Annotated in this window: 46 protein-coding genes (1 of these 46 only partly in view); 15 read left to right on the top strand and 31 right to left on the bottom strand. The window is 34.8% G+C overall.

The genetic code is table 11. The annotated features are described in order from the left end of the window. Positions 1–636: the 5' end (the start) of a hypothetical protein gene (locus tag EG359_RS06925; RefSeq protein WP_123867294.1), read on the bottom strand. The gene continues 720 nt to the left of window position 1, outside the view; only the first 636 of its 1,356 coding nucleotides appear in the window; its start codon is at positions 634–636; its stop codon lies beyond the left edge, outside the window. Between the two features lie 599 nt (positions 637–1,235). Between EG359_RS06925 and EG359_RS22720 the strand changes: the two genes are divergently transcribed. The 3 genes from EG359_RS22720 to EG359_RS06915 all read left to right on the top strand — a co-directional run bounded on the left by EG359_RS22720 (position 1,236) and on the right by EG359_RS06915 (position 4,323). After that, a complete protein-coding gene (locus EG359_RS22720; RefSeq protein WP_139325895.1) occupies positions 1,236–1,457 on the top strand; it encodes a hypothetical protein in 222 nt (73 codons plus the stop codon). 273 nt (positions 1,458–1,730) lie between these two features. After that, the gene (locus EG359_RS06920; RefSeq protein WP_076352144.1) at positions 1,731–3,260 is read left to right on the top strand and encodes an AAA family ATPase; all 1,530 of its coding nucleotides are present in this window, start codon (positions 1,731–1,733) and stop codon (positions 3,258–3,260) included. A gap of 1 nt (position 3,261) precedes the next feature. Beyond that, positions 3,262–4,323 (top strand): hypothetical protein, encoded by a 1,062-nt coding sequence (locus EG359_RS06915; protein ID WP_123867293.1) that lies wholly within the window; start codon positions 3,262–3,264, stop codon positions 4,321–4,323. 90 nt (positions 4,324–4,413) lie between these two features. On the opposite strand, the gene EG359_RS06910 is transcribed toward EG359_RS06915, so the two are convergent. After that, complete coding sequence (locus EG359_RS06910) at positions 4,414–4,608, bottom strand: helix-turn-helix domain-containing protein (protein WP_262707012.1); 195 nt, start codon at positions 4,606–4,608, stop codon at positions 4,414–4,416. A 422-nt stretch (positions 4,609–5,030) separates the two neighbouring features. Between EG359_RS06910 and EG359_RS22390 the strand changes: the two genes are divergently transcribed. From EG359_RS22390 to EG359_RS06900, 3 genes are all read left to right on the top strand, one after another. Further along, the gene (locus EG359_RS22390; RefSeq protein ID WP_164463047.1) at positions 5,031–5,174 is read left to right on the top strand and encodes a hypothetical protein; all 144 of its coding nucleotides are present in this window, start codon (positions 5,031–5,033) and stop codon (positions 5,172–5,174) included. Between the two features lie 150 nt (positions 5,175–5,324). Next, a complete protein-coding gene (locus tag EG359_RS06905; protein WP_076352141.1) occupies positions 5,325–5,849 on the top strand; it encodes a hypothetical protein in 525 nt (174 codons plus the stop codon). 87 nt (positions 5,850–5,936) lie between these two features. Further along, entirely contained in the window at positions 5,937–6,797 is an 861-nt protein-coding gene (locus tag EG359_RS06900) for a DUF4240 domain-containing protein (protein ID WP_076352140.1), read from the top strand. 123 nt (positions 6,798–6,920) lie between these two features. Here the strand turns inward: EG359_RS06900 and EG359_RS06895 are convergent, their stop codons facing one another. The 4 genes from EG359_RS06895 to EG359_RS06880 form a co-directional block, all read right to left on the bottom strand. Next, entirely contained in the window at positions 6,921–9,323 is a 2,403-nt protein-coding gene (locus tag EG359_RS06895; RefSeq protein ID WP_076352139.1) for a hypothetical protein, read from the bottom strand. A 246-nt stretch (positions 9,324–9,569) separates the two neighbouring features. Beyond that, entirely contained in the window at positions 9,570–10,358 is a 789-nt protein-coding gene (locus EG359_RS06890) for a PhzF family phenazine biosynthesis protein (RefSeq protein ID WP_076352138.1), read from the bottom strand. A 129-nt stretch (positions 10,359–10,487) separates the two neighbouring features. Beyond that, entirely contained in the window at positions 10,488–11,030 is a 543-nt protein-coding gene (locus EG359_RS06885) for a DUF3575 domain-containing protein (protein ID WP_076352137.1), read from the bottom strand. 90 nt (positions 11,031–11,120) lie between these two features. Then, on the bottom strand, positions 11,121–12,257 hold the full coding sequence (locus EG359_RS06880; protein WP_076352136.1) for a helix-turn-helix domain-containing protein: 1,137 nt from the start codon (positions 12,255–12,257) through the stop codon (positions 11,121–11,123). A gap of 251 nt (positions 12,258–12,508) precedes the next feature. Here EG359_RS06880 and EG359_RS06875 point away from each other — a divergent pair, with 251 nt between their 5' ends. Continuing rightward, positions 12,509–13,594 carry an alpha/beta fold hydrolase gene (locus tag EG359_RS06875; RefSeq protein ID WP_076352135.1) on the top strand — a complete coding sequence of 362 codons (1,086 nt, stop codon included), beginning with the start codon at positions 12,509–12,511 and terminating at the stop codon, positions 13,592–13,594. Between the two features lie 122 nt (positions 13,595–13,716). Here EG359_RS06875 and EG359_RS06870 read toward each other — a convergent pair whose 3' ends face one another. From EG359_RS06870 to EG359_RS06835, 8 genes are all read right to left on the bottom strand, one after another. Then, positions 13,717–14,769, bottom strand: a complete 1,053-nt coding sequence (locus EG359_RS06870; protein WP_228434921.1) for a serine hydrolase domain-containing protein — start codon at positions 14,767–14,769, stop codon at positions 13,717–13,719. Positions 14,770–14,923: 154 nt separating this feature from the next. Next, positions 14,924–16,048 carry a helix-turn-helix domain-containing protein gene (locus tag EG359_RS06865; RefSeq protein WP_076352134.1) on the bottom strand — a complete coding sequence of 375 codons (1,125 nt, stop codon included), beginning with the start codon at positions 16,046–16,048 and terminating at the stop codon, positions 14,924–14,926. A 292-nt stretch (positions 16,049–16,340) separates the two neighbouring features. Further along, on the bottom strand, positions 16,341–17,096 hold the full coding sequence (locus EG359_RS06860) for an SDR family oxidoreductase (protein ID WP_076352133.1): 756 nt from the start codon (positions 17,094–17,096) through the stop codon (positions 16,341–16,343). Positions 17,097–17,186: 90 nt separating this feature from the next. Beyond that, a complete protein-coding gene (locus tag EG359_RS06855) occupies positions 17,187–18,626 on the bottom strand; it encodes a T9SS type A sorting domain-containing protein (protein WP_084180305.1) in 1,440 nt (479 codons plus the stop codon). Positions 18,627–18,777: 151 nt separating this feature from the next. Then, a complete protein-coding gene (locus EG359_RS06850) occupies positions 18,778–19,329 on the bottom strand; it encodes a hypothetical protein (RefSeq protein ID WP_228434919.1) in 552 nt (183 codons plus the stop codon). A 327-nt stretch (positions 19,330–19,656) separates the two neighbouring features. Then, positions 19,657–20,226 carry a hypothetical protein gene (locus EG359_RS06845; RefSeq protein ID WP_123867292.1) on the bottom strand — a complete coding sequence of 190 codons (570 nt, stop codon included), beginning with the start codon at positions 20,224–20,226 and terminating at the stop codon, positions 19,657–19,659. A gap of 194 nt (positions 20,227–20,420) precedes the next feature. After that, complete coding sequence (locus EG359_RS06840) at positions 20,421–20,747, bottom strand: transposase (protein ID WP_076352130.1); 327 nt, start codon at positions 20,745–20,747, stop codon at positions 20,421–20,423. A 74-nt stretch (positions 20,748–20,821) separates the two neighbouring features. Further along, on the bottom strand, positions 20,822–21,244 hold the full coding sequence (locus EG359_RS06835; RefSeq protein WP_076352129.1) for a transposase: 423 nt from the start codon (positions 21,242–21,244) through the stop codon (positions 20,822–20,824). A 347-nt stretch (positions 21,245–21,591) separates the two neighbouring features. Here EG359_RS06835 and EG359_RS06830 point away from each other — a divergent pair, with 347 nt between their 5' ends. From EG359_RS06830 to EG359_RS06815, 4 genes are all read left to right on the top strand, one after another. Further along, on the top strand, positions 21,592–22,659 hold the full coding sequence (locus EG359_RS06830; RefSeq protein WP_123867291.1) for a tetratricopeptide repeat protein: 1,068 nt from the start codon (positions 21,592–21,594) through the stop codon (positions 22,657–22,659). 275 nt (positions 22,660–22,934) lie between these two features. Continuing rightward, positions 22,935–23,222, top strand: a complete 288-nt coding sequence (locus EG359_RS06825) for a helix-turn-helix domain-containing protein (protein ID WP_076352127.1) — start codon at positions 22,935–22,937, stop codon at positions 23,220–23,222. 439 nt (positions 23,223–23,661) lie between these two features. Next, positions 23,662–24,249: a Crp/Fnr family transcriptional regulator gene (locus tag EG359_RS06820; protein WP_076352126.1), complete on the top strand. Its 588-nt coding sequence runs from the start codon at positions 23,662–23,664 to the stop codon at positions 24,247–24,249. A gap of 53 nt (positions 24,250–24,302) precedes the next feature. After that, a complete protein-coding gene (locus tag EG359_RS06815) occupies positions 24,303–24,992 on the top strand; it encodes an MBL fold metallo-hydrolase (protein ID WP_076352125.1) in 690 nt (229 codons plus the stop codon). A 104-nt stretch (positions 24,993–25,096) separates the two neighbouring features. On the opposite strand, the gene EG359_RS06810 is transcribed toward EG359_RS06815, so the two are convergent. From EG359_RS06810 to EG359_RS06740, 15 genes are all read right to left on the bottom strand, one after another. Next, positions 25,097–26,167: a glycosyltransferase family 4 protein gene (locus EG359_RS06810; protein ID WP_084180304.1), complete on the bottom strand. Its 1,071-nt coding sequence runs from the start codon at positions 26,165–26,167 to the stop codon at positions 25,097–25,099. Positions 26,168–26,179: 12 nt separating this feature from the next. Beyond that, complete coding sequence (locus tag EG359_RS06805) at positions 26,180–27,400, bottom strand: DUF1972 domain-containing protein (protein WP_228434916.1); 1,221 nt, start codon at positions 27,398–27,400, stop codon at positions 26,180–26,182. Between the two features lie 126 nt (positions 27,401–27,526). Next, positions 27,527–28,603, bottom strand: coding sequence for a glycosyltransferase family 4 protein (locus tag EG359_RS06800; RefSeq protein WP_076352122.1), 1,077 nt, complete (start codon positions 28,601–28,603; stop codon positions 27,527–27,529). Then, a complete protein-coding gene (locus EG359_RS06795) occupies positions 28,600–29,835 on the bottom strand; it encodes a glycosyltransferase family 4 protein (RefSeq protein WP_084180303.1) in 1,236 nt (411 codons plus the stop codon). Before EG359_RS06795 ends, EG359_RS06800 begins: the two co-directional genes overlap by 4 nt. Continuing rightward, entirely contained in the window at positions 29,783–30,523 is a 741-nt protein-coding gene (locus EG359_RS06790; RefSeq protein WP_076352120.1) for an acyltransferase, read from the bottom strand. Before EG359_RS06790 ends, EG359_RS06795 begins: the two co-directional genes overlap by 53 nt. Beyond that, complete coding sequence (locus EG359_RS06785; RefSeq protein WP_076352119.1) at positions 30,520–32,829, bottom strand: nucleoside/nucleotide kinase family protein; 2,310 nt, start codon at positions 32,827–32,829, stop codon at positions 30,520–30,522. The genes EG359_RS06790 and EG359_RS06785 overlap by 4 nt, the downstream gene beginning before the upstream one ends. A gap of 129 nt (positions 32,830–32,958) precedes the next feature. After that, positions 32,959–34,248 (bottom strand): O-antigen ligase family protein, encoded by a 1,290-nt coding sequence (locus EG359_RS06780; RefSeq protein WP_076352118.1) that lies wholly within the window; start codon positions 34,246–34,248, stop codon positions 32,959–32,961. Between the two features lie 3 nt (positions 34,249–34,251). Further along, on the bottom strand, positions 34,252–35,367 hold the full coding sequence (locus tag EG359_RS06775) for a glycosyltransferase family 4 protein (protein ID WP_076352117.1): 1,116 nt from the start codon (positions 35,365–35,367) through the stop codon (positions 34,252–34,254). Then, positions 35,358–36,584, bottom strand: a complete 1,227-nt coding sequence (locus tag EG359_RS06770; RefSeq protein WP_076352116.1) for a lipopolysaccharide biosynthesis protein — start codon at positions 36,582–36,584, stop codon at positions 35,358–35,360. The genes EG359_RS06775 and EG359_RS06770 overlap by 10 nt, the downstream gene beginning before the upstream one ends. Positions 36,585–36,587: 3 nt before the next feature. Continuing rightward, positions 36,588–38,729, bottom strand: a complete 2,142-nt coding sequence (locus EG359_RS06765) for a GumC family protein (RefSeq protein ID WP_164463046.1) — start codon at positions 38,727–38,729, stop codon at positions 36,588–36,590. A gap of 10 nt (positions 38,730–38,739) precedes the next feature. Next, the gene (locus EG359_RS06760; RefSeq protein ID WP_076352114.1) at positions 38,740–39,471 is read right to left on the bottom strand and encodes a polysaccharide biosynthesis/export family protein; all 732 of its coding nucleotides are present in this window, start codon (positions 39,469–39,471) and stop codon (positions 38,740–38,742) included. A gap of 7 nt (positions 39,472–39,478) precedes the next feature. Then, positions 39,479–39,919 (bottom strand): response regulator, encoded by a 441-nt coding sequence (locus EG359_RS06755; protein WP_076352113.1) that lies wholly within the window; start codon positions 39,917–39,919, stop codon positions 39,479–39,481. A gap of 124 nt (positions 39,920–40,043) precedes the next feature. Further along, a complete protein-coding gene (locus tag EG359_RS06750; RefSeq protein WP_076352112.1) occupies positions 40,044–43,565 on the bottom strand; it encodes a PAS domain S-box protein in 3,522 nt (1,173 codons plus the stop codon). Positions 43,566–43,567: 2 nt separating this feature from the next. Beyond that, the gene (locus EG359_RS06745) at positions 43,568–44,710 is read right to left on the bottom strand and encodes an FIST signal transduction protein (RefSeq protein WP_076352111.1); all 1,143 of its coding nucleotides are present in this window, start codon (positions 44,708–44,710) and stop codon (positions 43,568–43,570) included. Continuing rightward, positions 44,711–46,069, bottom strand: a complete 1,359-nt coding sequence (locus EG359_RS06740) for a sigma-54-dependent transcriptional regulator (RefSeq protein WP_076352110.1) — start codon at positions 46,067–46,069, stop codon at positions 44,711–44,713. It lies immediately after the preceding gene. A gap of 464 nt (positions 46,070–46,533) precedes the next feature. Here EG359_RS06740 and EG359_RS06735 point away from each other — a divergent pair, with 464 nt between their 5' ends. The 4 genes from EG359_RS06735 to EG359_RS06720 all read left to right on the top strand — a co-directional run bounded on the left by EG359_RS06735 (position 46,534) and on the right by EG359_RS06720 (position 52,404). After that, entirely contained in the window at positions 46,534–47,205 is a 672-nt protein-coding gene (locus tag EG359_RS06735) for a hypothetical protein (RefSeq protein ID WP_076352109.1), read from the top strand. A 353-nt stretch (positions 47,206–47,558) separates the two neighbouring features. Continuing rightward, positions 47,559–50,063 carry a PIG-L family deacetylase gene (locus EG359_RS06730; RefSeq protein WP_076352108.1) on the top strand — a complete coding sequence of 835 codons (2,505 nt, stop codon included), beginning with the start codon at positions 47,559–47,561 and terminating at the stop codon, positions 50,061–50,063. Positions 50,064–50,163: 100 nt separating this feature from the next. Continuing rightward, entirely contained in the window at positions 50,164–51,855 is a 1,692-nt protein-coding gene (locus tag EG359_RS06725; protein WP_076352107.1) for a sodium:solute symporter, read from the top strand. A gap of 30 nt (positions 51,856–51,885) precedes the next feature. Then, on the top strand, positions 51,886–52,404 hold the full coding sequence (locus EG359_RS06720) for a DUF2911 domain-containing protein (RefSeq protein ID WP_076352106.1): 519 nt from the start codon (positions 51,886–51,888) through the stop codon (positions 52,402–52,404). Positions 52,405–52,824: 420 nt separating this feature from the next. Here EG359_RS06720 and EG359_RS06715 read toward each other — a convergent pair whose 3' ends face one another. Together EG359_RS06715 and EG359_RS06705 are read right to left on the bottom strand one after the other, a co-directional pair. Further along, positions 52,825–55,881 carry a M60 family metallopeptidase gene (locus EG359_RS06715; RefSeq protein ID WP_123867289.1) on the bottom strand — a complete coding sequence of 1,019 codons (3,057 nt, stop codon included), beginning with the start codon at positions 55,879–55,881 and terminating at the stop codon, positions 52,825–52,827. A 1,114-nt stretch (positions 55,882–56,995) separates the two neighbouring features. After that, positions 56,996–57,643 (bottom strand): MarR family winged helix-turn-helix transcriptional regulator, encoded by a 648-nt coding sequence (locus EG359_RS06705; RefSeq protein WP_076350763.1) that lies wholly within the window; start codon positions 57,641–57,643, stop codon positions 56,996–56,998. Between the last annotated feature and the right edge of the window lie 28 nt (positions 57,644–57,671).

The following is a 57,671-nucleotide window of genomic DNA, read 5'->3' as shown; positions in this document are numbered from 1 at the left end:
TCCAAAATCCCCGTTTCCACCTCCCATGTCATGTCCGGGATTACCAAATCCACCAGTTCCACTCCATACGTCAGACATTGTCAGTTTTACTGGTCTTGTTACAATAATGATAACTTCTCCCACATCAATAGGATCATTGCTATTTCGGGAAACTGTCTTGGTGTCATAATAGTGTTGAAATTTATTAATAAGATAAATAACATCGGAATTTGTGTTTTGGTGAACGTCAAAATAGAGATAGTCTCTTTCTGCATTTACCACTCCGGCTATTACCGCTATTACTTTTCCATCCTTTAGCATAGGGAAAAATAGAAGTTTTCTATCATCTCCCTTATCTCCTCCAATATCCTGAGAGGAAACTTTTAAATCAACAGTTCCATACCTGTTTTCCAGTTCGGTTTTCTTTTCGGGATACTTCTCAAAGTAGGCTAACATAGAGTTTCTAAAAGGGAGTGCGTAATTATTGGAACTTGCATTTTTGGAAAGGCTTTTTTCCTTTTCAAAGCGTTCAAAAAAGGCAATTTTCTCCTTTTGGGTTTGTTCTGTACCTGTCAGCATTTCATCGGTTCTGCAGGAATTGAGGGATACAGATAATGTGCAGAGCAATAATAGCCCATAGACTAAATTTTTCTTCATAAGCATTTGTGTGTTTGTAAATATAACAATTAATTCTTTTTCGGGTGATTTTTTGTTACGGGTTAAAAGTAAATAATTTATGTAATACAGCATTATGGAAACCCGTATTAACACAAAATATGCAACCTATACACAATGTGTACATATTGCATCTATTTTATAGGGTATGAAGAAGAAAACCTCTGCACCCCGTTTTATAACCCCCTCAAGGGACCATGACAAGGGGTGTTACCCTCTGAATAACGGCCTGAAACCCGTTGAGTAAGTATCTCTAGCCCGTTATGCAACTGGTTCTACCCCCTTAGGTAAGGGGGTATAGGCCGTTCCTCAAGGGGGTAAAGGGGGTTGGGAAGACCCTCGAGGGGGTTAGGGAAGTGTCTAGAGGTACTTTGGAACCGCCTACAGCCAGTTATGTAAGTGTCCTGAGGCTGTTTGCAACTTGTTTTACCCACTTGGGTAAGGGGGGATTTGCAGTTCCTCAACTGGAGATTGGCTATTGGGAAGAACCTTGATAGGGTTGAGGAATTGCCGAGCGGCACTTTGGAATGGTCTAATATAGCTCCATATCAATTTTAGATATTTGATAATCAGTTTGTTGAGTGTTATGGAGTAACAAGGTGATTCACCAGAAGATTAATTATGTACATCAAAATCCTGTAGAAGCAGGTTTAGTTTTCTGTGAGGAAGATTACACATACACCATTGCAAGGGATTATTCTGATGAAAAAGGATTCATGCGGAGTGGGGGAAATTATAAAGGATTGTATAAAAAAATAGATTTCATTACGAGATCCCGTAATTCAAATAATTCATTTCCTTAGTAATTTTGTTATTTTAATAAATAAACAATATAATATGAACCAATATCAATTTTACAATAAAAACATCTTAATAATTTTGTTTAATATATAAATGACTAGTTGAGCGTAAAATAAATTAATAATAAAAATTATTGATATATCTTGGCCAAATAAAAGATTTGAATACAAATAAAAAGGTTAGTTAGGTATAACAATATATTTTGATCGGTGAATATTTTATAGATCTTATAGAAGTCCTATATTTGGACAATAAAATTCTAAAACTAGTAATAAATGAAAATTGGGTTTAAAAATTTACGGAGCTTAAAAGATACAGGGTTCCATGAAATTAGATCTCTTACTTTCCTATTAGGACAAAATAGCTCTGGTAAAAGTACATTTCTGAGGGCTTTTCCTCTTTTACGGCAAAGTGTTGAAACAAAAACCAAAGGTCCAATTCTATGGTATGGGTCATATGTAGACTTCGGAGATTTTAAAACAGCATTATGGGATAAAACTGAAGATAAAACTATAGAATTTTCATTTGATTTTGAATTACCGCCTGAGAGAGGTAGTAGATTATATTATACAGGAACAAACTCATTATCAAACAAAATGAGAAAATATAGGAAGATACAGTTTTTTATTAAATTAAATTCTGATAAAAATAATTCAACCTATGCTTCCGAGTTGAAAATTATTATAAATGATTTTGAAATCATAGTAAAAATAGATCAAAATCAAAATGTTGAAATTTTTGTTGATAATCATAAAGTTAAAGCTGAAAATATTAAAGCATATAATGGAATGAATGGTTTTATTCCACAAATTCTTAGTATAACAAAAGATAGAATGTATCTTGGAAATTATAATCATTTAACAAAAGAGGTACACCAGATTATTAGGGATATTAGTAAAATGGAATATGCTGACGAGACTATTGCAAGAATAATTTCTACATTTAATTTTGATTCAAATGAAACTCTATTTAATTCTGTTAAAAATAGTGATGCAGCAACGAAGTTTTCAAAGAATGTAAAAGATTTGAATATTGATTCATTGGTTTTTAAAGAATTAAAAGGTATAATGTTAGCGAGTAGTATAGCTTATTTTGTAAGTATAATTGATCAATATTTATCTGACATGTTTAAGGCAGTTAGCTATATTGCTCCTTTAAGAGCTACTGCAGATAGATATTATCGACCTCAAGAATTAAGTATTGATGAGGTAGATTTTCAAGGTAAGAATTTAGCATTAGTATTAGCGAACTTTAGTGATGGGGAAAAAAATAGATTTAAAGAATGGTGTTTAAATAATTTTGATTTTTATCCAGAAGCGACCCTAAATGGGGGTAATATATCAATATATGTCAATTTTAAGCAAGATAATTCTACTACTAATTTAAAGCATAATATTATTGATTTAGGATTTGGTTTTTCACAAATTTTACCAATAATAACCCAAATATGGAATTCCGTAGAAAATAATAATTCAAGACAAAAAAAAATCACTAAAATATTTGTTATTGAGCAACCGGAATTACATTTACATCCAAAACTTCAAACTAAGTTTATTGATGCATTAATTAATGTATTGTCTTTCTGTAAGTCGAAAGAAATGGATTTTAAATTTATTATTGAGACACATAGTGAGACTATCATTAATACAGTGGGTAATAGAATCTATTCTCAGAAAATTACTGCTGATAATGTAAACATTTTGCTATTTGAAAGAAAAGATAGCTTTACAGATATTATTCAAGCTGGTTTTAGTAATGAGGGTTTGTTAGTTAATTGGCCATATGGTTTTTTTGAAGAGTTTTAAAATGATTATTTATTTATTACAGGAATTAATTGATAAGTGTCAATTAAATTCACAACAACCCTCGAGAATAGATTTTTTTGAAAATTTAGCAATTGCCCGTAGAGATGGGAAGCATTTTGTATTAGGTGATCAATCTATTTTTGCTATTCTCAGAAAATTAAATGGTTTGTCCCCACTTGCACAGTCAATTTATAATAAAATTTATTTAAGATTTTCAACTGAAGCGTCAATTATGAATCATGGGAATTATCTTTTCAAGATCGGTAGTGTTGATAAAGTAGAACATAATGCTACATTTTATAATTTAGATAATTTAAATGATGATTCATTTTGTAATTATAACAATTTACTTTTAGAAAATCCGGTTGACACTTTTATTTATGCAAAATCGATAGAATATTATCAAATAAAAAATAGTTTAGGTACTGTAGAATACTTATGGGATTTACGTAATGGTGGTGGTACAACCTCCTTTGCTGAATTTTTAAGATTAAACAACCTTAAAACAGCATATACATTTGCAATTTTAGATTCTGATAAAATCTGTCCAAATAGTTCTCTGGGAGGTACAGCATCACAGTTCCTAAATACTCCTGATACTTTATTTGGTAATTATAAGATATTGGATGCTCACGAAATTGAAAATTTAATACCTAGCCAAATTTATTCTCTTTATATTAATTATAAAAATGATCAGAAACTTAACGAGAATTTGAATATTATAGAGTTAAATTCAGAAATTTTTAAATATTTAGATATTAAAAAGGGGGTCAAAAAATTTACTTTAACAAACAGTTCCGAAAATACAAAGAATTATTATAGCCATGCTTTAAATATTCCTGCTTCTGATATATTATGTTTATGTGTAAAAAAGAATGAATGCAACTGTTTTATATTTAATCCAATGGCTAGAACTATTTTTAATGATATAAAATTGTTTATAGATCAGCAAAAAATTGATTTCTTGTCTTTTATTAATGACTTTTTAGAACATATATATCTGGAGCTAGGTGAAAAATTATTGTGGATATTTTGCAAAAGTAATAGAATTACTGCTTATTGATAATAAAACTATAGTTTGTCTTACCATAACTACTTCTTACATGAACTTCTAAATAAAAAATCCTAGCTCTTATAAAGTTAGGATTTCTCTTTATTCTTCATTGTTGTATCTATTGATATCAAAATCAAAATCAAAAAGTTCTTTTGGATGAACTTGTAATGCTACAGCAAATTTTATCATAGTTTTTAAGGTTAGATTCCTTTTCCCTTTTTCATATTTACTTACTTCTGCTGAATCAATACCTGTTAAAAATTCCAAATCTTGTTGAGTTTGATTATTTTTCATTCTAATTTCAGAAATTCGCTTTCCGATCAAAATTTGCAGGTCCTCGTGAAAATCCATTAATACTATGTTTTCAAGCAAATTGCATTTATAAAAAATAAATCTTATGGGGATATATGCCAGTATTATGTTTTTTTTATTACATTTGTAAGATAAGCTGCAATAAATGTAGCTTTGCGATACTTCAAAGAAATATAGAAGCTATTGCTTAGAATCTTGTAATAGAAAACTGGTAATTTTAAACACACAAGACGATAAGCAGGAAGCTCACGACCTAGGCGTGGGCTCTCTTATCTGTGTGTTGGGTATACCAGTACCTCTATTACGGATATTGTAGAGTCCCATGCCGTTTTTATTTTCATGCTGTTCTGCTTTTCTACAATTCTCTTTTTCTAAGCCTGCTTTATCACATACAGTATCATGATATGTTACAATGGGGTGTACAATCCATTGCGGCTTTCGGGCTTTCAGAAAAACACAAATTCTATCATATTATTTTGGGTTTGTATGGGCAGGAAGCTCTGCCATTGCCGGAGCTTCCTCCTTTACAGCCTGTAAAAAATCGTTAACAGAAAACAATTAGTATTTAGTACAGAAGAACTAAAATAAAGCTTGGCTAGCATCGGTATCGTGAAATTTTCATGGTCCGTGGAGAGTTGCGCTCCATTCAATACAATCTATAAATGATGAAAAGAAATTGATCACAAAAATACAAACGCATGAAAAAGACAGGAACAGACTTTGAGTCCCAATATTGGACAGTGAGTAAAAAGCAATCAGGATTACAGCTGATGGAGACCTATTTTCAACTGAATGATCTTGCCGTATCTAAGGAAAGGCTAAACAGCATTATGAGTTACGCGGTAAGGAGAAATACCTGGATTAATGAAGATCCTGCGGTTATCTTTCAGTTTCACCAGTCGATGCGGTCGTTGGTGCATGCCTGTTATCTCATCATGCTGAAAGACAGAAAATGGACGGTGAATACTCAGTTGGGAGATGTTTCTCCATTACTTCTTGGCTTGCTTTCGGAGAAGGAATACCGGAACCCTCTGCTGGTTTTTAAAAAGGCATTCAGAGAGTATAGCATCAGGGAATTTGATTATTTTCTTTCGGGAATGGTATATTTCTCACTGGGAGTCTACGACAATCTACCGGAAAGAAATCTCGTGATTCCGTACATTCACCTGATTAAAATGCTGGATGCAGCCCATCTTATTCTTGAAAGAAGAGGAAAGATTTAATGAAACTAAAACCGAATACAATAGCTGGGTTCCTTATTTTTTTGTAGTTTAATTCCTTAAATACCTAAATCACCTTTTTATATATTTATGAAAAAGAATTTGATCAATCAAAATGGAGTCTCGGATAAATTTTGGAATATTGAATATTTTGGAAATACCCAAAAAATAGTTTTTGGAAAAACAGGAACCAAGGGGCGTGAAAGCATTAAAGAATTTGCAGATGAAATGGAGTGTATCAGAGAATCTGAAAAACTGATCAGCCAAAAGATCAAAAAGGGATACACGGAAATTCCTGAACATGAGGAAATCCCCCAGAAAGCAGAACTTTCTGAAACCGAAAAAGCCGATATTTATTTCTGGGAAGCCATTGAAAAATCAAATAAATACAAAAACGCCCATTGGAGCGAGTATGATGTAGAAGAGCATCTGGAAAATCTAACGGCGTATCTCTCCAGATTTGGGAAAGAAAGGCTTGTTCTTTTTGAAAAGACACTACAGGAAAAACTGAGTGACCTTTACACGGCTGAAATTGCGGAGCTTTCCATTGTTTTGGAATGCGAATTCAGCTCTGAGAATGGGAAATATACCTTTAACGACTCTCTTTCTGATGACGGATTTATTTATTTCCGCTGTTGGCTGCTACTGAAAGGCAAGGCGTTTTTTGATGATATTAAAAAAGATATACAGGCATTTGTAAGCGGGAAATACAGCTTTAATATTGGAGACTGCTGGGCAGAGGGGCTGTTGTATGTAGCTGATGAAGCCTATTCTGCCAATCATGACAACGAAGATGAATCGGAAATAAGGGATACCGTAGATGAGCTTTATCCCGAGAACCACTATGACAGCATGGATAGGCAGATGAACCGCGAGCCAAAGGGTGGAGCTGACCTGCAGACCATGTACCCGAAACTGGTAAAGGAAATTGGAGAATTGAGAAGTGCATAAAATAGGAGGATATTCACTCTTTTAACACAAGGAAATTGGTTTAAATAATCTTTTCAGCCTTGTTTAAAAATAATAAGAAAGCCTTTCAGAAGAACTGAAAGGCTTTTTATGTAGAACAATATATTATTTAAAGATTTCATTCTGATAAAGAATATGGTCATCTTCATCAAAGCTTATGATCAACACTTTAAATTGTTTTGCAGTGTCGTTATTGAAGAACTTAATTCTTGGAGGAACGTAGTCGCTGTCAAATAAATTAGGATTCCAGTAAAGGGTTTCTCTGGTATCCTTTTCAATTTTGGCAGGAGAATCTTCATCTATCATTTCAACAAGAAATTCGGATGGTTTATCATATCCTTTGATAATCGCTGAATTTGCTTTCGTTGCTTCTTTTCCTGTATTTTTAGATTGCAGATCGCCTTTCATCGTATAGATGGCTACGGCATCACCCAATAATCCTGAATTTTTAATAACTTTTACCATTGCAATATTGCTTACAGGAATACTGGTAATCATTGCGGGATCGGTAATCATTTCATCCAGATACAGCTTGGCCGGCTTGTTACGAATATAAGGTACATTGATCCCTGAATTATTTCTTTGAAGGGTTACACCTGCCACTTTTCCCTGCAGCCAGTCTAGTATGTTATTGGCTCCGGCGGCACGCTGATCTTCATTCACAAAGTCGAATATCGTAGAATTGATTTCACCGCTAAACATTCCGCTGGACAATTGCTTATCCAGTTCTACTTTAGGATCTTTCTTTTTTCCTACTAATTTTACCTGGTCAATTTGTATTTCGGCACTCTCTATTTTTTTATTATTTTTTTGAGTGTTGATGGCTTTAGCAATCGCAGGAGGAAGAACTTTGTTTGCACCGGATTTTACCAATGTATATTTCGTACCCGGAAAGTTGCCCTTAAATTGTGTGGGAGTAACCAGTGGTTCTACAGTGACAAATAAATTATCGGTATTGGCTTCCTTGTTATTTTCTGAACTTACAAATAAGGAAACTTCCAAAGGATCATCATTGTTAAGATTGTTCAAATAAACATATCCGTTTTGATCCGTTATAAATTGATTAAGAACAGGTTGATTTTTACCTAATTTCAACATTAAACTTACAGGGGCGTTAACCAGCAGGGCATTGTTTTTAATAGGCTTTACTTTGTAAGAAAGAAATTGTTGAGGATTATTTTTAATGGTGGGTACAGATCCGCTAAGTACAGCATTCCAGTCAAATCTTTTCCAGTTTTCAGAAATAAGAAGTGCGTCCAAAGCTTCTGTATTGGCATTTTTAGAAAAATACTGAGCCGGACTGTCTATTTTTGAAGTAAAATCCCCTGTTAACCAAAGGCTGCTGAGAATATTTTCTTCTTCTGGCTTATTGCTGCCGTCATCCTCGCTTACCAAAACCGTATAATTTTTAAAATATGATTCTGGAGAAAGGTCGATGCTATTGAAAGATCTTGGCGTTTGTTTGATACTTTGGCCTATAATTTCTGCTTTCTCAATCTTTAGATCATTAGGTTTTATAAAGCAAAGTCTTTGAGCCACAAGATTGTCCTGCTCATCAAAAATAGCTAATTGTAAAACAGCGTTAGCTCCATTGCTGATTTTCGGAGGAATAAGACTTGAAACTTCATTAGTCAACTGCTTAATATTGGCTTTGTATGCAAGGTGGTTATTGATGGTTCCAACAATTTTATACCCTTGAAGCTGTTGCTTTAGGTTCGCTCCCTTTATGGTATATTTAATCCCGTCTTTAGAGCTGTTAACGTCCAGATGAAGCCCGCTGTCTGCAACTTGTGGAAGATCTATTGTTTTATCTTTTCCTGCATTGTCATGGATAACAACCTGGTATTTTTTTCCTGAAGCAGGAGTTATGGTAAAGGCTGCAACATTTTTATCAAAAGATGTAAAGGTAGTTATCGGTACTTTTGGATTCTGGGTGTCTATTACTTTTCCGGTCCAGTTTTCTGGCAGAGAAGTATTGCTTGATAATCTTACGGCAAACTTTGTAGGAATACCGTTGATGAAAGTTCCCCCCTCCGGAAAGGCTTTTGCAGACCAATCAGAACTCTTAGAAATCACTAGTGATTCCGTAGAGCTGGGATTGTAGACTGGAATCGTTTTAACAATCTGGAAGTCTTCATTAAAATTGGTCATGTAAGGAGTATAAGCTCTTACATAATACACTTGTTCAGGAAGGCTCTCCTTTAGCTGAAAATCTCCGCTGCCTTCACCATTGGTAAGAAGTATCGTTTTCCAGTCTATTATTTTTTTATCAGAATCGTACAATTCAACAAATAGAGTAGTAGATAATGCAGAACGGTTATATCCATCAAATACAAAGCTTTTAAACCAAATTTTGTCACCCGCTGCATATTGTGATTTGTCCGTAAGTAAGTATACTTTTTCTTGGTCGTAATGATCCTCAAGATTGGTAATTGCTTTTTCTAATTTAGTTTGTGCCAGTACAGGTTGTACCATCGAAAGAAGCAATACACAGAATATATTTTTCATAGAAATCTTAGCGCATTTTAATTCTTTGCTAATGTAATGATTTAAAGCCTTCAAAAATTGATATTTAATGTCTTATTTTAGAAAAAAACAATCAGATTGATGCGATCTTAGATCAGATTTGTAGTCTTTATATTAATTTAGGTGAATACTATTTTTTAACACAAAAGATTAACGATCTCAAGTGCACTCAGAAATATTGTTGTTCTTATGATTAATTTTTAGACCAACAGGTTGACCAAAATAATGTTATTCTATCCAGAAATATCCCATGGAATAGGTTCTGGCTTTACCTGCCACAATTACTCTTTCATCCTTGTTTTCACAATAAAGCTGGCCTCCTCTTTCTGATATCTGACGGGCAAAAAGCTTATCTTTTCCTAATCTTGATGACCAGAAGGGAATGAGTGAGCAATGGGCAGAACCGGTTACGGGGTCTTCAAGAATGGATGACTGTGGCGTAAAATATCTTGAAACAAAATCACTGTCTGTACCCGCTGCTGTTACAACAACACCTCCAGGATCCAGATTGATAAGGTCGAAAACAGATCTTTCAATTTTGATTTTTTTGATGTCTTCCTCAGACTCATATACCAGAACATAGTCTCTGGACTTGAAGACTTCCTTAGGCTGTATGTTGAGAGACTGGGCTATATTATCCGGAAGAGTAGATTTTTCAGGCATTCTTGATGGGAAATCCATATAGTAAAATCCATCTTTTACATCTACTGTTAACTCACCGCTTTTGGTATCAAAAACAATTCTGCTCTTCTCATAGTTTAGGATGGAAGCTAAGCAATGGGCTGTGGCAAGGGTAGCATGTCCGCATAAATCCATCTCTATTTCAGGTGTAAACCATCTCAGATGAATGGTATTGCCATTATCAATAAAGAAGGCTGTTTCTGCTACAGCATTTTCACGGGCTATTTTTAAGAGGACTTCATCGGGAAGCCAGTTTTTTAACGGGACCACACATGCAGGGTTTCCATGGAAAATTTCTTCTGTAAATGCATCTATCTGATATAATTCTAACTTCATGATTGAGAAATTTTAGGTTGGTAACAAAGATAAATAAAAACCATTTGTCAGTTTGGGAAAAAACAACAAATCCCAACTCTCGTCAGGATTTTATTTATTCTTCAATCTAGTATTTTAGATAGAGTTGCATTAAAATCTATATCCCATACTCAAACCTAGCTTTATAACCTGATCGTGATCTGTTTTGTCTGCATTGAAAACAAGTCTTCCATAGGCTGCATTAGCTTCAAAAACAATTCCTTTCTTTGTAACTAACTTCCAGCCAAGACCGGCACCCAGTGCAAGATCATAAACGTTTTTACTTTCAGTAAATGCTATGTTGTCTGCCGCATATATCTTTTTTCCATCAATGGAAGTAAACATTCCAAATCCCTCAGCAAAAAATCCCGAAGCATATTTCTTTCCAAAATAATATCTGTAATAGGGAGAGATGAAGTAATTCAGATCATCTTCTTTTGTATTATCATAAACCATAAATGCAGAGATCCCCAGTGATGAATTTTTGTTAAGGTATCTTTCAAAACCTGCTTCCACGGCACCGGATAATGGCGTGATAAGATTCAGTTTAATTTCATTTTTTCTCTCGGATGGATCTTCATTGGTTTTGGTGTTTTGTGCATTAACAGAATAAAAAGCAAACAAAATCATTGCTAGTAAAAAGTTCTTTTTCATAAAAAAAGTAATTTGAATTATTTAAATGCAAAACTCAAATAATTCAAGTTAGAATAGGTTTCAAAAGCTTAAAAATGGAGAAAATGGTACTTATTTACTGGTGTTTTTATACTCATTGGGTGTCTGACTGGTCACTTTTTTAAAGGCTTTATAAAAAGTGGTCTTTGAAGTAAACCCGGCTTCTAATCCCATCGTCAACAAAGTATAGTTTTCGTATTCCGGATCTGATATCATCTCCTTTACAGCTTCCACCCGATATTGATTAATATAATTAGCAAAGTTGTCACCTGTTATGGTGTTTACAATTTGTGAAACGTATCCTGCGCTTATGCCCAGTTTTTCAGCTACTTTTTCTCTGTTTAATGTACTGTCTGTATAAATGTGATCATTTTTGCAAAGAAGTTCCAGTTTTTGAAAATAAAGATTATCTGCGGTGATCGTTTCCTTATATTCTTGTGGTGCACTATTTTCTGCAATTTGCAGATTGGGATACGGAATAGCTGAATCTTGATTCAGAAAATTGTAGACAGCTTCTTTGTTTTTGGCAAGCTTGTATTTGTAAATGCCTATGTAGGCTGTCCAGTGCATGATAAATGTTGCCGATAAAGCCAGCCCACTCATGGTAGAGGAAATATCTATCCCCAAAAAGAAGCCGGTCATATACGTAATTAGCCAGGTAGATAATAACAAATAGAGCGTAGTTAATAAGGTAATTACCCATTTTTTCTCTTGTGGGTCTTTTAAGTGCCTTATCATGAAATAAGAATAAAAAGGTGGAAACAGGATGATGATAAAGGCAAATAAAAGCTGAATCAGTCTAAGTATATTGATGATAAAAATGCCTGAACCTGTGATTTTATAAATTCCTAAAATATCATTAAGACGGTATATAATAGTAAAAGTAGAGGAGTAGACAAACGGAATGTAATACAAATAAGTTCTCTGTCTGTTTTTTACGGTATCATCAATTCGGTTTATTATAAACAGGAAGATGAAGACGGGTAGTAAAAATATCCAATCAATATAGTCCAGAAAACACAGCAAATGGTAGGACTTAAATGCACCTTCAATTTCAAAAACATAATTCAGTAAAACCATGGAAAGTGCAAATAGCAAGTAGGCTAAATATTTATTTGAAGTACTATTGAATAGGGAAGATTTTAAAATAACTACGCCTAAGACTATTCCCTGGAAAATAGCAATATTTAAAAGTGTTGTATAAATCAATTTTTTATAAAAGTTGTTGTAACGATTTGCTTTGGTATCTCCTGAGAATTATTGTTTAAATATACTTCTTTCACACGGAAAACAGTACAAGAAAAAACGAAATGAACAATAAAATTAGTGTTAGGATACTTAATAAATTTACTATATTGTTACTGTGAAACATAAACGATTGCGTTACAATTCATGTTGTTTATGTATCGGGAAAAATAACCATTGTAAATACTATAAACCAAAGTAAAAACATGCGAATTATGAAAAAAAAGATCATTCTATTGCTTTCTTTCATAGTCTATTTATCGGCAACAGCTCAAAAAAATGCTTCCGTAGATTCCATAACACAGCGGAATTTGTTCCAAAATTTAAAACCTGAATTTGAAAAATACGAAAAACAACACGGAAATTATATTCAGACCCATAATATAAGAATGCATTATTTAGAGTGGGGAGATAAAAAAAATCCAACACTTGTCTGGATTCCCGGAACGTATAGCAATGGATATGAATTATACGAAATGATAGACCAATTGGTAAAAATGAATTTACATGTCATTGCCATTGATTACTACGGTCATGGATTTACCCCAATTTCTCAAAAAAACCTGTCTATTTATCACGTTGCAGATGATATCAAATTCCTTTTAGATACAATGAAAATCAAAAAAGCAATTATTGGGGGCTGGTCAAGAGGAGGAACCATTAGTTCGGCATTTTATGATGCTTATCCGGAAATGGTTCAGGCTCTTATTTTAGAAGATGGCGGTTCTGTTGCTTGGGACTTTCAGGCAAAGGCAGCTAATATTGCGAAAGATATTGAAGAAACGAAACAATATTATACCAACAAAAAAGCAATGGCTTTTGACACCGATTTTGATGCTTATTGGTGGATCTATAACAATTGGGGGATAAAAGGAAAAGAAAGTGAGAAACTGAAAAAAGAAATTTTTACTTCTTATGCCCGAATCAAGAAAAACACAAACGGGAAATATGAAATAAATCCTGGCGCAGAAGAACTTACCGGCGAGAATTCAGCAGAAGAAAACATCGCTATTATTTACACCCCTTTTACTTCTAAAAAGGCTTTTGGTGCTTCAACTCATCAGCTAAATCCTAAAATAATTTATCGAAATCTGAATATACCTTTGCTTATTTTCGATCCTGTTAGTAAAAATGATTGGTTCGATTTTAAAGAAGAGAATGATAAACTTACAGATGAACACCAACCTTTTATTGTTCACAAGGTTTATGAAAATACCTGGCATGGTGTAAAAGACGAACGCCCGAATGAAGTAATTAATGATATTAAAACATTCTTATTAAATAATAAACTGATCAAATGAAAACTACTGCTGTGTAACGTTTCCTGACTTTGAGCTAGTAAAGAGATTATTTCCTTTAAACTTGCTCTAAAGTCAGGAGACTTCGGAGAGCGGGCGTTGATGGCTGGAATATTAAGTCATTCTTATTTCTTAGTTTTCATTATGTCATCATACAGATTGTCAACTACTTTTTCTAAAATTTCTCCTGTTTCATTAAAGCTGGTGTTCGTCAATATAGCTATCCCTATATTTTGTTTAGGATAAATCACAAACCAATTCTGCATTCCGTATATCCCTCCGTGATGTCTGTAGATTAATTGGCTGCCATTTTCTATGATATACCAATGATAACCTTCCCAAAAATCAGAACCCTCTTTATATAATTTTTTATGAGATTCGTTGACAATAAGGTTGGACCTGTCAAGTTGCAATTTCATATATTTCACCAGATCCGTAGTCGTAGAATGCAATCCTGAAATCCCACCCCATAAAGTTCTGTTGAAGTTGGGCATTAACTCGTTTTTATCGTTGTAGCCTTTTACCAATCTTGTTCTGTCATTTTCATTGAGGGTAAACTTGGTTTGGTTCATTGTATTGGGTTTCAAAACAAATTCAGTGACCAATTCTTCAAAAGGTTTTTGATACACTTTTTCAAGGATATACGCTGTCAGCTCCGGAGCCGTGTTGGAATAGGAATACGTTTCTCCAGGTTTTGTTTCAATTTTGATAAGTTTTAATCCTTCAAAAAATGCCTTTTTATTTTCGCTTTTTAGAGGCATATTAGGAAATCCACTGGTATGGGTGATGAGGTGTTTGATTGTTATAGGCTCGCCTTTAAACTCCAAATTGGGATAAGGTTCGTTAAGATAGATTCTAATATCATCCTCTAAATTGAGTTTTTTATCGAGGACAGCTTTTGCAGCTACATAACCTGTAAAGGTTTTCGTTACAGAAGCTAGCTCATAAAGTGTAGAATCGTTGGGCTGGTTTCCTTTTCCAATCGTTAATTCTCCGAAATGCTTGATGGTAGATTCTCCATCTTTAAGCACGGCAATAGAAACAGAATGAAACCTTTTGTCTTCTAATAACTGAAGAGCATTTTTTGTAATTGCATTTTCAACATTTTGTGTATTGATTGGGCGAGTACTTTTACAACCAAGTAAGGTGAAAAATAAAATAGGGATTACATATTTCATTGTCAGAATTTTAATTATGATTTATAATCTGATGCAAATATGCTGTAGAGAATCCTGAAAAAAGTTCGTATAAAAAAGTCGGACTCATTTTAATCAATAAAATAAGTCCGATTATCTGCAATCCAAAGTTTGACTATTTACAATTGATTAATTATCAACTGTTTCTGAATGCTGTTGGTGTTTGGTTTGTATATTTCTTAAATGAAGTATGAAAAGAAGATTTTGAATTAAAACCCACTTCATATAAGATTTCCAGCACCGTATATTCTTTTTTCGTGGGATCTTTCAGAATCGTCATTGCTTTTTTAACGCGATATTCATTCACAAAATCAAAAAAATGCTGATTGATATGATGATTAATTAAAACAGACAACTCACGAACGGGAATTCCCACCTGATCTGCCAATTCCTGAATCGTCAGGGAGGGATTTAAAAAGGGTTCTTTTTCAACCATAAACTTTCTAAGCTGTTCAATCTGAAAGCTTTTTGTTTCGTCAGTTTTATTTTCGGTTTCCAGCGTTTCGGCAAAATCCTTTGTCGGTTGTAGGGTAGAATCAATTCTGCGAAAAAGCTCAGGATAATTTAATGCCTTTAAAATAAACCAACAGGCGGCCAATAAAAATACTGTTCCCGCAACAATATTCAACCAGATAAACAGATCTCTGTGCTGGGTGTACCTTACGATGTTCTTTAAAATAATACATAAATGGATGATCAGGAAAATCACGGTAAGCTGAGACAGCCATTTGTACAGCAAAGTGTTGGGATTGGTATAATTTTCAAGATAAATCTTCCTGTATTTTTTAAGGACAAGAAATACACCAACAATATAAAAGAAAAACTGCAGTTCCCCGATGAGCTGATAAACCAACATTTCAGGGGAGCTCCACATATGGTTAAAGAAGTCTTCTTTAATAGCACCCTCTGCCAGATAAAGCCTTGGAACTAAAATTAAGTTGACCACAATAAAAGGAATAAGATGCAGCAAATGCTTTCTTTTTAAGGTGAAATCAGAATAACAGACGGCATTAACGTACAGATAGAAAAGAGGCATTGTCAATAAGTAGGCAGATATTTTGAAAGCTTTCAGATTGTAGCTATCCACAAAAAGGTGCATAAAAAGTCCGCTGATATCAATGGCATTAATGATAAGGAATGCTGCAAATAATCTGTTTTCCAGTTTTCTTTCTGTTTTTACCGTTAATAAAAATACGGCAAGCAGCAGCGATACAAAAACAGCCATCGCAGCAATAACTTCCAGAAAACTTAATTTGTCCATTTAATCTTTTTGTAAAAATAGGATATAAGTAATTTATTTAGAAATTTTTGTAGATCATTTAAAAAAAATTCAATTGTTGTCTTCGTGGATTTGCAAATAGTACAATTCATTACTGTAAAGAAAATATCCATCATTTAATGGGCATAAAAAAGAGACAACTATTTAATAGTTGCCCCTAAAGTGACCAAGATGAGCATATCTTCAAACACTTTTATATAAGATTTACTTAGGATGATTCATATTAATAATGATTTGTACCTAAGTAATAGATTACCATTGATTTAATTAATAATTATCTTGTAGTATAGCCACCGTTGGCAAAAATAGTCTGTCCGGTAATCCACCAACCATCTGAAACCAGAAATTCAATAAGAGGAGCAATGTCTTTAATATCAGTTAGCCCGCCTAATGCTGATGCAGATTTATGATAGGCAACTGCATCAGCACTTTCCTGCCCATAGAAAAACGGTGTATCCATTGGTCCCGGAGCAACAGCTGTTACAGAAATACCACGCTCTCCAAACTCTTTGGAAGCAGCTCTTGTAAAATGCTCAACAGGCGCTTTCATACCCTCATAAGTAGAATAAAATCCGGTGTAGGCTGCAAGCAAAGACGTTACGATAGTACAAATTTTTCCATTATCATTCAGTTTTTTACCTGCTTCCTGAATAAAGAAATAGGCTACTTTTGAATTGATATCGCTCATGCTGTCATATTCTGCTTCTGTGGTCTCTACAAAAGGCTTCTTTAGTACCATTCCCACTGTATTGATGGCGATGTCTATTCTTCCGAATTTTGAAACCGTTTCATCAAAAAAACGGGTGATATTTTCTATTTTGGTTAAATCCCCCTGAAAGATGAATGCCTCTGCACCCAATGCTTTTACTTCTTCCAATGTTTTTTCGGCATCTGGTTTTGTAGCATCACTATTGTAATGGATAGCTAATTTTGCACCTTTTGCAGCAAAGTTTCTGCTTAGAAGTCCTCCTAAATTTTTTGCACCTCCGGCAATCAATACTACCTTGCCTTGTAAATCATTTTTTGACATAATGGATAATTTTTTTTATTGATATTGTGTTTATGATTCATAAACAGCTTCCGGAATCAGAAGCTGTCATGTTATCTAATAATTAATGGTTTATTTCTTTATTAGTTTGAAGCTTTGAACTTCGTTATTTGCATGGATAAAATAAATACCTGTCGGCAAATCGGAAATATTGATTGTTGATTTATTATCAAAATTTGAGATCAGTTTTACTAATAAGCCATTTGAATTGTAGATCTTGATTTGCTGTAGGCTTTTTGGATATTGTATATGCACAATATCTTTAGCGGGGTTAGGGTAGATGCTCATTTTACTTTCTTTAGTCTGTATTTCATTTGTATTCAGAAATTCAGAACACACAACCTGAGTAGGAACCTTGCTGTCTGCCGATACACCATCACCATTCCCTAACTGATAAAGGTTATCTGCTCCCCAGGCCCATAATGAAGTATCATTTTTAACTGCTCCAAAATGGTAACCTCCAACGCGAAGTGCTAATGTTTTCCAGTTTGTATCAGTTCCGATTTGCTGTGGTGCTAAATTATAAGTATCCGCAGTGGTTCCTCCGGTGATACCATTATGATTAACTCCAAATGCATATAATGTATTATCACTCTTCACAATAGCCGAAGCATCCCAAGAAGTAGCGATTTGACTATAATCTGAAGTAGGTTCAACGGCCTGTGGTGTATAGAAAAACTGAGCTCCAGCCCCTGCTATTCCTAATCTTCCATTAGCGCTGTATCCCCATCCCCAAAGCTTTCCTGTTGTTTTAAGCCCTAAAACGTGATAAACACCACATGAAACGTCTTTCCAGTTTGTATCAGTTCCGATTTGAGCAAAATTAGATGCTGCTCCAGCTGTCACACCGGTACCTGTTTGTCCTTGTACATTGGCTCCGCAAGACCAAAGAGTTCCGTTGGTTTTGATCCCGAACGAGTTATAATATCCTGCAGATGCTTTGTCCCAATCTGTAGAAAGAGATGCTTCTTGCTGCCATGTATTATAATAGCCAACCAGTGTTCCTTTACCTAGGTTTCCCCATTCATTATAGCCTGTTCCCCACATGGTACCATCCGTTTTTACAATCATTGAATGATGATAACCTGCTGAAAAAGACTTTACATTTTGGGCAATCATTATTGGAGAATATTGAGCCGTATTGTTTCCATTTCCTAAATTACCAAATTGATTGTCTCCCCATCCGTAAAGGTTGTTGTTGGTTTTTTTTGCCAAAACAAACCAGCGTCCAACAGAGATGTCTGTCCAGTCATTATCTGTTCCCATCTGAGTAGGATGCTGAACTATGGTAACTGTTCCGGAGCCATTTCCCAGAATACTATTGATATTCTGCCCCCACATCCAAAGTGTTCCATCCTCTTTTAAGGCTACACTAAAAGTTTCTCCCTGTGAAAATTTTTTCCAGCCGGTTAAGGAGCATTGAGCATTCATAATATTGAAGCTGAGTAACAATGCCATGATGCAGAGCATTATTGTTGTTGGTCTGTTTTTAAGTGATGTAATGTGTAACATAGATTTAATTTTTAATAGTGAATTTGAATTGTTTAATTATGTATATGTATTGATCTTTTTTATATAAATGCTGCAGACTTTACGCTATGAATATTATTTAAGGATAGTTTTATAGCTTGCAGTATTTGAAATTTATAGGATGAGAATAGTTTTAAGGTTTCCAGAAAGACCATACTTTACCATTGTACACCGCAAGTTGTTTTTTTGTGGTATCATATACTATCATTCCTGGTGCCTGATTAATGATATTGAGGTGGGGGCTGCTTACCTTGGGAAGAATCATTGCTTTATTAGAATCTGTTAAAACCAGGATTCCGCCTGTAGTATCAGTTGCTCCATTATCTCCGATTGATGTTTTTGCTTTAGATTGCTCTATTTTGTCTAATCCTTGTATAGAAAGATCTGCAGTTCCTATTGTAGCCGCCGTACCATCCTCCTCACTAAGATTAGTCCATACCCCTGAACCTTTCAGGTATTTTACTTTATGATCTGTTGTGTCGTAAATGGTACTTTCTTCTACAGTAATATTGGTTTTATCTGTTATGGAGGGAAGTATAAATCCTCCATTTTCAGTATTAGCAAATTCCAAAGAAACTGAGACGTTGGTAATATTCTGTTTCCCTATCGCAACCTGAGCTTTTGTTGTGACAGTAGCCAGTATTAATAAAGATGATAATGCTGTTTTTATATTGTTATTAATCATTTTGTTACATTTTGTGTTTGTGAAATATATCCGCTGACTAAATGAGATCATCTTCCCTAGAAAGAGTAATATGAATAAAATGAGTTTATGTTTTTTCATTATTTGAATTTGATTTTAATCCATATGGAAATGATACCATCCCATAATGGAGTCATTATAGAATTTCTAATAACATTTAATATTATGTATTGGGAATATGCATGCTACCTGATTAATTTTCCCAAAAGAAAATAGCATATCCTGTTTGCATAGGAATTATCCGGCAAAATGCACTGAGACTTCTATTTTCTATTTTTTAATAGAAAATAGAGCTTTAGATTATCTCAATTAAATGCAATTATATAGAAAGAATTTCTCCGGCGGAGGTCTCTGGAATTTTTTTGAAAAATAACAGGCAAAGGATATATGACCTTTATAAAAATTGATAAGAAATATATGCAGTAAAATGATTATAATAATGATAGTTTTCAGATCATCTGTAACGATACATTTAAAGCTAAATGACCCTGCTCCAAAAGCATAAACTATTTTGCTGCCGTAACTGTATAAAGATTGGTCTGATTTAGTTGTACTGCTAAATCCATAAGAAGTTTTTGACTTCTGTTTTATTTCAGAAAGTTTGGGTTTTGTTTTTTTTAATATCCTCTTTTTTATTATTGCACGTTTTTTACTAGTGATGAACCTATTTTTATTTTTCTTTACATCCGTATGAGAAACATGTAAGTACTTCAAGCCAGAAACAGTTGTACCCTTGGAAATAAATATATTGTTGGTATCTGGCTCTACGTAAACCTCTTGGGATTTAACAATGGCCTGTATAACATGAAAATTAGTAAATAATAAAAACCCCAAAAAAAATCTTCCCAATTTTACTTTAGCAGGGAAGATTGATTTCATCGTTATAGTTTTTAGAATCTGCATGATATACTCTTTCTAAGTTAAATAGATCTTAAAGTGATCTAATTAATTATACGCAATATTATCATTGTTAAGGGAATTAAACAAAACATAGATAGGCTGAATTCGGAATTATGCATATGCTTTCTTGTATTTAATGTGTTGCTTTTCAATTTATTAATGGTCTTGGTGTTCTATTTGAACATCTTTCGCCATTTAGTCATGGTATTTCTGCTCAGTCCGAAATGTTCAGCCACTTGCCGATTATTCATTTTATGATTTTTTTGATAATCAAGGATATGCAGAATATCTGCTGTGTTGTAGGAACGAAGTTTTTGATTGATTTTTTTGATATCCTGACTTTTAGCTCCAAATATTTTTTTGTTTAATTCAATAATATCCACTGCAAAAAGTATTTTCTTTTTCAATAGCTTTTCGCATTCCAATTTTTTATGTGGAAATTTCTGATCAATGATGTCCGAATAGATCCGTTTGTAATTAGGTTGACTTTGATTTCTCATGATACTATTTAACAATTTTGTATAAACTTTTCCGGTTGTGTATATTTTTGTCTTTAATTTTCGATTGCTAGCAGTTAATTATTATGTTTTGCAATCCATTTACATAAAGTAGAATAGGGAATTCCGTATTCATTGGTAATTTGACGTTTGGTTTTCTCTTTTTTCTCTATCAGCTCCAAGATGAAGTCTATTATTTCCTGCGTATAAATGTTCTTTCTGAAATGAGGAAGCTTTGATGGGGTTTGTTCTTTGAAAGAAGCGGAAGGTGGAGCATATAATATCAGGTGTTGAGAATATAGTCTGAAGAAATCGTATTCCAAAAGTTTGCTCCATCTCAATAAGGTATTAGTGGGCAGATTTTCTTGCGAATACATTTCGATAATTTCCATTTCTGTACATTTCAGGAAGTTGCATATACGAGATAAATCAATTTTATTTTCTTTAACTCGTAGCTGTATAAATTTTCCAATATGAATATTTCTAAAATTTGAATCCATAAGTTGTGTTTATTTTTAAAAGGTAAGTGGAATGGGACTAACCAATGTCTTCACAGTATTTGAAAAAGAAAAGAATAGTAGGTTCTTTATGTAGTGTTCAGAATCAGTTAGCATTTGATACAATATTATAATTATGTCAGAGTCTATACAAACCTCACATAGGAATAATTCAGAAAGTTTTATGTACTATTTATCGATTTTACAAATTAGCAATATTGTAAATCAGTATATTATACATATTTGGATATTTGTGCAGATTTAAAATAATCCCAAATAGATATTGGTGATTTTGGGAAATATATATGATTAAATTTTCAGAAGTTATAATTGTGAAAATTGCATTGTCTATGAGAAATTTTCTACTTTCATTTCTGTTTTTTTTCTCAATAAGCTTTAGTCTTGGCGCACAAACCAAAACGATTCTGAATGAAGAATATATTGATACCAAATTAGAAGAATTAAGATTTAATACTAAAATCTCTGATCCGGAAAAAGAAAAAGCATTGTTCAGTTTGAAATCTGAATCTGAAAAAATTGGATACCAATGGGGTATTCCAAAAAGTGGACGCTGTATCATTGAAATATATGAAAAGCAGAAAAAAAATAGAGAAATTATCAAACTTGCTACGGAGCTTGAAAAAACTGATGCAGGACCTGAGGCATACAGAACCATGGCAAATCTTTACCGTTCCAAAGCTTTAGCTTTAGAATATATGGGACTGGATGAAGCCAGTTTAAAGGATTTTAAAACCGCGGTTTCATATGCGAAAAAGATTAAAGATTCCAATATCAGAAATTATACCTTATCTCTTTCGTACAACAATATGACTATTTATTTTTTGAATAAGAGGTTGGAAAATACAACTTATAAAGATTCGGTTATTGCTTATTCTAAAAAAAGTATCGAGTCAGCTCAGCTTATTAATGGCAACAGTAAGGAGATTCCCCTTACAAAAAAATATGAGATGCTTTCATTTAGTTATATGCGCTTAGGGATTTCTAGTTTGGAAGAAGCGAACCAACCGGGAAACTTACAAAAAGCTGAAAAATATCTAAACGAAAGTCTAAATATTGTCAATACATATAACTTGTTAGATGATAGCAAGGTTATTTTAATGAATCAATTAAGTTGGATGTATCTGGAAAAGAAAGAGTATCAGAAAACAATACAATATGCAAATCTGGCCAGAGATCTTGAAAAACAATTCCCTAACCCGACTAACAGAATCGAATCTTTTGAATTTTTAGCTTCTGCCTATAGTGAAATGGGAGATTCAAAGAATGCAAAGATCTATATGGATAAATATACCTACTTAAAAGATACCATAAGAATTACAGAAAAAAACAATACGGACTATTCTTCAAATATCTTATTGCAGGATTCTAAAAAAATCAGGAAAAAATATCTTCAATAAAAATAATTATTATTTCAGCGCTGTCTCTTGTAGCTTTACTTTTCATTACTTTTTATTGGAAAAAGAAAAATAAGATTACCCACGAAAAATATGAAGATCTGATTGCCAAAATTAATCATGAAAAGCAACTCAATCATGATGAATCATATAATAAAGTTAACAAATCAAACGCTTCGGTTACCATTACTGACGAAACAGTAAAAGCATTACTTCTTAAACTAAAAAAGTTTGAAAGCTCAGAAAAATATCTTCGTAAAGATTTAAGTCTTACCTGGATGGCTAATAGTCTTAATACCAATACAAAATATCTCTCAGAGGTTATTAAAGTATATCGTGAGCACAATTTCACAAACTATATCAATGAATTGCGCATCAACTATATTGTTAAAAAGCTTTATGAAAATCCCATTTACACAGAATATAAAATTACTTATCTTGCTGAAGAATGCGGATATGCTACACCTCGTGTATTTGTGAATGCTTTCAAGAAAGAAATGGGCTTTACAACATCCTATTTTGTAGAACAATTGAAAATCTCTGCACATCAATCATTATACTCTTAAAATTGGTAATTCAGTATAAAATATAATCTTTTCTTATGGCTAAAAAATTATGGCCATGATATACTTAAATGTACCAATCCTTAGCTCTATAAAAATGATGATAATGAGTTGGAGTACTTGCCCAATTAATCTTTAAAAATAAATTTAATTTGGGTACTCTAAAATTGAGTATTGCCTTTTATTGTAGGATAAACTTCTTGCAATTTAATTTTAAATGGTATATTGTATTTGAAAATTTTCTCATAAATAAAAGATGCTGTAATTTATTATGTAACTATAGCCTTCTCTTTTATATCTTATTTTCATGGAAAGTCTATTACAGTTAAATTGTTACAATCAATTATATTGCAACCTAAAATAATTGTTAGATTTGGATACCGGATTGGTATGTAATTCATAGACGGCTAAGAAGAAAGTAAAAGGACAAAAAAATAGTGAAATGACTGACGTATTTAAAAATTACCTATCCTCACTAGAAAGATTATCAGCCGAAGAAATCAACTTTTCTGCGCAATTCTTCAAACCAATCCGCTTAAAAAAGGGTGATTTTTTTATTCATGAAGATGAATTCTGCCGTTATATTGGATTTATCGTTAGTGGCGCTGTAAAAGCATATGCTATAGACAAAGAAGGAAAAGAAAATATAACCTGCTTCAAGTTTGAAAATGAATTTGTCACCTCGTTTCCGGAATTTGTGACGCAGGAAAAATCCAGAAAGAGTATCAGGGCTATAGAAGATAGCGTAATCTATAGGATAAGTTACCAGGACTATCTGCATCTGCTTGTTCAGGTAACTGCTTGGAACGGAATTATAAAATCGGTGATGGAGCGTGAGTATAGCCAAAAAGAACGTTATCTGCTGAATTACAATAATAGGTCTGCTGTAGATAAATACCATCATGTCCTGTCTAGTGAACCGATGCTCGTCAAGCGCGTAGCAACTCAGGATCTGGCATCGTACTTGGGCATCACACAGCGATCACTTACACGGGCGAAAGGACAAATACATAGACCCAGCATATTATAGGACAAATGTCCTTATGCTTTCTTGATCAGTGATGTAGTTTTGCAAAAAAAACTATGTTACGTCAAATTGCTCCCGAAGTGTTCCATATTTCACTGATGCCGCGCAACAGTATCAACTGCTATATTATCGAAGGTGTATTGGTAGACTCCGGAATACGAAGTTCGTATGCTGCTGTAAAGAAAACTCTTCAGAAAATTCCTGTTTATCAACATGTACTGACACATGCCCATGCAGACCATCAGGGCTGTAGCGATCAGATATGCGCAGAGTTCGCAATACCCTTACTCTGTCATCCCGACGAAGTTTTCAGGACTGAAACAGGTATGGTAACCAACGACTATCCAACTCCTCAACATTGGGTAGCAAAGCTTCAACAAAAGTATTGGGCAGGTCAGGGACATAAAGTGGAACAAACAATCGTTGAAAACGATATGATCGGAAACTTTCGCGTAATAGAGACGCCCGGACATTCGGCAGGGCATATTTCTTTATTTCGCGAGCGAGATGGTGTATTGATAATCGGAGATGCAGCGACAAATATGAACCTGCTCACGACAATGACCGGTCTACGGCTTCCACCACATATATTCACCTCGGATCAGCAGTGCAATATCAAATCGCTTCAGAAGTTGGCAAAACTGAATCCAGCCATTATCTGCTTCGGTCACGGACCAATCATGCTAAATACAGATCGAAAATTTGAGCAATTTGTGGCTAAATGCAGTGCGGCTATTAAGGTTTAGTTAGCAAGACGAGCATATCTTCAAACACTTTTATCGATGATTTAGTTCGTTTGAGTAAAATTAAGCAAGAATTACTAAACTCTATTTTCATCTATAAGATAATTTTATGAGTTTTCCATTTGTTTGATGTTATTTTTCCAGGTTAAAAAAAGATTGACCGTTTTGATCAGCTTAAATATTAGGATGAATACAAGGAAAGAAAATAATATAGTGTAAATGGAATAGCTTTTGAAAAAGATGATCTGAATAGCAAGAACGAAAACATTGATTGATAAAAAGATTATAGTGATTTTTTTGTGAGACAGCCCCAATTGTAAAAGGTGATGATGGATGTGCGTTTTATCTGCTTTGAAAGCCGATTTTCCTCTTAAAATTCTATCAGTATATACTCTTATAGAATCTATGACAGGAATGGTAAACACAAAAAGAATGAAGAAAATACCATAAGGGAAATTATGAGTTGTATTATGGTCAAATTTGGTAATATAAATACCCAGGCAAATTAATAGATATCCTAAGAATAATGCCCCGGAGTTTCCTAAAAATATTTTGCTTTTTTGTGAAAAATTGTACTTGAGGAAAGCCAGGATACTGCCAATGAACAAAATGCCAATTCTTGCAAGGCTAATGTTGCCTTCTATAAGTGCGATAAAGAAAAAAAGACCAAAACCTATTCCTGCAACGCTTCCTGCCAATCCGTCTATTCCATCGATCAGATTAAAGGAGTTCACTGCAGTGGTAATAACCAAAACGGTAAGAATGTATTGCAGGTAAATGCTGATTTCATAAACTCCGAACAGTCCGTACAAAGAAGATATTCTGATTCCGGATGTTGCTATTATTACACTTACACATAGTTGTATCCCCAGCTTATAGATTGCCCTGATGTCCGTTTTGTCATCTAAAGCTCCTATCAATAGCATAATGTATGAAGTGATGATGATGGGAAGCATCTCTTTCAGGCTGTTATTTACGGTAACACCCATTAGCAAAATAACAACAATACCTATTACTAAGCCTCCAATTAAAGGAATTGCATTGTGATGAACCTTTCTTGAATTGGGAACATCTACTAATTTAAGTTTTTGGGCAGCAGTTCTCATCAGCGGAATGATACACATGGATAAAGTGAAAGCAAGAATTCCCAATATGGATAGTTCTATACAATTTTTCATGGCATTTCGTTTTTAAGCGGTTTTATTTGAATTGTTGAATAGTTGTAGGTTTTTTAAATGTCCTACATGATACTTTTCAAGAGTTTTTTTGTCTAATTTTGAAATCACAGGGTAGACATTGGTTTTCTTATTGATTGTAAAGGTTTCTTCAATAAGCTGACTGTATTTTTTTGCTATTTTTTTCCAGGTATATCTTCTTTCTGCTATTTTCTTCATCTGTACGGCACAATTACGGAGATCTTCTTTTGTAATTTCATTTAAAACATTTTTAAGATCTTCCTCATTGGAGAAGTAAAAAGCCTGATGTTCCGTTGTGGTTCTGTTGTAAGAAACTCCATTGCTTATAATGGGCAGCCCTAAAAACATAGCTTCAACTAAAGAAGGATTGGTACCGCCCGCAGAATGCCCGTGAATATAGACAGAAGCATTTCCGCGGATAAGGTCTATCGTTTCTTGATCATAAATAGGATCCAGCAGATGAATATTTTTAAAGCCTGAATATTGGTGCTTTACATCAATACCATACTGACTGTTTTTCCAGTTGCCAACCAATACCAGTGTACGATCAGGAAGTTCACTGAAAACTTTTACAATAGTATGAACGTTATTTTCCGGTTCTATTCTGCATACTTTTACCGCATATTCTCCTGATAAAAAAGGATATTTTTCTATATTTTCAGGAGTAGGGATCAAATTTACTTTTGTATGGTCGGCACCGTATTCTATGACTCTACTGATCGTTTTATATCGTAAAGAAGTATAATCCTGGATAGATTCATTATCAGAAATATCAATATGAGAAAATCTCACGGCCAGTTTTTCTGCCCACCACAAGTATAATTTTGCAGGTAAAGACCATTTGTCTCTTTTCCATTCTATACCGTCAATCGAAATGATGATTTTTTTACGGGTAAACAATCTTACAAATGGTAATAACCAGGCGCCTGCAACCCCTAAAATTAATAGAACATCACTACAGAATAATGCGTGAAGAATAGACAAGGTATCATAAGGAATGCTTTGAATCCCATTGGCATCAAAAGGAAGATATTTTAGTTTTGCCCCTTTCCAGCTTTCGGTTCTCTCTTCTTTCGTATATTTCTTTGATGAACAGTAGACTGTAAAATCATAAGTATCAGCAAGCTCTTCTACAAGGTGAGCGGCTAACGTTTCGAATCCTCCATATTTAGCGGGTAAACCCACAGTTCCGATAATTGCTACTTTTGTCTTCATAATAGATGTATTTGATAACAGTAGTACTATTCATATTCCAAAAGTAAAGTTGTTTTTAAATAATTAAAAATCAATGGCTTAAATCTTATTAGACACGGTGCCAAGTTCCAAAAAATGGAAAATATATTATAAAATGGAAATAATTTTCAGAGATTCTTTTTCAAAATAGGCTTCTGAAAACAAAAGACTTGTCTGATAAGATGCCTCGCTGAAAGATTGGTACACGTCTGAATTGCTCAATATATAAGTAATCTTTTCAGATAATTCGTCGACATTTTTAGAGTTAATTAAAAAACCGTTTTTGCCGTCTTTTACCAATTCGGTCACCCCGCCAACCCGAGGAACAATGGCTGGGAGGCGGTAACGCATTCCTTCCAGAATTGTCAGTCCGAAAGTTTCTACCCAAAGATCAGGATGAGACAAATTGACGATGATGCTTGCTTCCCGATAAAAAGGATGGGTATTGGTTTGTGTAGGATAGATGGTAAGGTTATCCGGAATTGTCTTTCCTCTGAAATACTCCTGAATTTCTTTTTCTGAAGCATTCACAACCAATTTGAATAGGTAGCTGTTGTTTTTTTCTGCTAATTTTAAAAATTCGTTAACGCCTTTGTATATTTTTAAAGAACAGATCATCAGGAGAATCGGAACCGTCTTTTCCAAATATTGGAACTGATCTGCCTGATCTGTAAAATCACTTTCCAAAACATTATAAAGAAGAACCTGATTGTCTATCAGAGATTCTTTTTTTAAAAGATATTCTGAAACAAAAACTATCTTATCTGCGGAAAATTTTGCGATTCCGAACAGAAAATTTTTAAATATTTTAGGTTTCACAGAGGTTTCGTGGATATGATAAATGATTTTGCAGCCTTTTATTTTTCCGGCAATAGCTGCCCCAAAAGGAAGTACCGTATTGATATATACGATGTCCTGCTTTTTTAGAAAAAATAAAAGCTTGATCATTAAAAGAAACTGACTCACAAAAAAATTGGCTATTCTAATCCATGAGCTTTGAGAAAACTGATACCAGAAGAAGTGATTTTTAACGTTCGGGATGTCGGAAAGAAACCCTGTTCTTCCGTCGGAGGTAAATAGGTGAGCTTCAATTCTGTTTTTTGTCCAGGCTTTCAAAAGCTGCATCAGTACTTTCGGACTTCCGCTGTAATCATTCAGTAGATGGATGGCAACAATTCTTTTCATCTTAGTTGGTTATAAATGTTGTTGAGATGTTCTCCTCTTTTTTCCCAGGAGAATTTTTCGATATAATGTTTTCTGGCTCCGGTACTCATTTCTTTCAGAAGATTTTTATCCAAGAATAATCTGACCAATGCACGGCTTAAGCTTTCTATGGACTTACTGTATTCTTGTTGAGGAATTGTGATACCACACTGATCATTCACAAATTCTCCGGGGCCTTCATTTTGAAGGCATACCACCGGTAATCCAAAAGAAAGTGCTTCCGGAACCACCATTCCTGCTCCTTCGTGGGAAGGAAAAAGAAATACTGAAGCTTTTCTGTACATTTTCATCAGGTCTCTTCGGTCGATCCATTCAATAATTTCAATATAATCATTCATCCGGTTTTCGGTAATGAGACGCAGGTAAAATTCTTTTTGCTCACCTGTTCCTACCAGGACCAGCCTGCATTGCGCCCTGTCTTTTTCCGGAAGGCTATTGATGAATCCGGCAAATGATCTTATGGTTAAATCAAAGCCTTTTAACGGAACAAATCTTCCCACGCTTATCACCATAAAATCAGATTTTACAGCCATCTCATTGCTTTGGAAAAAGTCTTCCGAAGCTACGGACGGATAGAGGGAATATTGATGTTCAGAAAGACTGAGCTTTTCAGGAACTCCGGTATTCATACACCAGATGTGACTTGAATGTTTGATGGTGTTACTCAATGAAGGCGAAAAGTTCCAGAAGAAATTTTTCACCATCCATGTGAGACGGTCTTTTATAAAATATTTTTTGGAATAATCTTGCAGATACTGTTTTGGAATCAGCGGATGATGTCCTATAGGCCCCCAAACCATCGGTTTATTAAGCTTCCATAAAAAACTTGGCGTCCAGTCGTTATGAAAATTGACGTTATGAACAATATCAAAATCCAGTTTTTGTTTTTTAATAAACGAAATAATTCCTTTCTGCCAAAGATAATAATACAGCATTGCTCCCCGGTTTCCCTTTTTCCAGAAACGCATCCAATAGGGAAGATCAAAATAGAGAAAATGCATATTCTGATAAACAGTATCAGGATTTTCCGCCATATATTTCTCGATATGCGCTCTGTTATTTTCCCTTGTGATAGCGATCACTTTTCGGAATCTGGCAATTTGATACACAAAATTCCAGCCCATCGCATCTTCAGAACCTTTATAAGGATTCACTGCGTAGCAAGTTGCCAGTACAGTTTGATTGGTTGTCATGAGTTCTTGTTTTTAATAGTTTTGCAGGAATGCCTCCTATAATACTGTTGTTGGGGAAAGATTTTGTAATGACACTTCCTGCCGCTAAAATGCATCCATCACCAATCTCTACACCGTCCAAAATGGTAACTTTGCTGCCGATCCAGCAGTTTTTTCCGATTTTGATCCCTTTTCTGTTAACCCCCTGATGTCTTATCGAAATATCTAAATCTTCATAATTGTGGTTCTCGGGATGACAGCTCAGGTACTGCCCAACGATGCATTCATCACCGATTTCCAGTCCTCCGGAACCTCCCAGATAGGCAAATTCTCCGATGCCCACATTGTTTCCTATTTTTATCTTTTCTCCGATATTATTGAAAGAAGTAGAAACAATGATTCTGCTGAAAGCTCCAATGGAAATATTATTTCCGAATTCTATTCCCTGTTTTGACAATGCAGAAACATAGACATCATTTCCCAGTCTCAGGAATTTCCCCCATTTCATTTTTGAGGGATTAAAAAAGCTGACTCTTTTCCCTAAAAGCATTCCTTTTGGATTCTTAAAGAAGAAAATAACCTTTAATCCCCTGATGATGCTCCAGAGCTGAATCCATATCAGCTGAAGAATAGCTCCGGAGTTCAATGCATCATCTATTGTAAAATCAGGATTTCTAAGTCTTATGATTTTTTCAACAATTGTTTTCATTTTGCAGCAATTATGGTGTTCATTATGGTATCCAAAGTCGTATCAAGATCATTGTTTTCAATGGAAAGATATTTTACATTCTGGTCTTTTTTTTCCAGTTTTGAAAACAATTGGCTGTATTCTGTGGTAAGGTCACATATAGATTTGTAAGAAAGTTCTTTTTTTCTGCTGAGGATTTTTTCGGGAGCCGCATACAGAAAGAAATTGAATTTGGGCTTTATCAAGAAATGGTATGCACCTTCGGTCACTAACTTCGGAAGTTGGATATTGCTTCTTTTAGCATCTGCAATGAAGTCGAAATAATACCTGTCATACAGCACTATTTTTCCTCTTAAGACATATTTGAGGTAAATAATAAACTGTCCTAAAATATAATCTGTGTAATAATACCCGAATCTGAATAAAGAAGAAACAGAACTCTTATTGTTCCCTTGTCTTGGCAGAGAATTCACTGCATCCTGGTGGGCTTTTTCTTTACCTTTGGTCCATACACTTAGAATAGGAAGAAGGGAAGGTCTGTGTCTCAATACTTTTACAGGTCTTCGATACCGTTTCTCTATCAGCTCAGAAACTTCAGAAATAACAGTTGATTTTCCCGCTCCGTCCACACCACTGAATGTCATGATAAAACCTTTTTCTGAGAAAGAATCTTTCAGATAATGGTATACATTTTTTATAAATCGGAAACCTTTGTTATAATCTTTTGTTTTCAGAACTTTTATGATTGTTTTTTTATCGTTTGTTTTTTTTGAATCCACATGTTCTGAAACAAAATTTTTATACAGATCAGGAATTTCCGATTCATTAAGATGATAAAACAGGTGAATAAACCGGGCTGTGTCTTTTTCCGAAACTTGATGGACTCCAAATCTGTTTTTGATTTTGTTTTCCAGAACTTCATTTGTATTCATGATCTTCAGGTATTTCCATTTCAGCTGAGAAATGAGATCGAGGTTAAGAATTTCATGATGCTTTGTGATAATTCTTACAGAGTACATAAACGATTTTTTAAGGGTTGTAACGTTTTGTACGAGACTGTTGGCAGATAAAAAGACAATCAGCTTTTTTGCATTCCGGGAAGATATGATTATATCGATATCAGAATTTAATTTCAGATTTTCAGGAGCTTCGTTATGAAATTTTAAAGTGGCATAAGGGGTATGATACAGCTGATCAAAAATATCCATGATCAAGAGTTCTCTCTCTGTATTATTTTCTGTAAGAAAAATATTTAAAGCTTCAGTCCAGGTTTGTAAAAGCCAGTGAATCTGTACATGCCATTTTTCCTGTTCCGCATATATTTTCAGGTATGATAATGTATTGGTAAGAAGATAGAATTTTAAATACTTTTCAAGTTCTTTATCGTCATACTGAAAGGCTATTGCATTTTTTTCCTTGATCTCTTTAAAAATATTTTTCCAGGATTTCTTCTGAATTAAAATACCGTTCTGAATGATAAAATGAAAAAAATCAAATGCTTTTGGTCTTTCAAAGGATGCCAGTTCCCAATCATAGATTGCCAGTGTATGGTCTTTTATATAGCAGTTCCAGGAAGTAAAATCACCATGAGAAAAAGAAAGATCTACTTTTTCGTTTTCATTGATGCCACTTAGGACAAGCTTTAATTTCCGTAATAAGTTTTTAGGAACCCGCTCATCATTCAGGCTTTCAAAATCAGTTTTTAGATCCTGAAAATATCTCCAGTTTGCTACTTTTGTACTTTGTGTTTTCTTTTTTGCAATGTCTAGTATTGTCTTTGCGTGTATAAGTGTCAATTCATTCACTCTCTCTCCGCCAGCGGAAATATCTGAAAGCTGTAGAACATATTCATTTACCATTTTTGATGATGGGGTAATATATTTTGCATTGTTTTTGGATATTTTTAGGCTTTGAAATTCATTATGAACGAGTTGTTTTGCCTGCTCTGTACTTGCAATTTTATAAAAACATTCCTCTGAAAATAAAAGACATTTATTATTAGGACCTACAGTTCCTGTAAAAATGGCCCAATCACTTTCAATGTCGAAAATAGGTTTTTCACCTGCGATATAATATACCGTTTCTTTTTTGAAAGTCAGTTTCTGTAAACGAAGTACAAATAGAAATTCTACTAACCATGAGAAGAGTTTTGCTTTAAGAGTAGCGGCATTATAGAATTTTAAAAATAGCGGCTTTTTTGAATTTGAGTTCCAAAACCATCTTACACTACCATCGGGATTAGGGATGTAGGAGAAAGCAATTTTGACGCTTCCCGGCTGTTGTTTCGTAAACAATCTGTATCCTGTATTTTTAAATATATTTTTCATGGCATTTCTTTATATTACAAAGTATATAAATAGTCTGCCAATGATTTAAGCATTTGTATTTCAGTAAATTATAAATTATTATTGAGTGTCGTTTTCCAAAAAATGGAAAAATAATGCAAGGTTTGGAATTCAGACTGTAAGATCCGGCCGTTTTTTTCTTAATATAATTTTTTGCGGGCGGGTAAGATGATTGTTGTTTCTAAAGGCAATAGAAAAAATAATGATCTGGTAAAACATAATCCCGTAATTACTTTCTCCAAAGATTCCAAATTCTGTGAAAGAATTAATGATAATGGGAATCAGAATCCCAATCAGCATAAGCTTAATTTCTTTTTGTTCGGATAAAATGGATTTTACGGTAAAAAATACCTGAAATAAAACAATCGTAAAACCAATAAATCCCAAATTCATCAGTACCTGCATAAAGGTATTGTGCGTCATTTTCCCAGGATAAGTATGTGCACTCTGGAAAAATTCTTTATAATCGATCCGCATAAAACCGAAGCCTAAAAGCGGTTCTCTCGGCAGGCCTTCTGTAATCAGAGCTTTCCAGAAAGGCAGTCTTCCTGTAAGGCTCATTACTTCTTCCAGACGGGATTGGTCTCCTCCTTTCAAAATGATACTGTATACCGCAAATGGTGCTACCGCAGCTACGACGGCTATAATGCCGAATTTAAGGGTTTTCCTTTTCGTTTGGTTCACATGAAAAAATATGATGAGTAATACCCCGATTAGCGAAGATCTTGAGCCAGTCATATATAATGCATACATGATGATAAGAATTTTGATGATGGTCCATACTTTATTTTTAAAGCGATACAGGTCAAAAATAAGACAGGCACATCCGACACCCGCTAGCATTCCCAATTCATTGGGATTCATTAAAGTTCCGCCAAGTCTTGCCTCCTCGCCGCCATCTGTGAGACGGAAAAAAACATCTGGAGCTACCCACATTCCAATAACAAAAACCAACTGAAGGATAAAAACCGTGTTTCCAAGCAAATGATAGAGCCTGATACTATGTCCTTCAAAATAGATATCCAGAATTTTAAGGCTTTTCACAAAAAAGTAGGCAAAAACAAAACTCTGGAAAGTCATAAACCATTGGAGAGCGCTAAAACCGGGGTTAGTACTCCACGAAAAGGAAATAAATCCCAACGTAAGATAACCCATATATAGAATAGGAGAGAAGATGTTTTTGTAAGCCAGCGAATTGATACTGCCATACCTGATTATTTTTTGGTAAATAAGTATAGACGAAAACATCACGCCCATTCTTCCCACTACTTTTATGGCTCTTGTAATCGCAACATTTTCACTCCAGGTAAAGAAGCAGGCAACCATTAATAAAAGAACAATAAAGAGTTGGTTGTTTATTGTTTTTAAAAATTTTTGATGAGAAATAGTAACAGTTTCCATAATCTATAAATCATAAAGTCCGGAATTCATTTCAGTGATGATATGTTGCCAATCGAAGGCTTTTTCAATCATTTTCAGAGCATTCTGAGAAGCTGTGTTGTATTGGTTTTTGTCTTTCCAGATGGCGTGTATATCCAACATTGCCCGAAGTAATAATTTCCGGTCAGGGTAAGGAATGGTAATACCCGCACCATATTCATCAATTAAATAACCGATATTGGTATTTTTGGTGACGATACAAGGTTTTCCGAAATTGGCAGCTTCTATTACCGAAACCGGGAGACCTTCGTTTCTGGAGGGATGCACAAAAACATCCATCTGATTCAGAAGAGAATTCTTTTCAGCTCCGAATTTACTTCCCAACAATTCTACCTTTTTCTCAAGCTGAAGATCTTTTATTTTTTGCTGAAGCTGATGTTTTTCATTGCTGTCTCCAATGATCCAAAGCTTTGCATCAGGAATTTCTTTGATAAAATCTGAAAAGCTGTCCATTAGAATATCCAGTCCTTTGGTGAAAATATCCAATCTTCCGATAAATCCGAATAGGAGAGTGCTGTCGTGTACTTTTTCAGGAAAGCTGTTTACTATTTTGTCAAATCCATAAGGTATAAGAACGGTTTTGTCTGTCGGAAATATAGCTTGGAGCCCTTCTATTTCGCTTTCACCGATGCAGTGTATTTTTGATGCATTTCCGATTACCTTCTTTTCACAAAACCTGAAATAGATTTTTTTCACCGATTTATTTTTGTTCATAGCAATCGTATTATAGGCACCGTGAGGCGTAATTATAAATCTGCATTGATGTTTTTTCAGGAATTTACTTAGAGAATAATATACCGGAATCCATCCTCCGTGAAGATGAAATATAGTATTCGGATTTGCATTCAGAATTTCTATTTTAAGATCCTGAGGTATAGAAAAAGGGTTCTTATTTTTTTGAAAAACTTTGGTTTTAAAATTTCTTTCCGGATAATTGATCTCGGTATTTTCAGCAATTCCCCACACTTCAACCTTCCCGGATTTTTCTGCCTGCTGAGCCGCCAGATTGTACACCACTTTATTGACGCCGTTCATTTTTTCTGGGTTGGCTTTCCCTAATATAATATGCACTATGCCCATACGGAAATATTTTTTTTGTTAAGAAGAATTTTCCAATACACAACCATTAAAACCTGATTGATCACAAGCCCTGAAACGGCTCCGTACAGTTCAAAATATTTTAAGAGGAAATGAAAGCTCAGAAGCGAGAACATAAATGAAATGCAATAACCGATAAAGAAAACTTTATTTTGTTCTAAAATTCTGATGGCGATTCGGGTAGGGTAGCCGTAAAGGATAACGATATACAAAACAGAGATTAACCTGATAACAAAACCATACTGATGATATTTCTGTCCTCCCAGAAAGGTAATAATAGGTTCTGAAAAGATAAAGAAACCGGCAATAAGAACTCCCAGTACTGCCATTCCTTTTGACATATTTTTTAGAAGTTCTTTTTTTTCCTGTCCTTTATTTTGATAATGTAGCAGGGCAGTTTTCGGAAGGTAATAGTTTTCAACAGTCTGCAGAATAATATTGATAATTCCAAAAAAAGACTGAACCAGCCTCAAAGCTCCCAACGCGTTGGTGCCAAGATAAATACCTGCGACGAGAGTGAAGAAATTATTTGAAAACCATTGTACAACAGAAGCACTCAAAAGCCATTTTCCCTCTTTAAAATGATAGCGGAAAAGTGAGTTGTTTTTCAAACTAAAATCCGAATTTTTTATAAAATAGATGATTCCCGGAATGGTTGCTATAAAATTAATTATACCTATTATATACAGACTTTTAAATAAACTGAGGCTTTCCTCAACCCAGATAAAAGGGAAGACAGCCAGAAAAATACAGTCAATAAAAAGTAAAATTTGAATATGGTCAAGCGTCAGTAAAATTTTTCTGACAAAATCCTGAAAAATATAGGCGGTTGTAAAAAGAATAACCGCGGATAAGTTTCTTTTAAAGAATTCTATTGCGGAAATAGGTAGAAATTTAGCCGCAAACAATAGCAAAGCAAAAATAAAAATCAACAGCAAAACAGCCTGAAAAACAAATCCCAGCGATTTTCGGCTGAATTCTTTTGCGGCTGAAATCTGAAACGGCTGTACAATAACTGCATTACAGATTCCAACAAGAAAATAAGTTACTAAAAGAACGCACGAAAAAAAACCAAAATCTGAAATGCTCAGTTTCCTGGCCAGCAAAAAAGTAAGCAGAAAATTGGATCCACTGAATATCAGCTGATCGGTGAAGACCAGAGATGATTGTTTGGACGCTATTTCTTTCAGCTTTTTCACAATTTATTTTTTTTGGATTAATTTTTTTATGGTGGTAAGAATGCTCGGATTGTACCCTTCTTTATTAAGGATGAACCATAGATGATCAAGCTTATATTCATCTTTTAGAAGTTCTACATTCATAATGCTCTTGGTGGCTGTTTTCCGGCTGTCTAAAAGGAAGAGATTCTGATCGGCAATTTTCAGAAAAAGCAGAGGCATTTTCCCTTGTCTTATGGCCTGATTATTAACAATACAGATGTCCATACTTTTTATTTTTTCAAGAATTATTTTGTGAATATCATTTGAGGTAAGTTTAAGATTTTCATCTCCGGAAAAATTGATATAATGTTCTGTCTGAATATCTTTCAAGGTATTGGCAACATCGACCACCAAAACTTTTTTTGACTGCATCTGCATTGCGTTGATGATATTTTTAGCGTGAAAGGTATGATGTTCGGGATTGTCATAAGAAGTAATGCAGATGATCTTTTTTTCCTTAATGATGCCTTTGAGCTCCATTTCAAGGATGTTTTCAAGAAAATAATAAGGTATTCTTTCTCTTTTTTTTATAAAGGGGGTCGTGAACGCGATAGGAATGGAACTGTTTTTCTCGATCGTATAGACATCGCTTACTTTTGCTTTTGCAAAATGAATGGCATAGATCAAAGCAATAGATCCTATCAGGCTCATTAGAACTGCCACAATGATAATGATGGAACGCATAGGAGATACAGGATGGGAAGAAACTTCTCCCCGTGTAATAATTTTGTGAAAAGAAATTTTCGCTGCTTTGGCAATTTCGGCGTCTATTCTTTTTTCATTAAGGAAATTGTAATTTTTTTCATAAAGATTAAACTCTCTGTTCATAATGTTGAGGAGTTTTTCCTTTTCCGGTAAGCCTACAAAAGACTGTTCGGCAATCCGAATGTCCTGATCAATATCATTATATTTGATCTGCAGGTTTTTTTGGGTATTCCTGATGCTTTCGGTTTGATAGTCTGTAAGATCTTTTATTTTAGTATCTATTATTTTCACTTTTTCGTGTTCCGGGGTGTAGGTGAGAAGAAGATCTTTTTTTTCTGCCTGTAATTGCTTGATGTTTTTCATCATTTCCGTAGAAAGAAGATCATTAAAAGCCTCAAAGTTGGTGGCAAGATCAAGATAATTGTCTTTACCCTGCGCAATGTATCCGTTTAGATCCTTTATGGCATCCAGGTTCATTTTCAGATTGCTTTTCTGGATTTTGAGCTGGGCTATTTTCCTAAGATCGGTCTCTGTTTCCTGTGGAATATTGATGATGTGTTCCTTGTTTTTGTAGTTTTCAATTTGGTTCTCTACATCAGAAAGTTTATGATTGGCCTGCCCAATCTCTCCTTTAAGGAAATCTACAGTGGTATTGGCAGCGCGGTATTTATTTTCAATATAATCCTGAATGTAGGTTTCAGCAAGGGTATTGACAATCAACGCGGCTTTTTCTGGTACATTGCTTTTAAAATTAATTCTGATCACCGGAACGTCTTTGTCCACAGAAACGATATCCAGATTTTTATTGATGTTGTCCAGAAGTTTTTCTCTGCTTAAAAATTCAATTTCATACTGATCGATGATTTTAACGTCTGGTTTAGACTTAATGTAGTTTTCATTAAGACTGATCAATATTTGCCCGTTAGTTATATGAAGAGGAGTTCCGAAATTTCCGTTTTTCGGTGTGACAGTACCAGGAACGGTAATGGAGTAGGTTTGTTTGGATAGGACGTTTAATAAAAATTTTTTATCCTTGTTTTTATCATTACTAAAAGTTGCCTCTATCTTAATAGGCGAATCGTTAAAAAGCTCAACCGACTGAACTTTCCCTTTTCTGTAAATTTCCGTGGACAAGGGAAGTTTTGAAAGTGTTTTCTCAATTAGTGAGGTTGATTTTAAAACTTCGATTTCCGTACTGATTTTGTTGGCAGAGGCAAATACATCAAAATCCTTGAAAAGATTGGCACTGGGAACGCCTTGCTGGGTATCGGCAAGCTTCAGTTTTGCTGTACTTTCATACATCGGTGTCACATAGTTGAGGTACTTTTTGGCAGCCAATACAGAAATTACCATTGCAAGAATTACAACAGGCAAACCTCTCAGCAAAGGTTTCAGAAATCTTATATTTTCGTTGTTCATAATCTTTTTTTTATAAAAGCCCAATGAGTATTCCTGCTGCAGAGGTAACTGTTGTAAAAGGAATAATCGTGGAAGCTCTTTTATCAAAGTCCTTGCTTTTCTTAGAGGGTACAATAACGTAATCTCCCGGATGGAGAATAATATTCTGATTGGGAACATCTTTCATTTTGGTAAGATCGATGTTGGTAACCCTTACGTTTTCGCCTTCCTGTCTTAAAATTTTCACTGATTTCAAGTTCGCATACATTTCAAAGCCTCCTGTTTTTGAGATAATCTCAAGTAATGTATTCTGATCCTTATCGACCTGAATCACTGCAGGATTTCGTACTTCACCCATCACGGCAATTTCTTTGTTAAGAACTTTCACATCAACAATAGGGTTCACAAGCCATTTTTTAAGTTTTGTTTTTATGTCTTCCTTCAGCTCGGGCAAAGATTTCCCGATTACAGAAGTTGTTCCTAATTTTGGAATTTCAATATTTCCGTTAATATCTACCAAAAGCCATTTTCCATAGACCTCATTAGAGTTATAAATTCCATATACGGATCCCACACTCAGATCATCCTGTCCCCAAACCGAAAGTGTTATTTTATCATCTTTACGGATTTTGTATTGGTAGTTCGGGTCAAAACTGAAATCCTGCATATTTCTGGATGCCTGATCTTCTTCCAAAACATTATACGTTTTACAGGAAAAAAGAAGAAGCATCAATAGGGATGATATGATGAGCTTTTTAGACATAGTTTTTTTAAAATAGAATTGAAAAGAATTTGCGGAAACCTTTTAATTTGTGTTGAGACATTTCTTCTTTTATTTTCAAGATCTTGTCTATTGTTTCTGTCATTTTTTCGCAGACATTCGCATCCTTTACCAGATAGTCAAATGCTCCGTATTTAAGTGCGTTTACAGCAGTGTCAATGTTTTCCTGTGCAGAGACCATGATCACATAAATGTTCGGGTCAAAACGTTTGATTTTCTTTAGAACCTCAAAGCCGTTCAGGTCTTCCATGTTGTGATCCAGAAAAATAACATCTGGTTTCTGATGAAGCTCATCCAGGCATTCTTCTCCACTGCTGAAGCAAATAATGTCTTCATAGCTATGATTTTTCAAATACTGTTCATATACACTTGCACAGAATCTGTCATCATCTACAATAAAAAACTTTAAATTTTGTTTATTTGTTTCCATTTTTCTAATTTGAAAACAATAAGTCTATTATTGTGCCTGTATTTAACTATCTGAAAATAAAGCGGTTAAATATTTTTCTTTTTCCAAAATATGGAATTGAGTCTTGATTTTGGATGGTTACTCTTTATTTAATCTCCTCTTTTAGCTGGATTATTACGGTAGTAAGAGTCTTTTTTATGTTTTCAAATAGAGTATACAGTTCAGGAAGATCTGTGTGCTGTCCTTTTGCTGATACTTCCAGCTGTTTTACGTCTTCTTTAATGGAATAGATACCTATGCCTTCTATACTGGGCTTGATCTTATGGATGAGCCTTGCTATTTCTGCATAGTCTTTCTCTTCAAATGCTTTTTCTACCAAAGGAATTGTTTCCTGGGTCTGCGAAATGAATATGGAAAGCATTTTCTGAATAAAATCCTCATCTCCTCTGCTGAGCATCTGTATATTTTTAAGATCATAAAGTGTTTTGCTCATATTGGATATCGTTGTGTTGGTTCTTCTTTGATTTTTGGTGTATTTGTGAATAATATTGAGCAGGTTCTCTTCAATAAACGGTTTGGTAATATAGTCATCCATTCCTGCACCGATACAATTGTCTATCTCGGTTTTGAAAGCGTTTGCGGTAAGGGCGATAATGGGTGTTTCGATTCCAAGTTCTTCCCGTATTATTTTGGTGGCTTCTATACCATCCATCTCAGGCATCTGAATATCCATCAGGATAATATCAAACTTTTCTTTTCTTAATAGATCTACTGCCATTCTGCCGTTGTCAGCTTTTGTAACGTTGCACTTAAAATATGTCAGTGAGTTTTCTGCAACCAGCTGGTTCAGTTCATTATCTTCAACTAGCAATACATGAATTCCCTGAATAGAAATTTTCTGTTTCTTTTGGGAAGATTTTAAAGGTGCTTCTTCATTTCCTTTGTCAACATTGAAAGTGATGGTGATAGCAGTTCCTTTATTTTTCTCACTATTCACTTCAATCTTTCCTTTCATTAATGAGACCAGCTCTTTGGTAATAGTCATTCCGAGACCTGTACCACCATATTTCCTGGAAATAGAGCTATCTTCCTGATTGAATTTTTTAAAGATACTGTTTACATACTCTTCACTCATTCCGATTCCGGTATCTGTAATGCGTATTGAAATAGTCTGATAACGGGAAAAGTCTTTAATAACATTACACTCTATCTTTATTTCACCTTTATCTGTAAATTTTAATGAATTGCCGATAATATTATACAGAATCTGTTCTATCTTTAAGGAGTCTCCTTTTTGAGCAGGGGCGAGGGACTTTGAAAAAACAGCGTATAGTTGTAATTTTTTTTGTTTTGCTTTAGGTTGTAGAATGGTAATAACATTTTCGATACTTTCTTGTAATGAAAAGCTTTTGCTTTCCAGAGACATTTCGCCGGATTCGATTTTGGAAATGTCAAGAATATTGTTAATAATTGATAACAAATGTTGTGAAGCATTATAACTGTTTTCTACAAACTGTTTTTGGGTGGCATTAAGGCTTATTCTTTTCAACTCTCGTAAAAAACCTATAATAGCATTAAGAGGTGTTCTTATCTCATGGCTCATATTAGCGAGGAAAACTTCCTTGGCTTTGGATGCCTCCAATGCTTTAGCTTTTTCCTGTTTTAGTTCTTCTTCCAGTTTTTTTTGGTCCGTAACATCAAGGTGGATTCCTATCGAACCAAGCTGATTACCGTTATCATCATAATTGGGCGCTCCGCTTATTGCCCACCATCTAATTTCTCCTCTCTTATTTTTTACAGGAAGCTGATATACGCTTGAAACTCCTTTTTTTCTTAATAGGATTTGCTCTTTTACAAACTCAAGATTATTTTCTCCGTATACAAATAGCTGTGAAGGACTTTTGCCAATTAACTCATCCGGATCATAGCCAGATACATCACAAAAACTTTGATTGGCATAGCGGATGGTTTCGTTGTTGTCTACTTCCAGCAAGCCCAAATTCATATTGGCAATGATGTTCCGGTATTTTTCCTCTTGTCTCTTGATGCGATCTTCCGCTCTTTTTCTTTCAGAAATATCTTTAATGAAGTAGCAGTAATATTTGTTATCATCCTGTTCTACGGCAATAACTGATATTTCTACCGTAAGTTCTTCTCCGTTTTTTTTGATAATGTTTCGTTCCACTTGTTTATTCAGCATTGATGTGTAGAGCGTTTTATCTGCTTTCGGAATAATTTTTTCAAGAATTTTTTTACCTTCTACTTCTTCTTTTGTCCAACCGAAGGTATTGACCGCACTTTTATTCCAAAAAGTGATTTGCCCCTTGTGGTTGGTAATGATGATGGCACTCATGGCAGAATCCATGATCATTCTGTTGCGTTCTTCACTTTGTTTGAGGAGGTTTTGGGTAACAACACGTTCCGTTACATCATTATACTTCCAAAGATGTCCTTTGTAGTGATCCTTAATGAAAATGGGAATATAATGTCTTTCTAAAAATTTTCCATTCCTGGTTTCCAGGAGTTCATTGGTTACGATTTTCTTTTCTTTAAGTATTTCATTAATTCTCTGGACAAAATAATCTTCATTCTTAAAAAGAGCTTTAGATTCTTCCGCAGAATTTGTACAATCTATTCCGATCATATCATCTGCGGAAATTGGAATATTAAACATTTTGCAAAACAAATCATTGGTAAATATAATTTGTCTGTTCTCATCTTCCATTAATATTCCGGACTGTAAATTCGCCAGTAATTTTTTCAGGATTTCTACTGTTCTGGAAAGATTTCTCTCAAGAACGAGGCGCTCACGTACATTGACAAGAACCTGAGTAAAAATGGTGAGAAGATTTTTCTCGGTATGTGATACTTTATGGTAATTCCTGACAAAATCAAAACCTACAAAGCCAAGACATTCATTTTGAAGCATGGCTGGTATTACAAGTAGACTTTTGATATCCTGCTCCTGTAAGAGGTTTTTAAGATTACTTTCTGGTAATTCCTGAACATCCGGATAATAAATGCTTTCTCCTTTTTGGTTGGCTTCCACCCATTCACTGATGATATCAAGTGGTACATTCTGCAAGTTGTCTATTTGAGGAGTTATTCCCTCATTGCAGTACTCATAAACATTGGAACAGGTGTTTTCTGCAAAATCATATCTGAAAATATAGCTTCTGTCTGCATTTACAAATTCTGACATCTCTTTAAGAGATTTATTCACGCTTTCAGATACCTCTTCTATAGGAATATTAATATACTCTGAAGATATATTCATCAACAGTTTCTGAAACTTTAGTTGCTTGTTAAGCTGTTCCTGCAAAAAAAACCTTTTTCTCAACTGTTCAGATACATAAGATGAAAGCTCTGTAAGATCTTCAGAATCCAGATATTCAATCGCAGGATCAAGAATCTTGATGGACTCATAAAGATTGGAGATCGACTTTTGCTTTAAAATATTTTCATTTTTAAGGTTGATATAGATTTCCCGATATTCTTCCTCACTTTGTTTAAAAGCATGATCCATAAGCTCTTTATCCCTTTCAAAAGATTGATAAGACTGATTCACAGCATTGATGAAATTTTTGAACTGCGGATGAGACTTACAGTCTTCTGTAAGATATTTGTTGATCTGTCTTTTTAATAGGTTGTGAATTTCCGTCTCCATTTTTATGCAGTTTCGTTAACGGTTGTAATAGTTATGGTCTGGTTGTGTAAGGCACAATCATCAAAGGGCTTCAGAGGGGATATCTCTCCATATGAATAGAAACCGGTAATGATGGTGTCAGGGCCAAAAACATCTCTTACCATTTCCACTTCTTCAGCAGTCCGGTCTCCTAAGACTAATTTTCTTCCTACACAGCTTACAATAATTCCCATTTTAGGTTTATTATGAATTATTTCAAGGCATTCACTGGCTGCATCATTGGCTGCATCAATCAACCGGTCCATGTTGGCCTTCATAAATCTTACTTTACTTCCTTCGGGAAGGTCGCCTGCAAAGACCATCATATTATCTTTCTCATTAATAGAAAGGATGGTACGTACAACAGAAGAGGAGGTATTGTCAGATTTAAGAGAAAGAGGGAAAAGAAGTGCTGAACCCGGAAGTTCTTCTGCATATTTTCCGAGATATTTTTTATAAAGATCAAGGGCATTTTTATGATCAATTTCATATAGGATGTTATGATGAGAACGGGTAACTGTTCTTTCTAATCCGAAGCTTTCCCAGCCTCCATATGATGCATGAGATAACTCTAGATTTTTCCCATAAAAACCAATCGCTACAATTTGATTGGAGGCTGGGATCTGGTTTAAGCCAACTGCTGTTTTTTCAAATTGGTCCCCGTCCCCAGCTAATCCTCCTGAAATTAACACATGATCAGGGCGTCCGGAGTTCAGTCCCTGAACTAGTTGACTGCCGTTGACGCGACTGCCGTCTGATAAAACAAATACCCATTTGAGGTTTTCTTTAGGAAGTTTTTCCATTAGGATTTTCCCGGCTTCGTAGCTGCTAGGAAAGTCTTCTATATTAATCTGTGAAGTTTTAATATAAGATGTTGAGAAACTGATAATGGTAACGGTTACCGTATTATCATATACTTCATTACAGAAAATTTCTCCGGACGATGATGATAAGGTAATCTCTGCATGGGGAAACTTTTCTTTGAGCTGAAAGAAAAAATGATTGTCTTCAATAAGATTTCTAGCTCCATATCCTAGGACGAGCTGAGCTTTCTGATAGTCAAGATTTTCATCATTTCTTTCATATCTGAATTCTCCGTTTATAAAAAGTAATTTGGCAACTTTCATCTAGTTGTTATTTAGTTTTTTAGTTTCAGCATGACTAATCAGGTTGTAAATTGTTGATTTGCCTATATCCAGAACCTTTGCTGTTTTAATCACGTCATTATTATTTTTTTTCAGAAAGTGTAGGATGATATCTGTAGTATATTGTTTTAATGTTTTTTGCCCGTCGAGAAAAGACTCTGAATCTTTTTCAAGGGTATAAAAACTAATATCATCTGCCATTATCTCAGAATGGTCAGACATTACACATGCCAGATCAACGATAGATTTCAATTCTCTTACATTTCCGGGGAAATTATAAGCGAGAAGTTTTTTTTTAGCTTCAGCAGATAACCCTAAAGGTTTGATTTTATTTTCCTTTGAAAATAAGTCTATAAAATGCCTGGCAAGAATTAAAGTATCCTGTTCTCTTTCACGTAAGGGTGGTAGTTCAATAGGGAGGCCTATAATTCTGTAATACAGATCCTCCCGGAAAGTGCCCTTTTTTACTTCCTGGGCGAGATTTTTGTGGGTTGCTGTAATTACTCTTACATCCAGCTTTATTTTCTGGTTTCCGCCTACTCTTGTAATTTCCCTTTCCTGTAGAGCCCGGAGCAGTTTACTTTGGATATTGAGATCAAGCTCTGCGATCTCATCCAAAAAAATGGTTCCTCCATTAGCCTGCTCAAACTTTCCGGAGGCTCTTTCCGCTGCTCCCGTAAATGCCCCTTTTTCATGACCGAAAAATTCGCTTTCTACAAGTTCTTTAGGAATAGCAGCCATATTCACCGCTATAAAAGGCTTGTTTTTTCTGGGTGAATTATAATGAATGGCTTTCGCGACCACTTCTTTTCCTGTACCCGTTTCCCCGGTAATTGAAACATTAATACTGGATTTTAGCGCTTTATTTATTTTTGAAAATATACCTTTTATAGATTCGCTTTGTCCAATGATGGTGTTCTCAAAAGTGTATTTTTTTTCAAGTTCATCTTTCAGGTCTTCTACCTCCTGTTTCAGCGAAATATTTTCTTTCAGCCTGATAATAGAGCTCCACAGAAGCTCTTTTGTATGCTCATTTTTTACGATATAATCTTTTGCTCCCTGTTTGAGAAAATTGATGGCTACCTCTATGTTTTCCTGTCCGCTGATAACGATAATGGGAAGATCAGGATACAGGTTTTTGATCTGTTTAAAAAGCTCATCACCTTGAATATCCGGAAGTCCAAAATCAATACAGATAATATCCGGGTTCATAAAAAGATTAGCAAGGCAATCTTTTGCGGTATCGAAAAGGAAAACTTCATAATCCGGATTGAGCTGGAGATGATGCTTCAGCATTTCTCCAAAAAAGCGGTCATCATCTATTATGAAAATTTTACACATTGTGATCGGGTTTGCAGGTTATTAATTTTACACTAAAATAATGATTTTTCATCAACTTATGAATTATTATTTACTTGTTTTAGATGATTGGTGTATTTTATTTACCTGTATTTAACAAATTGTAAATATGACGGGATTTATCAAAGCCAGATATCTGGTAATTATTATTTTATCAGATATCTTTTTTTAGATGAAGCTTTTTCTAATGTAATTTGGAAACTATATATTTAAATGTATCGAATCAAAAAAAACAGTAATATTTGTTTTATAGTCAATCTGGTTGATTGGTATAAGAAGTAGAATTAACAAATTTGTAAAATATAATTGGGTACATTCAGGTATATAATGCCATAATTTTTTCTATATTTAGAAGAAGTATATATTTTAGTAATGTTTAGTAAAATGGTTTGTATTTCTATTTTGCATTCTGATGCATACCTATAAATATTAATATAAAAAAGACAATGCCAATAAACCCAATACCTCCGGATGGAGGCATGTTATATAAAGAAACAGATATGGCTCAGTTTTTCCCTGAGCCATTAAATGCAATAACTGCTGTGTTATTTTTAAGCTTGGCCATTTTCTGGACCATTAAAATGAAAGGTAATTTTAAAGAATATCCCTTTTTAACATACTGCTTAATTTTATTATATATTGGTGCCATTGGGGGAACTATTTACCATTCATTCAGACAATGGCCGGTATTTATTATGATGGATTGGATGCCCATTATGTTGCTCTGTTTATCTGCCGGATTTTATTTTTTAGCTCAGAGTATCAGATGGTACTATGCTGTTGTAATGGTTCTCGTATATATAGTACTTATATTGGCGTTGAGAAGTTGGATTTTGGTAGATAACACTTCTCTTTTTATCAATGTAAATTACGCAATCATGGCCTCATTTGTGCTTTTTTCAGTATTAAGTTATTTAATCTACACCCAATGGAAAGCAGGCAAATGGGTAGGCTTTGCTTTATTGTCGTTTGTTTTTGCACTTACCTTTCGTATCGCTGACAAATGGGAATGGTTGAGTTTCGGAACCCATTTTTTATGGCATACCTTTGGAGCGGTGGCAACATTTTGCATGTTTAATTATATCTATCTTACAAGGAATACAATTAGAACAACATAAGTAGTTTTAATTTTCTTTGAAAACTCTGATTCATACATGAAGTCTGTTTAAGCTTAGCCACAAAAGTCACAAAAGTTTTTATTTTTTTAAACACTTTAGTACACTTTAGAAAGTGTAAGGAAATACCACACAATTAATTTCACATAAGTTGAAAATCTTTGATTTTCAATAAAACTTTAGTGTACTCCTTATATCCAAAGTATATAACTTAAATAGCTTAAGTGTTTAAAAACTTTTGTGCCTTTTGTGGTTTAATAAAAATTAAACAGTTTTTTTGTGAAATTCACAGCCTCATTCTTTTAAGGTTGAAAGAAAGATGATTTACTTATATTTGCCCTGCAAAGTAAAATTAAATGTTCAAAAAAGTAAGCACTGTATTTATTCTTGGCTTTTATACGGTTTTTTGTTCGGCCCAACAGGTTCGGCCTTCCAAATCATCTGAAATTTACCGTGAACTCAAAACACTTAAACACCTCCCTAAAGTTTTATACCTTGCGGCTCATCCCGATGATGAAAATACGGGATTGCTCTCCTGGTTAATCAACGACCAAAATGTAGAAACAGGTTATTTGTCTTTAACCAGAGGTGATGGCGGGCAAAATCTATTAGGGACAGAGCAAGGAGCTGCATTAGGTTTAATCAGAACACATGAGCTTTTAGAGGCAAGAAAGTTAGACGGTGCCCAGCAGTTTTTTACCCGTGCAATTGATTTCGGGTTCTCTAAAAATACGACCGATACCTTTAAACAATGGGATGAAAATAGCATTATAGCTGATGTAGTCTGGACAATCCGTAAATTCCGTCCAGATGTTATCATTTGTCGTTTTCCTCCTACTGCTGCGGCAGGCCACGGACAGCATGCGGCTTCGGCTGTGGTTGCAGAAAAAGCTTTTAAGTTGGCAGGTGATAAAACCGCTTTCCCAAATCAACTAAAATATGTAAATGTATGGCAGCCAAAACGCGTATTATGGAATACTTTCCGCTTTGGCGGGGTCAATACAACATCTGAAAATCAACTGAAAGTAACCGTGGGGCAATATGATGCACAATTGGGAATGGGCTATGGTGAACTGGCAGGATTAAGCAGAAGTTTGCATAAAAGTCAGGGTGCGGGAACACAGTCTGTAGCCGGCATCAGAACTGAATATTTTGCCCATGTTATTGGCGAGCCTGCAAAAGCAACGCTTTTTGACGGAGTCGTTAAAACCTGGACTTCACAAGGAAATATTGATATTGACCATTCGTTAGATGAAATTATTTCCGCTTTCAATTTCAATAAGCCGGAACTTAGCTTACCTGCTTTGCTTGCTTTACGAAAAAAGGTAACGGAGCTAAAAGATACAGACCTGAAAAAGGATAAAATTAAATCTCTTGACCATATCATTTTAAGCTGTGCGGGGTTTATGGGCGAGGTCGTTACCAATCAGGCTGAGGCTGTTGCCGGGGATCATTATAATTTCAGGTTAAATTTAATTTCAAGAACTGAAAACCCTGTCGTTTTAGAAGATGTAAAATGGCTAACTCAATCAGAAAGTTTCAACAGAAAACTATCAAAAGATTCTTTAATTACCATTCAACATGACATTCAGATCCCTGCAGATGGAGCACTCACAGAACCTTACTGGTTGGCAAAACCTCCTGTAAATGCAGGAACTTTCTCTGTGCCGAATGATACTTTAATTGGTTTGCCAGAGGCAGAATCACCACTGAATGTTTGGGTAGATTTAAAAATCGGTTCGGAAAAATTTCAGGTTAGACTTCCTTTATCTTTCAAGAAATTAGATCCGGTGCGTGGTGATGTGGTCGAAGCCTTGCGTATTGTTCCTGCATTGGAACTGAAATTTACACAGCCGCTTTATGTGGTCAAGGAAAATGAAGATCTACATTTGAGTTTAAATGTTAAGGTTAATTCCAGTAAAAAGTTTAGTAATGGTAAACTAAACCTGATTTATAACGGAGAACGATTAGGTGGAGCTGATGTAAGTTCTCTCAATGGAAAAGATACTACCATTGATTATGTTATTCCACAAACGAAACTTACTTCAATAAAGTCGGGTCGTATTCAACTGGATGCCAACTTTGTTGCAGATGGAGTCACTTATAATAAAAAACAAGTATTAATTCAGTACCCGCATTTGTCCACCTTACAATATTTTTCGCCTGCAACGGTAACCGTAATGAAAGGCGACATTCAGGTGAAGGTTAAAAAAGTGGGTTACATAGAAGGTGCGGGCGATTTCATTCCTGAATTCCTGCGTATTGCGGGTGTTCAGGTAGATGTTTTGAAAGACGAAGATTTTTATGGCAAAATAGATGAATCTGGCGGAAACGGTAAACAAAACAAGCTATCCCAGTATGATGCGATTGTATTGGGTGTTCGTGCAAATAACACAGAGAAAAAGCTGGGCCGCTGGATGCCCTTTTTATGGTCTTATGCAAAAGCCGGAGGTAATCTGGTGATGCAGTATAACACCAATCAGGATACAACCGTTGATCAATTGGGCATGTACAATTTCAGTATTGCCAATAAGCGGGTTACCGAAGAAAATGCTGTGGTTACGTTTTTAAATGCCAATCATAAATTACTGAACTTTCCGAATAAAATTACGGCGGATGATTTTAAAGGCTGGGTACAGGAGCGTGGCGCTTATTTTCCTGCTCAATGGGATGCAGCGTATGAACCGCTTTTTGAAATGCACGATACAGATGAAGAGCCACTACAGGGATCAACTTTATATGCCCAATACGGGAAGGGTAATTTTATTTACACACCGTTGGCATTTTTCAGACAGCTGCCTGCTGGAAATGTTGGGGCGGCACGTTTATTTTTTAACTTTTTATCTGCACAGAAAAACTAATGAACAAGCAACTTAAAAATTGGAATATCTGGTACATACTATTAGCAGTTGCATTAGTATTGCAGATCGCATTTTATTATTGGTTTACTAAATTCTGGGCATGAGTAATATAGATTGGACAGTTCTCATTTTTACACTGGTTGCAGTGGTGGTTTACGGCGTATTCATCGGTCGTGGTCAAAAAAGCAACGAATCCTACCTGAAAGCAGATAATAAAATGCCTTGGTATATTGTGCTGATAGGGATTATGGCTACGCAGGCAAGTGCGATTACATTTCTTTCGGCACCGGGCCAGGCCTATACAGACGGTATGCGTTTCGTTCAGTATTACTTTGGTCTGCCTTTGGCGATGATTGTGATCTGTATCACTTTCATCCCGATTTTTCAGCGTTTAAATGTTTATACGGCCTATGAATATTTAGAAAACCGTTTTGATAAAAAAACAAGAGTACTTACTTCATTGCTTTTTCTTTTTTCCAGAGGTTTATCAACGGGAATCAGCATTTATGCTCCGAGTATCATCTTATCAAGCGTTTTAAACTGGAATATTTACTTAACCAATGTTTTGACAGGCGGTATTCTGTTAATTTATACCTATGTTGGAGGTGCAAAAGCGATCGCTCACACCCAAAAATTACAGTTTCTTATTATTTTGGGAACCATGGCTTTTGCAGGCTATCTGCTTATTCAAAATATGCCGAATGGAATTGGGTTTAACGATGCGTTGTATCTGGCAGGGAAATCAGGAAAGCTCAACGTAATTACCACAGAATTCGATTGGAAAGATAAATACAATATCTGGAGTGGTTTAATTGGTGGCTTTTTTCTGGCACTTTCTTACTTTGGTACGGACCAGAGCCAGGTCGGGAGGTATATTACTGCGAAGGACAATACCAATGCAAAAATGGGCTTGCTGTTGAACGGATTGGTTAAAATTCCGATGCAGTTTGCTATTCTTCTGATTGGTGCTCTGCTTTTTGCATTCTTTTCTCTAAAACCGGCTCCAATTTATTTTAACGAACGTTCTTATCAATATTTAAAGGAAACAAAACCGGAACAGGCCGCGGCTTTTGAAAAAGAGCATCAGGATTTACAACTAAAATTTAATGCAGAATCGAAAGAAATTCTAAAACTGAAAGAAACTCATTCTCCCCAACTTAACAAAACAATTCAGGATTTTAAAGATACACAGACCCAGGTAAAAGCACTTCACGGCAGGGTAGAGGAAGCGATCAATCATTCAAACTATAATGCGGAAAAAACGGATACGAATTACATTTTCCTGTATTTTGTGAAAAATACCTTGCCTGTAGGGATGATCGGTTTGCTGTTTGCCGTCATTTTTCTGGCCAGTTGGGGTTCAATTTCGGCAGCACTGAATTCACTTGCCGCCTGCTCATTAAAAGATGTTCACTTGATATTTAAAAAAGAAATTCCTGATGATGCAACCGAACTGAGGTACAGTCGTCTACACACTTTAGCCTGGGGTATCTTCTCAATCGGTGTAGCCATGTTTGCAACTCAAATGGGTTCCCTTATTGAAGCGGTTAACGTATTGGGTTCTCTTTTCTACGGCCCGATATTGGGGATTTTTCTGGTTGCATTTTATTATAAAAAAGTCAACGGCGCGATTGTATTTATTTCTGCAATTTTATCAGAAATTACGGTTATTGCCGTTTATCAGTTCGATATCGTTTCCTTCCTTTGGCTTAACGTAATCGGGGCAGCGGCAGTTATTATATTTTCCGCAATCGGATTACTGTTTTATAAGCCGAAAGCAGTAAATTCGTAAGCAAATAAACAATCAAATAAAAATATTATTATGAAAGCAATGATCAAAACTGCTACCGTACTTGTAGCTGCAATGACAATCTCCATGAATGCCTTTGCACAGGACACTAAAAAACCTGCCAGCCCGCCGGCTACTGCAACGGGAAAAATTAAAGATGCAACCATTACCATTGCCTACAGCAGTCCGTCTGTAAAAGGGCGTACAATCTGGGGTGGTCTGGAAGCTTATGATAAAGTTTGGCGTGCGGGTGCCAATGAAGCAACTACTTTCGAAACCGATAAGGACATTACCGTTCAGGGCAAAAAACTTCCTGCAGGTAAATATAGTTTTTTCTTAATCCCTAAACAAAGCGGAACCTGGACAGCGATTTTTAACAAAGAGCCAAAACAATGGGGAGCTTATAAATACGAACAGGCAAAAGATGCTTTACGAGTTGATGTAAAAACAAAAGCTTTACCAGCAACACAGGAAACGTTAGTGTATAAAATAAACAATAATGGATTCACAATGGATTGGGATAAAATCTCAGTTCCTGTAGAGATCAAATAAATTTGAATATCAGAAATTAAAATCCCGGTTAATCCGGGATTTTTTGTTTACAATTTTGATAATTGAGGCAATTTCAGTCTGTTTTAAATAAGCAGACTAAGCATTTTACGCTTAAAATATCGATAGATTGTAAGAGATTGACAAAGAGATTTTATTGTAAAAAAAGAGAGAAGAATATTTAATAGTTGTCTCTCTTTAAGTGCCTTGACAGTATTATCTTCGAACCAATTTCTTGCCGATACTGATCGAATTTTAATAAACCTAATAGATAATTTTGAATTTTATATGACTTCAATATTTTTGAACAAGCAACTAGATCGTAATCTAATTTCTTATAAAAGATTTCATGCTTTTAAAAGCAATACACTCACGAAATAGACTTTAAAGCTGTTATGTGAGTGTATTGCAAAATGTTTAAAATTATCTTTTAATAATCTTAACGGTTTTAAAGGCCTTACCTTTTGCATCTTTCAAAGAAAGTAAGTAAATTCCTGTATGATATTTAAGAACCTCTGTATTTATTTCCCTTTCAATAGCTTCAAGACTTCCCTTTGAACTGAATATTACTTTGCCATCCAGACCGGAAATCTGTGCATTGTAATTTCCTGATGCATTTTTTAACTGAATGTGAATTGTGTCATTCTGTTCCACAGGATTAGGATAGACAATCAATTCAAAACCTTTGTTTTCTGCTTCCGTGGTAGTAAGTGTTTCCAAGGGAAAAGAAGGATAAACCAAAATTTTCTGTCCATCATACCCCACTGCATAAACAGCTGTAGCGGTAGAAGGGTAGTATACCTTTGTAGTTTGATTGCTAGTATCACCCGTTCCCATAACAGATACATAAATCAATTGATTATTGGCATTGAATGTTTCATAGGCAACTGCATTCTTCCAAACACTGTGCTGTACAGTAAGATAATTATTGCTTAAAGTAACTCCCTGACCTGTTTGTCCGCTAAGCGGAAGCTGGTTACGGAAAGCCTCAATACTTCGGGATGAAATATAATGTATTACCGGCGAAACCGGTGTCTGATAGTTCTTAGCTTGTATGGATGCAATGGTAGCATCGATTTGAGCTTGTGTAATGATAAGCTGCCCGATACCGTTATTATCAATATAGTTGTTTACAGGCTTTAAAAATCCGGTTTTAATAAAGAATCCGGTTAAGTCTTCCTGTACCGCATCGCAGGTATTCTTCACAAAATTCAGAAGCAGTTCACCATTTGAAATCCCAGAAGAATTATAACTTCTTGCAACGTTTGCAACCGTTCCAAACCAGTGTGCATAATCTACTCCTGTATAGTTAGTCGGATAGTTAAAGGAAAGAACCGGGGCATTTCTTGAAGCTCCCGCCAGCTGATAATACAGTTCAAGTTGCCAGAAAGGTACCAGCACCTTAAAAACATCCGGATTGGTATTCCCTTGTAAAGCTTCCTGATTGACGGTTGTATTCAAAATGGCTCCGTTTATTCTTCCTCCTTCAATGCTCTCCATTCCTGTTGTCGGTACTACAGACTCTCTTTCTAGCCTAGACATTCCATCGTTTTGTGGATTCATATGATAATCTACCCATGTACTGTGCATATTATTAGTAACCTCTGTAGTGCCAATCCATTTAACGTCCGGTCTTATCTGATTGACATGCCCGAATTCATGTGCAATTCCCCATAAAGACAATTGATTGACATCAGCTATCTTCTCTTCGCCCCCGTCAGAATCCAAATTTATACCTAGTTCGGCAGCATGCCAGCCTCCTTCATTATTACTATATCCGAACATACGGTTTTTGGGAACTAAATTATATTTATACAACCCCATCACAAGCCATTCATTTTTTACAATAAGGTCATATTTTGAAACAAGCTCTGCAGGATTAAAAGGAGCATGATTTCTCAGCATGCTTTTTTTGTAAACTAAATGAGAATGCTGCCCCACAACGTCAATCATATGATATGCTGAATTTGTAAGATTGGTTTCCCAGTCACTTTGCGTAGAGGTCTGATAATGATATAGTCCATTGACCTTACCGGAAACGATATTGATTTTGATATCAGGCAAAGCTGCATTGGTATTATAATAACTGATGTATCCTAAACCACTGTTGGTCAGCTGAAATACATTCAAACCATTATGAAGTTCATAATAGGAGGTAGTACCGAGAAGAACGGTAGAAAAATCCTTTACCTGCAACGAGATGCTGACACCGGAAGGGATATTCTGAGCAAACAAGGCCACTTTATCTCCCTGTGCAAAGACCATACCTGTAGGATTTTCAAAACTGTCGTAGCCGTTTTTCACCTTTAAATTACCTGTGGTAACAGAAATAGGAGGGTAAACCTTATAATCCTGAACCCTGTATTTATTTGCATAAGTTCCATTGAACAGGCACTGTGCCAGCCCTTTATAGAACGGTGATGCCATCCCATCAATATCTGCCTGAATAACAGAAGGTTTTAATGCTGAGTAAAGTGTGTTGGCAAAAATATTGTCGTAAGGATTTACAGCTCCTGAAGAGCCTACTGTATAAAAGCCCATTTCGGCACAGCTAGCAATATTTTCCTGGCTATTGTTTACGGTAATTCTTACATTTAAAGGAGTTATCTGGTTGGGAAAGTAGACACTGATAGGAGAAAAAGAATGCTGAAAATCAAATGACATCAGGTTAACAAACGTACTGTTTGCAGTAGTATTGTAACTTATGTTCACGCTTCCAAACCGACCATATTCCCCGCTGGATCTAGGCGTATATTTCAGATAATCAATAGGAGTGACCCCGTCTAATCTGTAATTTAATACCACCGGAAAAGTAGGATTGTTGAACGAAGAGTGGTACACCGTATTTACATCATTATCATAAGATTTATCGATATTGTCTCCCCACTGGTAAGATGATGCGGTTGTTCCTGAAGGGATGATGGTAGCTTTCGTGTCATTTATACTTAATTCTGACGTATTGATGCTACAGTCTATACCGTCAGTAATCGCAGGTTGTGTTTCAGAAAAGAATTTCATCTCCGCTCCGCTCGATAAGTTTTCAATGCCAGCGTTTACTGAAATTTTAATCATGTAAGGGTTCTGGATAGCTGTTGGAAAAACAACTTCTTTATCCTGAGCGTTGGATGCCCAAATTAAATTATTGCTTACCGAGATGAAAGTATTGGGAGCCCCCTGTGTACTGTAGGAAATACTTACATTGGTCCACATACCGTTTTTCCCGGATTGTCTGGGAGTGTAAACCAGCTTTTTAATGCTGGTGACATTCGAGGTAAAATAAAATTTAAGCTCATCCGGAATACCGCTCTGAGACCATTTCGAATGATAAATCGTGGTATTATCACCGTCAAGCAGATTTGTAACTTTATTCCCTGACTGTGCCGGTTGCAAAGATGAACTTGAATAGACGGGAACCTGATAAAGCTGTGAAAATACAAGCGTTCCCCATAAAATAAAGAAATTCAATAATAATTTTTTCATATAGTTATTTTATTTATTAAGGTTGATAGATTTTATCCTTAACCCGTTTTTTTTACTTTTCGTGAGCGGCCCCGTAATATACCAGCAATTGAAGTGTGTGAAACTGGTGTGAAAGTCGTTGTTTGGATTAAACTTTCACATGTTTTTACCAATAGGAGATGTGGGAAATAAATTGGATATTAATATATTGCCACCAAGCAATAATATGTAAGTATAGTCTGAAAAAATCATACTCTAGCAGCTTGCTCCAGCGAAGTAAAATTTAGGTATCTAAGCTTTTGACTTCATACATTTTTTTTATTTCCTCATCTGTAATTTTTAAAAATTTACAGATTCTAGCAGGATCTATTGATAGCTCTTTTACTCATTCTGAATTAGTTTTCCAAGATGGACATCTTTAAAAGTTCATTATTCTTAAATTATGAAGCAAAAAAACTTAATTATAAGAAGAATCAAAAAAAAACAATATACTATTAATGTACTACTTGATTATATGTAGCTATAGATCAGTATGTTAAATTTCATAATGTGTTAATCCATGAAATATTTGCTAAATGAGGAGATTTTATTTCACAAAATGTGACAATGATTCTAATGAATTTTAAAGAAGTACTAAAAAAGAAAATTAAAAGGTATGATTAAAGATGGTAGGCGATATAAAACTTTAAGAGAGAAATTGTTTTTTTTTTTGACTTTTATCAAATTTTTCAAGTAAGAACAATACACTACGATAATCTCTAATTTTCACATTATTATTAAGTATTACTAAATTAGTTGGGAAATAGGTCAGTTATTTTCGTTTTTATTAAATCAGTTTTTTAAACCTAAGTTCAAGATCTTCATCGAAAAGGATCTGTAATTTGGTTCGCAAATTTTGTCGTCTGTTTCAGATGGACTAGGGATTTCACATCAAAAAATTCAAACCATAAAATATCAGACTGTAAAAGTTTGATATAGAGGTTTTTATGTATAAAAAAGAGAGGCAGCTATCAAATAGTTGTCTCCTTAAGTGACAAGACGAGCGTATCTTCAAACACTTTTGTTGATGATTTGGTTCGATTAAGTCAATTAAAATGGAATTCCTAAATCCGTTAATAAGATTTGATGTATGTTTTTATTGAAAAAATTCTGATATCTGATTGATGTTTGAATTCTTATAATCAACATAAATATGATAATGAAATTCATTAAGTTTTTTCAAAATCCTAAGAAATTCATTCTTCTCAACTTTATCAAGCTTTCCGGATAAAATTTTTGAGATTAAGTTGACATTAGAAACCGAGGTGTGGAAAATTTCTTCGCCTTTTTTAGTCAAATTTAGTCGTTTACTTCGCTTATCGTCTTTATCATTTTTCTCCTCCAAAAATCCTGCTTCCAAAAGTCTTTTGATGATTTGAGTTCCGGTTTGTTTCTCGTGACCGTTTTTTTCGATCAATTGAATTTTCGTTAAAAAAGGTTCGTCTTTTAAGCGGTACAGGTAGGTAAATTCTTCATTCGCTAATTCAGGGAAATCTCCCAAACCTTTTCTGATCAGTAATTTAGAATATCGTCCTAATAAGAGAACCTGTTTGCAAATTTCATTTTCGGTAAATGAAACCTGATGATTTTCATTTTTAAAAAGCTTGGTCGGACTTTCATCAGCATATTTTTTATCATTCATCCACACGCGGAAATCATCAACGGTAGAGTTGGATTTGCAGGCGTCAGAATGTTCAAATTCTTTCACTTGATGGAGCAGGTCTATGAAAAAGTCGGTTTGCATAATAATTTTGGTAAAGATATTAGTTTTT

It is taken from the genome of Chryseobacterium joostei (assembly GCF_003815775.1).
GTDB classification, from domain to species: domain Bacteria; phylum Bacteroidota; class Bacteroidia; order Flavobacteriales; family Weeksellaceae; genus Chryseobacterium; species Chryseobacterium joostei.
The sequence above is the reverse complement of the archived record's forward strand: the minus strand, read 5'-3'. Positions and strand labels throughout refer to the sequence as shown.

Excerpts from the sequence above, each read along its gene's own strand:
- EG359_RS06920 (WP_076352144.1), top strand. The coding sequence starts at position 1,731 with ATGAAAATTGGGTTTAAAAATTTACGGAGCTTAAAAGATACAGGGTTC.
- EG359_RS06915 (WP_123867293.1), top strand. The coding sequence starts at position 3,262 with ATGATTATTTATTTATTACAGGAATTAATTGATAAGTGTCAATTAAAT.
- EG359_RS06910 (WP_262707012.1), bottom strand. The coding sequence starts at position 4,608 with ATGAAAAATAATCAAACTCAACAAGATTTGGAATTTTTAACAGGTATT.
- EG359_RS22390 (WP_164463047.1), top strand. The coding sequence starts at position 5,031 with ATGTTACAATGGGGTGTACAATCCATTGCGGCTTTCGGGCTTTCAGAA.
- EG359_RS06905 (WP_076352141.1), top strand. The coding sequence starts at position 5,325 with ATGAAAAAGACAGGAACAGACTTTGAGTCCCAATATTGGACAGTGAGT.
- EG359_RS06900 (WP_076352140.1), top strand. The coding sequence starts at position 5,937 with ATGAAAAAGAATTTGATCAATCAAAATGGAGTCTCGGATAAATTTTGG.
- EG359_RS06895 (WP_076352139.1), bottom strand. The coding sequence starts at position 9,323 with ATGAAAAATATATTCTGTGTATTGCTTCTTTCGATGGTACAACCTGTA.
- EG359_RS06890 (WP_076352138.1), bottom strand. The coding sequence starts at position 10,358 with ATGAAGTTAGAATTATATCAGATAGATGCATTTACAGAAGAAATTTTC.
- EG359_RS06885 (WP_076352137.1), bottom strand. The coding sequence starts at position 11,030 with ATGAAAAAGAACTTTTTACTAGCAATGATTTTGTTTGCTTTTTATTCT.
- EG359_RS06875 (WP_076352135.1), top strand. The coding sequence starts at position 12,509 with ATGAAAAAAAAGATCATTCTATTGCTTTCTTTCATAGTCTATTTATCG.
- EG359_RS06870 (WP_228434921.1), bottom strand. The coding sequence starts at position 14,769 with ATGAAATATGTAATCCCTATTTTATTTTTCACCTTACTTGGTTGTAAA.
- EG359_RS06865 (WP_076352134.1), bottom strand. The coding sequence starts at position 16,048 with ATGGACAAATTAAGTTTTCTGGAAGTTATTGCTGCGATGGCTGTTTTT.
- EG359_RS06860 (WP_076352133.1), bottom strand. The coding sequence starts at position 17,096 with ATGTCAAAAAATGATTTACAAGGCAAGGTAGTATTGATTGCCGGAGGT.
- EG359_RS06855 (WP_084180305.1), bottom strand. The coding sequence starts at position 18,626 with ATGTTACACATTACATCACTTAAAAACAGACCAACAACAATAATGCTC.
- EG359_RS06850 (WP_228434919.1), bottom strand. The coding sequence starts at position 19,329 with ATGATTAATAACAATATAAAAACAGCATTATCATCTTTATTAATACTG.
- EG359_RS06845 (WP_123867292.1), bottom strand. The coding sequence starts at position 20,226 with ATGAAATCAATCTTCCCTGCTAAAGTAAAATTGGGAAGATTTTTTTTG.
- EG359_RS06840 (WP_076352130.1), bottom strand. The coding sequence starts at position 20,747 with ATGAGAAATCAAAGTCAACCTAATTACAAACGGATCTATTCGGACATC.
- EG359_RS06835 (WP_076352129.1), bottom strand. The coding sequence starts at position 21,244 with ATGGATTCAAATTTTAGAAATATTCATATTGGAAAATTTATACAGCTA.
- EG359_RS06830 (WP_123867291.1), top strand. The coding sequence starts at position 21,592 with ATGAGAAATTTTCTACTTTCATTTCTGTTTTTTTTCTCAATAAGCTTT.
- EG359_RS06825 (WP_076352127.1), top strand. The coding sequence starts at position 22,935 with ATGGCTAATAGTCTTAATACCAATACAAAATATCTCTCAGAGGTTATT.
- EG359_RS06820 (WP_076352126.1), top strand. The coding sequence starts at position 23,662 with ATGACTGACGTATTTAAAAATTACCTATCCTCACTAGAAAGATTATCA.
- EG359_RS06815 (WP_076352125.1), top strand. The coding sequence starts at position 24,303 with ATGTTACGTCAAATTGCTCCCGAAGTGTTCCATATTTCACTGATGCCG.
- EG359_RS06810 (WP_084180304.1), bottom strand. The coding sequence starts at position 26,167 with ATGAAAAATTGTATAGAACTATCCATATTGGGAATTCTTGCTTTCACT.
- EG359_RS06805 (WP_228434916.1), bottom strand. The coding sequence starts at position 27,400 with ATGAAGACAAAAGTAGCAATTATCGGAACTGTGGGTTTACCCGCTAAA.
- EG359_RS06800 (WP_076352122.1), bottom strand. The coding sequence starts at position 28,603 with ATGAAAAGAATTGTTGCCATCCATCTACTGAATGATTACAGCGGAAGT.
- EG359_RS06795 (WP_084180303.1), bottom strand. The coding sequence starts at position 29,835 with ATGACAACCAATCAAACTGTACTGGCAACTTGCTACGCAGTGAATCCT.
- EG359_RS06790 (WP_076352120.1), bottom strand. The coding sequence starts at position 30,523 with ATGAAAACAATTGTTGAAAAAATCATAAGACTTAGAAATCCTGATTTT.
- EG359_RS06785 (WP_076352119.1), bottom strand. The coding sequence starts at position 32,829 with ATGAAAAATATATTTAAAAATACAGGATACAGATTGTTTACGAAACAA.
- EG359_RS06780 (WP_076352118.1), bottom strand. The coding sequence starts at position 34,248 with ATGGAAACTGTTACTATTTCTCATCAAAAATTTTTAAAAACAATAAAC.
- EG359_RS06775 (WP_076352117.1), bottom strand. The coding sequence starts at position 35,367 with ATGGGCATAGTGCATATTATATTAGGGAAAGCCAACCCAGAAAAAATG.
- EG359_RS06765 (WP_164463046.1), bottom strand. The coding sequence starts at position 38,729 with ATGAACAACGAAAATATAAGATTTCTGAAACCTTTGCTGAGAGGTTTG.
- EG359_RS06760 (WP_076352114.1), bottom strand. The coding sequence starts at position 39,471 with ATGTCTAAAAAGCTCATCATATCATCCCTATTGATGCTTCTTCTTTTT.
- EG359_RS06755 (WP_076352113.1), bottom strand. The coding sequence starts at position 39,919 with ATGGAAACAAATAAACAAAATTTAAAGTTTTTTATTGTAGATGATGAC.
- EG359_RS06750 (WP_076352112.1), bottom strand. The coding sequence starts at position 43,565 with ATGGAGACGGAAATTCACAACCTATTAAAAAGACAGATCAACAAATAT.
- EG359_RS06745 (WP_076352111.1), bottom strand. The coding sequence starts at position 44,710 with ATGAAAGTTGCCAAATTACTTTTTATAAACGGAGAATTCAGATATGAA.
- EG359_RS06740 (WP_076352110.1), bottom strand. The coding sequence starts at position 46,069 with ATGTGTAAAATTTTCATAATAGATGATGACCGCTTTTTTGGAGAAATG.
- EG359_RS06735 (WP_076352109.1), top strand. The coding sequence starts at position 46,534 with ATGCCAATAAACCCAATACCTCCGGATGGAGGCATGTTATATAAAGAA.
- EG359_RS06730 (WP_076352108.1), top strand. The coding sequence starts at position 47,559 with ATGTTCAAAAAAGTAAGCACTGTATTTATTCTTGGCTTTTATACGGTT.
- EG359_RS06725 (WP_076352107.1), top strand. The coding sequence starts at position 50,164 with ATGAGTAATATAGATTGGACAGTTCTCATTTTTACACTGGTTGCAGTG.
- EG359_RS06720 (WP_076352106.1), top strand. The coding sequence starts at position 51,886 with ATGAAAGCAATGATCAAAACTGCTACCGTACTTGTAGCTGCAATGACA.
- EG359_RS06715 (WP_123867289.1), bottom strand. The coding sequence starts at position 55,881 with ATGAAAAAATTATTATTGAATTTCTTTATTTTATGGGGAACGCTTGTA.
- EG359_RS06705 (WP_076350763.1), bottom strand. The coding sequence starts at position 57,643 with ATGCAAACCGACTTTTTCATAGACCTGCTCCATCAAGTGAAAGAATTT.